54 protein-coding genes and 1 riboswitch (2 of these 55 cut by a window edge) are annotated in these 56,204 nt (G+C 63.4%); of the genes, 20 read left to right on the top strand and 34 right to left on the bottom strand.

Annotated elements, in window-relative coordinates; all coding sequences use genetic code 11:
• Nucleotides 1-346, top strand: the final stretch of a protein-coding gene (locus ACYVHT_RS13970) for an aldose epimerase family protein (protein ID WP_460552793.1). The gene continues 1,088 nt to the left of window position 1, outside the view; 346 of the gene's 1,434 nt are visible here — the last part of the coding sequence; the start codon falls outside the window, past its left edge; it ends in the stop codon at nt 344-346.
• A 36-nt stretch (nt 347-382) separates the two neighbouring features.
• Nucleotides 383-793 (top strand): GNAT family N-acetyltransferase, encoded by a 411-nt coding sequence (locus ACYVHT_RS13965; protein WP_460552790.1) that lies wholly within the window; start codon nt 383-385, stop codon nt 791-793.
• A gap of 99 nt (nt 794-892) precedes the next feature.
• Here the strand turns inward: ACYVHT_RS13965 and ACYVHT_RS13960 are convergent, their stop codons facing one another.
• A complete protein-coding gene (locus ACYVHT_RS13960; RefSeq protein ID WP_460552787.1) occupies nt 893-1,117 on the bottom strand; it encodes a hypothetical protein in 225 nt (74 codons plus the stop codon).
• A 162-nt stretch (nt 1,118-1,279) separates the two neighbouring features.
• A riboswitch (TPP riboswitch) is annotated at nt 1,280-1,385 on the top strand.
• A gap of 60 nt (nt 1,386-1,445) precedes the next feature.
• Between ACYVHT_RS13960 and ACYVHT_RS13955 the strand changes: the two genes are divergently transcribed.
• Together ACYVHT_RS13955 and ACYVHT_RS13950 are read left to right on the top strand one after the other, a co-directional pair.
• Entirely contained in the window at nt 1,446-3,917 is a 2,472-nt protein-coding gene (locus ACYVHT_RS13955) for a TonB-dependent receptor (protein ID WP_460552784.1), read from the top strand.
• Between the two features lie 190 nt (nt 3,918-4,107).
• Nucleotides 4,108-5,343 carry an acyl-CoA dehydrogenase family protein gene (locus tag ACYVHT_RS13950; protein WP_460552781.1) on the top strand — a complete coding sequence of 412 codons (1,236 nt, stop codon included), beginning with the start codon at nt 4,108-4,110 and terminating at the stop codon, nt 5,341-5,343.
• A 92-nt stretch (nt 5,344-5,435) separates the two neighbouring features.
• Here the strand turns inward: ACYVHT_RS13950 and ACYVHT_RS13945 are convergent, their stop codons facing one another.
• Nucleotides 5,436-5,753: a hypothetical protein gene (locus ACYVHT_RS13945; protein WP_460552778.1), complete on the bottom strand. Its 318-nt coding sequence runs from the start codon at nt 5,751-5,753 to the stop codon at nt 5,436-5,438.
• A gap of 268 nt (nt 5,754-6,021) precedes the next feature.
• Nucleotides 6,022-7,152: a hypothetical protein gene (locus ACYVHT_RS13940; RefSeq protein ID WP_460552775.1), complete on the bottom strand. Its 1,131-nt coding sequence runs from the start codon at nt 7,150-7,152 to the stop codon at nt 6,022-6,024.
• A gap of 124 nt (nt 7,153-7,276) precedes the next feature.
• Here ACYVHT_RS13940 and ACYVHT_RS13935 point away from each other — a divergent pair, with 124 nt between their 5' ends.
• The 3 genes from ACYVHT_RS13935 to queG all read left to right on the top strand — a co-directional run bounded on the left by ACYVHT_RS13935 (nt 7,277) and on the right by queG (nt 10,015).
• Nucleotides 7,277-7,624 (top strand): HIRAN domain-containing protein, encoded by a 348-nt coding sequence (locus tag ACYVHT_RS13935; protein ID WP_460552772.1) that lies wholly within the window; start codon nt 7,277-7,279, stop codon nt 7,622-7,624.
• A 216-nt stretch (nt 7,625-7,840) separates the two neighbouring features.
• Nucleotides 7,841-8,896, top strand: a complete 1,056-nt coding sequence (gene ruvB, locus ACYVHT_RS13930; RefSeq protein ID WP_460552769.1) for a Holliday junction branch migration DNA helicase RuvB — start codon at nt 7,841-7,843, stop codon at nt 8,894-8,896.
• A gap of 186 nt (nt 8,897-9,082) precedes the next feature.
• Nucleotides 9,083-10,015 (top strand): epoxyqueuosine reductase, encoded by a 933-nt coding sequence (gene queG, locus ACYVHT_RS13925; protein ID WP_460552766.1) that lies wholly within the window; start codon nt 9,083-9,085, stop codon nt 10,013-10,015.
• 19 nt (nt 10,016-10,034) lie between these two features.
• Here queG and ACYVHT_RS13920 read toward each other — a convergent pair whose 3' ends face one another.
• From ACYVHT_RS13920 to ACYVHT_RS13890, 7 genes are all read right to left on the bottom strand, one after another.
• Entirely contained in the window at nt 10,035-10,250 is a 216-nt protein-coding gene (locus ACYVHT_RS13920; protein WP_460552763.1) for a hypothetical protein, read from the bottom strand.
• Between the two features lie 223 nt (nt 10,251-10,473).
• Nucleotides 10,474-11,331, bottom strand: a complete 858-nt coding sequence (locus tag ACYVHT_RS13915) for a ferritin family protein (RefSeq protein WP_460552760.1) — start codon at nt 11,329-11,331, stop codon at nt 10,474-10,476.
• Entirely contained in the window at nt 11,328-12,050 is a 723-nt protein-coding gene (locus ACYVHT_RS13910; RefSeq protein WP_460552757.1) for a ferritin-like domain-containing protein, read from the bottom strand. The genes ACYVHT_RS13915 and ACYVHT_RS13910 overlap by 4 nt, the downstream gene beginning before the upstream one ends.
• Before the next feature lie 170 nt (nt 12,051-12,220).
• On the bottom strand, nt 12,221-13,132 hold the full coding sequence (locus ACYVHT_RS13905) for a ferritin-like domain-containing protein (RefSeq protein ID WP_460552754.1): 912 nt from the start codon (nt 13,130-13,132) through the stop codon (nt 12,221-12,223).
• Nucleotides 13,133-13,165: 33 nt separating this feature from the next.
• On the bottom strand, nt 13,166-13,900 hold the full coding sequence (locus ACYVHT_RS13900; RefSeq protein WP_460552752.1) for a ferritin-like domain-containing protein: 735 nt from the start codon (nt 13,898-13,900) through the stop codon (nt 13,166-13,168).
• A gap of 267 nt (nt 13,901-14,167) precedes the next feature.
• On the bottom strand, nt 14,168-15,073 hold the full coding sequence (locus tag ACYVHT_RS13895) for a ferritin-like domain-containing protein (RefSeq protein ID WP_460552749.1): 906 nt from the start codon (nt 15,071-15,073) through the stop codon (nt 14,168-14,170).
• Nucleotides 15,074-15,104: 31 nt separating this feature from the next.
• Entirely contained in the window at nt 15,105-15,860 is a 756-nt protein-coding gene (locus tag ACYVHT_RS13890; protein WP_460552746.1) for a ferritin-like domain-containing protein, read from the bottom strand.
• A 272-nt stretch (nt 15,861-16,132) separates the two neighbouring features.
• Between ACYVHT_RS13890 and ACYVHT_RS13885 the strand changes: the two genes are divergently transcribed.
• From ACYVHT_RS13885 to ACYVHT_RS13875, 3 genes are all read left to right on the top strand, one after another.
• Nucleotides 16,133-17,629, top strand: a complete 1,497-nt coding sequence (locus tag ACYVHT_RS13885; RefSeq protein ID WP_460552743.1) for a BatD family protein — start codon at nt 16,133-16,135, stop codon at nt 17,627-17,629.
• A gap of 96 nt (nt 17,630-17,725) precedes the next feature.
• Nucleotides 17,726-18,805, top strand: coding sequence for a chorismate synthase (gene aroC, locus ACYVHT_RS13880; protein ID WP_460552740.1), 1,080 nt, complete (start codon nt 17,726-17,728; stop codon nt 18,803-18,805).
• 107 nt (nt 18,806-18,912) lie between these two features.
• Nucleotides 18,913-19,512 (top strand): NifU family protein, encoded by a 600-nt coding sequence (locus ACYVHT_RS13875; RefSeq protein ID WP_460552737.1) that lies wholly within the window; start codon nt 18,913-18,915, stop codon nt 19,510-19,512.
• Nucleotides 19,513-19,593: 81 nt separating this feature from the next.
• Here ACYVHT_RS13875 and ACYVHT_RS13870 read toward each other — a convergent pair whose 3' ends face one another.
• The 14 genes from ACYVHT_RS13870 to ACYVHT_RS13805 all read right to left on the bottom strand — a co-directional run bounded on the left by ACYVHT_RS13870 (nt 19,594) and on the right by ACYVHT_RS13805 (nt 31,489).
• Entirely contained in the window at nt 19,594-20,514 is a 921-nt protein-coding gene (locus ACYVHT_RS13870; RefSeq protein WP_460552734.1) for a DUF5777 family beta-barrel protein, read from the bottom strand.
• A 52-nt stretch (nt 20,515-20,566) separates the two neighbouring features.
• A complete protein-coding gene (locus tag ACYVHT_RS13865) occupies nt 20,567-21,163 on the bottom strand; it encodes a YceI family protein (protein WP_460552731.1) in 597 nt (198 codons plus the stop codon).
• 15 nt (nt 21,164-21,178) lie between these two features.
• A complete protein-coding gene (locus ACYVHT_RS13860; RefSeq protein WP_460552728.1) occupies nt 21,179-21,580 on the bottom strand; it encodes a c-type cytochrome in 402 nt (133 codons plus the stop codon).
• A gap of 82 nt (nt 21,581-21,662) precedes the next feature.
• Entirely contained in the window at nt 21,663-23,279 is a 1,617-nt protein-coding gene (locus tag ACYVHT_RS13855; RefSeq protein ID WP_460552725.1) for a porin family protein, read from the bottom strand.
• On the bottom strand, nt 23,266-23,880 hold the full coding sequence (locus ACYVHT_RS13850) for an RNA polymerase sigma factor (RefSeq protein WP_460552722.1): 615 nt from the start codon (nt 23,878-23,880) through the stop codon (nt 23,266-23,268). The genes ACYVHT_RS13855 and ACYVHT_RS13850 overlap by 14 nt, the downstream gene beginning before the upstream one ends.
• Nucleotides 23,881-24,009: 129 nt before the next feature.
• A complete protein-coding gene (gene secDF, locus ACYVHT_RS13845) occupies nt 24,010-27,000 on the bottom strand; it encodes a protein translocase subunit SecD/SecF (protein WP_460552719.1) in 2,991 nt (996 codons plus the stop codon).
• A gap of 141 nt (nt 27,001-27,141) precedes the next feature.
• The gene (locus ACYVHT_RS13840) at nt 27,142-27,516 is read right to left on the bottom strand and encodes a hypothetical protein (RefSeq protein WP_460552717.1); all 375 of its coding nucleotides are present in this window, start codon (nt 27,514-27,516) and stop codon (nt 27,142-27,144) included.
• A 146-nt stretch (nt 27,517-27,662) separates the two neighbouring features.
• Complete coding sequence (locus ACYVHT_RS13835; RefSeq protein WP_460552714.1) at nt 27,663-27,923, bottom strand: hypothetical protein; 261 nt, start codon at nt 27,921-27,923, stop codon at nt 27,663-27,665.
• A gap of 21 nt (nt 27,924-27,944) precedes the next feature.
• Complete coding sequence (locus ACYVHT_RS13830) at nt 27,945-28,367, bottom strand: hypothetical protein (RefSeq protein WP_460552711.1); 423 nt, start codon at nt 28,365-28,367, stop codon at nt 27,945-27,947.
• A 32-nt stretch (nt 28,368-28,399) separates the two neighbouring features.
• Complete coding sequence (locus ACYVHT_RS13825; RefSeq protein ID WP_460552708.1) at nt 28,400-28,861, bottom strand: DUF4268 domain-containing protein; 462 nt, start codon at nt 28,859-28,861, stop codon at nt 28,400-28,402.
• Nucleotides 28,862-28,961: 100 nt separating this feature from the next.
• Nucleotides 28,962-29,354, bottom strand: a complete 393-nt coding sequence (locus ACYVHT_RS13820) for a hypothetical protein (protein ID WP_460552705.1) — start codon at nt 29,352-29,354, stop codon at nt 28,962-28,964.
• Between the two features lie 197 nt (nt 29,355-29,551).
• Entirely contained in the window at nt 29,552-30,184 is a 633-nt protein-coding gene (locus tag ACYVHT_RS13815; protein ID WP_460552702.1) for a uridine kinase family protein, read from the bottom strand.
• 89 nt (nt 30,185-30,273) lie between these two features.
• Nucleotides 30,274-30,861 carry a Maf family protein gene (gene rdgB, locus ACYVHT_RS13810; RefSeq protein WP_460552699.1) on the bottom strand — a complete coding sequence of 196 codons (588 nt, stop codon included), beginning with the start codon at nt 30,859-30,861 and terminating at the stop codon, nt 30,274-30,276.
• Between the two features lie 169 nt (nt 30,862-31,030).
• Complete coding sequence (locus ACYVHT_RS13805) at nt 31,031-31,489, bottom strand: hypothetical protein (protein ID WP_460552696.1); 459 nt, start codon at nt 31,487-31,489, stop codon at nt 31,031-31,033.
• Nucleotides 31,490-31,693: 204 nt separating this feature from the next.
• On the opposite strand from ACYVHT_RS13805, the gene ACYVHT_RS13800 reads away from it, so the two are divergent.
• The 6 genes from ACYVHT_RS13800 to ACYVHT_RS13775 all read left to right on the top strand — a co-directional run bounded on the left by ACYVHT_RS13800 (nt 31,694) and on the right by ACYVHT_RS13775 (nt 37,155).
• Nucleotides 31,694-31,963, top strand: a complete 270-nt coding sequence (locus ACYVHT_RS13800; protein WP_460552693.1) for a 50S ribosomal protein L31 — start codon at nt 31,694-31,696, stop codon at nt 31,961-31,963.
• A gap of 170 nt (nt 31,964-32,133) precedes the next feature.
• On the top strand, nt 32,134-33,345 hold the full coding sequence (locus ACYVHT_RS13795; protein WP_460552690.1) for a GlmU family protein: 1,212 nt from the start codon (nt 32,134-32,136) through the stop codon (nt 33,343-33,345).
• On the top strand, nt 33,342-34,478 hold the full coding sequence (locus ACYVHT_RS13790; protein WP_460552687.1) for a DNA polymerase III subunit: 1,137 nt from the start codon (nt 33,342-33,344) through the stop codon (nt 34,476-34,478). Before ACYVHT_RS13795 ends, ACYVHT_RS13790 begins: the two co-directional genes overlap by 4 nt.
• Nucleotides 34,479-34,574: 96 nt before the next feature.
• Nucleotides 34,575-35,501, top strand: a complete 927-nt coding sequence (gene hemC / locus ACYVHT_RS13785; RefSeq protein WP_460552684.1) for a hydroxymethylbilane synthase — start codon at nt 34,575-34,577, stop codon at nt 35,499-35,501.
• 97 nt (nt 35,502-35,598) lie between these two features.
• Entirely contained in the window at nt 35,599-36,210 is a 612-nt protein-coding gene (locus ACYVHT_RS13780) for a peptidylprolyl isomerase (RefSeq protein WP_460552681.1), read from the top strand.
• 30 nt (nt 36,211-36,240) lie between these two features.
• On the top strand, nt 36,241-37,155 hold the full coding sequence (locus ACYVHT_RS13775) for an SDR family oxidoreductase (RefSeq protein ID WP_460552678.1): 915 nt from the start codon (nt 36,241-36,243) through the stop codon (nt 37,153-37,155).
• A 181-nt stretch (nt 37,156-37,336) separates the two neighbouring features.
• Here ACYVHT_RS13775 and ACYVHT_RS13770 read toward each other — a convergent pair whose 3' ends face one another.
• The 5 genes from ACYVHT_RS13770 to ACYVHT_RS13750 form a co-directional block, all read right to left on the bottom strand.
• Complete coding sequence (locus ACYVHT_RS13770) at nt 37,337-37,537, bottom strand: hypothetical protein (protein WP_460552675.1); 201 nt, start codon at nt 37,535-37,537, stop codon at nt 37,337-37,339.
• Between the two features lie 366 nt (nt 37,538-37,903).
• Nucleotides 37,904-38,842 (bottom strand): ABC transporter permease, encoded by a 939-nt coding sequence (locus tag ACYVHT_RS13765; RefSeq protein WP_460552672.1) that lies wholly within the window; start codon nt 38,840-38,842, stop codon nt 37,904-37,906.
• Between the two features lie 26 nt (nt 38,843-38,868).
• On the bottom strand, nt 38,869-39,912 hold the full coding sequence (locus ACYVHT_RS13760) for an ABC transporter permease subunit (RefSeq protein WP_460552670.1): 1,044 nt from the start codon (nt 39,910-39,912) through the stop codon (nt 38,869-38,871).
• A 6-nt stretch (nt 39,913-39,918) separates the two neighbouring features.
• On the bottom strand, nt 39,919-41,676 hold the full coding sequence (locus ACYVHT_RS13755; RefSeq protein ID WP_460552667.1) for an ABC transporter substrate-binding protein: 1,758 nt from the start codon (nt 41,674-41,676) through the stop codon (nt 39,919-39,921).
• Between the two features lie 62 nt (nt 41,677-41,738).
• Nucleotides 41,739-42,290, bottom strand: coding sequence for a hypothetical protein (locus ACYVHT_RS13750; protein ID WP_460552664.1), 552 nt, complete (start codon nt 42,288-42,290; stop codon nt 41,739-41,741).
• 451 nt (nt 42,291-42,741) lie between these two features.
• On the opposite strand from ACYVHT_RS13750, the gene ACYVHT_RS13745 reads away from it, so the two are divergent.
• The 3 genes from ACYVHT_RS13745 to ACYVHT_RS13735 all read left to right on the top strand — a co-directional run bounded on the left by ACYVHT_RS13745 (nt 42,742) and on the right by ACYVHT_RS13735 (nt 46,673).
• Nucleotides 42,742-44,202 carry a hypothetical protein gene (locus tag ACYVHT_RS13745; protein ID WP_460552661.1) on the top strand — a complete coding sequence of 487 codons (1,461 nt, stop codon included), beginning with the start codon at nt 42,742-42,744 and terminating at the stop codon, nt 44,200-44,202.
• A 62-nt stretch (nt 44,203-44,264) separates the two neighbouring features.
• The gene (locus ACYVHT_RS13740; protein WP_460552658.1) at nt 44,265-45,083 is read left to right on the top strand and encodes a helix-turn-helix domain-containing protein; all 819 of its coding nucleotides are present in this window, start codon (nt 44,265-44,267) and stop codon (nt 45,081-45,083) included.
• A gap of 27 nt (nt 45,084-45,110) precedes the next feature.
• Nucleotides 45,111-46,673 (top strand): FAD-dependent monooxygenase, encoded by a 1,563-nt coding sequence (locus tag ACYVHT_RS13735; RefSeq protein WP_460552655.1) that lies wholly within the window; start codon nt 45,111-45,113, stop codon nt 46,671-46,673.
• A gap of 75 nt (nt 46,674-46,748) precedes the next feature.
• On the opposite strand, the gene ACYVHT_RS13730 is transcribed toward ACYVHT_RS13735, so the two are convergent.
• From ACYVHT_RS13730 to ACYVHT_RS13710, 5 genes are all read right to left on the bottom strand, one after another.
• A complete protein-coding gene (locus ACYVHT_RS13730; RefSeq protein ID WP_460552652.1) occupies nt 46,749-47,375 on the bottom strand; it encodes a PKD domain-containing protein in 627 nt (208 codons plus the stop codon).
• Between the two features lie 57 nt (nt 47,376-47,432).
• Nucleotides 47,433-48,170, bottom strand: coding sequence for a LytR/AlgR family response regulator transcription factor (locus ACYVHT_RS13725; RefSeq protein ID WP_460552649.1), 738 nt, complete (start codon nt 48,168-48,170; stop codon nt 47,433-47,435).
• A gap of 53 nt (nt 48,171-48,223) precedes the next feature.
• Complete coding sequence (locus tag ACYVHT_RS13720; RefSeq protein ID WP_460552646.1) at nt 48,224-51,871, bottom strand: ATP-binding protein; 3,648 nt, start codon at nt 51,869-51,871, stop codon at nt 48,224-48,226.
• A gap of 189 nt (nt 51,872-52,060) precedes the next feature.
• On the bottom strand, nt 52,061-54,121 hold the full coding sequence (locus tag ACYVHT_RS13715) for an OmpA family protein (RefSeq protein ID WP_460552643.1): 2,061 nt from the start codon (nt 54,119-54,121) through the stop codon (nt 52,061-52,063).
• A 113-nt stretch (nt 54,122-54,234) separates the two neighbouring features.
• The gene (locus tag ACYVHT_RS13710; protein ID WP_460552640.1) at nt 54,235-55,305 is read right to left on the bottom strand and encodes a tetratricopeptide repeat protein; all 1,071 of its coding nucleotides are present in this window, start codon (nt 55,303-55,305) and stop codon (nt 54,235-54,237) included.
• A 358-nt stretch (nt 55,306-55,663) separates the two neighbouring features.
• On the opposite strand from ACYVHT_RS13710, the gene moeB reads away from it, so the two are divergent.
• On the top strand, nt 55,664-56,204 hold the 5' end (the start) of the coding sequence (gene moeB / locus ACYVHT_RS13705) for a molybdopterin-synthase adenylyltransferase MoeB (protein WP_460552637.1). The gene runs 563 nt beyond the window's last position; only the first 541 of its 1,104 coding nucleotides appear in the window; the start codon lies at nt 55,664-55,666; its stop codon lies beyond the right edge, outside the window.

The raw sequence follows: 56,204 nt of genomic DNA, 5'->3' as shown, positions 1-56,204 counted from the left end.
CGGCCTGCTCACGGGCCAGACATCGCCGGTGCTGAACGAGGAGCGGGAGCTGCCGCTCAGCTACGGCCTGTTTTCCGACGATGCGCTGGTGTTCAAGCACTACGATTTCAACCGGCTGGTGCTGCGCTCGCGCAAGTCGGAGCGCTTCGTGCGCTTTCAGTTCGACGGCTTTCCCTACCTCGGCCTCTGGACCAAAGGCCCCGGCGCGGGCTTCGTGTGCGTGGAGCCCTGGTACGGCGTGGCCAGCCCCGACGGCCAGCCCGGCGAGCTCAGCGAAAAAGAAGGCATCCTAACGCTGGAGCCCGGCCAGGTGTTCACGGCGGCCTACACCATTGAGGTAGGGTAGTAGTTGACAGGCGCCCTCCCTTCTAAATCGACGCTAATGCTCCCCGAAATCCGCCCCATCCCGGCCGAAGCAACTTACCCGCTGCGCCATCAGGTGCTGTGGCCCGATAAGCCGCTGGATTACGTGAAGGTGGAAAACGACGCTGCTGGCGGCCACTTCGGGGCGTTCCGGCACGAGGAGCTGCTGGCCGTCATCTCTCTGTTTGTGGCTGGTGCGGAAGCCCGCTTCCGCAAATTCGCTGCCCGGCCCGATTGCCAGGGCCAGGGCCTGGGCACCGCTTTGCTCCGGCACGTTTTTGCCGAAGCCCGGCGGCTGGGTGCCCGGCGCATCTGGTGCGATGCCCGGCAGGACAGCGCCGGTTTCTACGCCCGCTTTGGCATGTTGCCCGAGGGCGAAATCTTCTACAAAGGCCCGGTGCCCTACGTGCGCATGGGGGTTGCCTTGTAGAAGGGGGGAAGCAGCTTGTACAAATAAAGAACGTCATGCTGAGCCAAGTCGAAGCATGACGTTCTGAATTCTTCCTCGGCCACCCTCAAAACTCAACCCTTAAAGCTCCACCCGGCGGCGGTTATACTCCGGCTCCCAGTCGTTGATGGGGCGTGAGATACCGGGCGGCAGGTCCAGGTCGGGCAGGCCGGGGTCGTGGGGCTCGCCGCCGTCGTCGTCGCCGTCGTGCGGGGGCGGCGGGGGCAGCACGCGCCGTCGCCGGGGCATCACCAGTACAAACAGAAAAAAGGCGCAGAAAGCAACGGCGTAGACAAGGCTGAGCATGGCGGAGGAAGGCTAAAACGGTGCGGGCCTTAAAACGCATGGCCCCGGCCCGGCGTTGCGTCGGCCCGCGTCCCTAAATTAACTGACAGTCAGCAAACCGCCGCGCGGCCTGGGGGTGAATAACAAAAAAAATGCGTCCCGCGCTTTTGGGCCTTACCTTTGCGGCATGTTTAGGGGTGCTGGCGTTGTGCACGACGCCGGCTGAGATGATACCCATCGAACCTGAACCGGGTAATGCCGGCGAAGGGAACAAACAATCCGCGGACGTTTCCGCTGCCGCTCCGACCCCTGGGGCGACGGCGCGTTCCATTTTTACGCCAAAATCTTTTTGAAAACTGTACTCTTTGCGGGGGCGGCGCTGTGTGCGCTGGCTGCCGCGCCGGCATGGGCGCAAGGCCCCGTGTCCGGCACCATCACCGATGCCCGCACGGGCGACGCGCTGCCCGGCGCCACCCTCTTCCTCGACGGCGCCGCCAGCGGCACAACCGATGCCGCCGGGGGCTTTAGCCTCCCGGCCGTGGCGGCCGGCACCCACGAAATCCGCATCACTTTCCTGGGCTACGAGCAGCTGGTGCGCCAGGTGCAGGGCCGGGCCGGCGCGCAGGTGCTCAGCGCCACGCTCATGCCCGGCGGCGTGCTCACGGGCGAGGCGCTCATCACCGCTTCGCGCGCCAACGACCGCACGGCCACGGCCTACACCAACCTCGGCAAGCAGGACCTGGCCAAGCAGAACTTCGGGCAGGATTTGCCCTATCTGCTCAACCAAACGCCTTCGGTGGTGGTGAACTCCGATGCCGGGGCGGGCGTGGGCTACACCGATATCCGCATCCGGGGCACGAGCAACACGGGCATCAACACCACCATCAACGGCGTGCCGCTGAACGACCCGGAGTCGCACGGCGCGTTTCTGATTAACCTGCCGGACCTGGCTTCGTCCATCAACAGCATCCAGATTCAGCGGGGCGTGGGCACCAGCCAGAACGGCGGCGCGGCCTTCGGAGCCAGCCTGAACGTGAGCACCCTCGACAACCGCCGCGAGGCCTACGCCGAAACCCAGAACACCTACGGCTCTTACCAGACCTGGAAAAATAACGTGTCGTTCGGTACGGGCCTGATAAACGGCCATTTCACCGTCGATGGCCGCCTCTCGCGCATTGCCTCCGATGGCTACATGAACCGGGCGGCGTCGGATTTGAAGTCGTACTACTTCGCCGCCGGCTACCAGGCCAAGAATACGCTGCTGAAATTCATCACCTTCTCGGGCCGCGAAAAAACCTACCAGGCCTGGAACGGCGTGCCAGAGCCGGCCCTCACCGGCAACCGCGCCCAGCTGCAGACCTACATCGACAACGGCGAGCTGAGCGAGGCCGATGCCGCCCGCGTGCTGCAGGAAGGCCGCCGCTACAGCTACTACACCTACGGCAACCAGACCGACAACTACCAGCAGAACCACTACCAGCTGCACCTCTCGCAGGGCCTGGGCCGCCGCTGGAACCTGGGTGCGGCCCTGCACCTCACGCGCGGCTTCGGCTACTACGAGAGCTACCGCACCGGCCGGAAATTCGTGAACTACGGCCTGCAGAACGTAATCATCGGCGGCGATACCCTCGCCAAAACCAACCTGGTGGACCGCAAGTGGCTCGATAACAACTTCTACGGCGGCACCGTGGCCCTGAACTACCAGCCCACCGAGGGCAAGCTGCAGGCCACCATCGGCGGGGCCTGGAACCGGTTCGACAACGACCACTACGGCGAAATCATCTGGGCGCAGTATGCCTCCAACAGCCAGCTGGGCCAGCGCTACTACTTCAATAACGCCGTCAAGACCGACTACAACGCCTATGCCCGTGCCACCTGGCAGGTGCTGCCCGCGCTGGGCATCTACGGCGACGTGCAGGTGCGCCACATCAAGTACACCATCGACGGGCTGGAGGCCGGCAACCAGGACGTGACCACCCGCGCTAGCTACACGTTCTTCAATCCCAAGGCCGGCGCCACCCTCAACCTGGGCTACGGCCAGCAGCTCTACGCCAGCTTCGCGGTGGGCCAGCGCGAGCCCGTGCGCTCTGACTTTACGGACCGGCCCGTGGGCGACCAGTCGGCCAAAGCCGAGCGGCTGGAAGATTGGGAAGGTGGCTACCGCCTCAACCGCCCGCGTATGGGCCTGTTCAGCCTGCGCCTCGAAGCCAATGCGTTCTACATGAATTACCGCAACCAGTTGGTAGCCACCGGACAGCTCAACGATGTGGGCACGGCCCTGCGCACCAACGTGGCCCGCAGCTACCGTCGCGGCGTAGAACTGAGCGGCTCCCTGTCGGCCAACGATAAAATCAGCTTCAGTGGCAGCGTCACCCTGAGCCAGAACCGTATTCTGGACTACCAGGACGTGACCTACGACGCCGATTACAACCCCGTGCTGGCCGCGCCTCGTACGTCGGCCATTTCCTACTCGCCCGCCGTGGTATCGGCCTACACGCTGGAAGGCCAGCCACTGAAAGGCTTACGCGCGGCGTTGCTGTTCAAAACTGTGAGCCGCCAGTACCTAGATAACTCGGAAAACGCCAGCCGCAGCATCGACCCCTACCAGACGCTCGATTTCCGCCTGCGCTACACGCTGCACCCCAGCTTCATGAAGGAAATTGAGCTGGGCCTGCTGGTAAACAACGTGCTCAACCGCGAGTACGTGGCCAACGGCTACACCTACAGCTACATCGGGGCCAGCGGCCACCAGGAAACCTTCAACTGGTTTTTTCCGCAGGCCACGCGCAACTACCTGGCGTCGGTGGGCTTGAAGTTTTAGCGTCGGTATAAGAAGTAGGGGCGGGGCTTGCCCCCGCCCGCCGTTGAACGATTTCCAGCGAGTCGTTTTAGCGGTGGGCGGGGGCAAGCCCCGCCCCTACTTCTGTTTCGCCGGGCCAGGCTCAACTTCCCCTTCGCCCAGCCTGTTATCTTTGCCTCAAACTCCCACCTCCCCACCCCAATTCCGCCCCATGTCTTCGGAAACCGACGTACTCTCCCCCCAGGCCAAAGCCCACACTGCCCAGAAAGGCAGCACCAACGCCAACGGCTTCACCGATTATTTCGACCTCGACGGCCTGCTGACCGAGGAGCACCTGCTCATCCGCCAGTCCATCCGCGACTTCGTGAAGAAGGAAATCAGCCCCAACATCGAGAAATGGGCCCAGGACGCGCACTTCCCGAGCGAAATCGTGCGGAAATTTGGCGATGTGGGCGCGTTCGGGCCCACCATTCCGCAGGAGTACGGCGGCGGCGGGCTCGACTACATCAGCTACGGCCTCATCATGCAGGAAATCGAACGCGGCGACTCGGGCATGCGCTCCACCGCCTCGGTGCAGGGCTCGCTGGTGATGTTTCCCATCTACGCCTACGGCTCGGAAGAGCAGCGCAAGAAGTACCTGCCCAAGCTGGCCTCCGGCGAGTGGCTGGGCTGCTTCGGCCTCACCGAGCCCGACCACGGCTCGAACCCCGGCGGTATGACCACCAACCTCAAGGACATGGGCGACCATTACCTGCTGAACGGGGCCAAGCTCTGGATTTCGAACTCGCCCGAGTGCCAGGTGGCCGTTGTCTGGGCCAAAAACGAGCAGGGCCGCATCAAGGGCGTGATTGTGGAGCGCGGCATGGAAGGCTTCAGCACGCCCGAAATCCACAACAAGTGGAGCCTGCGCGCCTCCTGCACCGGCGAGCTGGTGTTTGAGGACGTGAAAATCCCCAAAGAGAACATCCTGCCCAACGTGGACGGCCTGCGCGGCCCGCTCTCCTGCCTCGATTCGGCCCGCTTCGGCATTGCCTGGGGCGCCATCGGCGCGGCCATCGACTGCTACGAGTCGGCCCTGAAATATTCGCTCCAGCGCGAGCAGTTCGGGCAGCCCATCGGCGGCTTCCAGCTGCAGCAGAAGAAGCTGGCCGAGATGATTACCGAAATCACCAAGGCTCAGCTCATGGCCTGGCGCCTGGGCGTGCTCAAAAACGAAGGCAAAGCCACCAGCGCTCAAATCTCCATGGCCAAGCGCAACTCCGTCGAAATGGCCCTGCACGTAGCCCGCGAGGCGCGTCAGATTCACGGCGGCATGGGCATCACCGGCGAATACCCCATCATGCGCCACATGATGAACCTCGAATCGGTGATTACCTACGAGGGCACGCACGATATTCACCTGCTCATCACGGGAGCGGATATCACCGGCATTCAGGCGTTCAAGTAGAGATACTGGGGGCTAATTCATCAGTTCGCATCAAACAAGAAAGCGGCTGCTTCAATTATGAGGCAGCCGCTTTCTTGTTTGATGCCCCTGTGCTACTTCTCTAGTAAATAGGTCTCTTCCAGAACTGCTGGGACTGGTGCACGAGAGGTTAGCTGTACTACACGCCAGCCGTTTTGTCGGAGCCTGTTAAGTTCGATAATGACCTTACTTCTAGCTGTTACAAGATTAGCCTCTTTCACGGCTACTTCTGTTACTTGACCATCTGGCGATGTTTCGATGAGTGAACCTTTGCCATTAACCAATGATGCACTCAGCTGCATGTAGGCATCTTGTGACGCTTGTTTAGGATAAAACGCCCACGAACCGGCCACGGCCAGCGCCAGCGCAGCGGAGAGAACTACTTTTTTCATGAAATGCGGGAAAAAGGAATGAGTGGAATGAGGCCACAATGTACCTTACCGCTCCGAAAGCGGCTCCTGGTTTCAAAGCGGCGGCTGTTTCTATTATGTCTGTTTTCGCCCGCCATCTCATGGGCATCAGTTGCGAGCTGCGCCAGCTCACCCCCGCCTACGCCCAAAAGCTGCGGGCCGACCCCGACCAGGTACTGCACTACGCCGAACGGGCCGATTCCGGCCGCCTGCTCAGAGAAGCGCAGGGCGAAGACCTGAGCCGCTGGTGCTACTCCACCAGCAGCTCGGCCAGTCGCGAGATTTCGGCTTTGGCCTCGGCCACCTCCTCGTCGTCGGGGTGGTTGGCTTCCACCACTTCCACAAAGCCGGCCATCACCATCGTTATCAGCTCGCGGGCGTGGTGGGCGAAGGCGGCGGCTTCCTCCGGGGTCTGCTCTTCTTCGGCCGCCGAGGTGTACATCATGTCCTCCAGGCTGCCGGTGGCCAGCACATCGGTAACGGCGCTGAGAGCGCACACCTGCGCGGCCTGATACAGGCGCAGCAGCTCCGACCAGCTCAGGCTAAGTGGCTCTTCTGCATTGCTGACGGCCAGGCGGTTGGCCAGGCGCTCCAGCGCTTTTTTGCGAAAATATTTTACGCTGCCCAGCGCCCGGCCGAAAGGTGTTTCGCCCAGCTCGGCCAGGATATAGGGCAGGCGCAGGGCCGTGCCCAGCGTCACGCGCTGGCCTTCGTTGAAGGTAACGTGCACGGCCGCCTCTGCCTGGTCCTCGGCTTCATCGGCGGCATCGAGGGCCTCGGCCTGCAGCTCGGCGGGCGACTGGCCGGCGGGGTAAAACGGCCGCAGCGTGTCGTCGAGGCGGGCGAAGATGCTTTCGGTTTGCAGGCGGCGCATGTGCAGCTCCTCGCGTGCATCGGGGTTAGCGGCGGCCAGGTACTGGGTAATGTTGGCGAGCAGCGACTCGCCGAAAGTGAGCAGGTACTCGCGCGGGCCGGAGAATGCGTCTTCGGCGGCATTGTAGCGCATGAGGTAGGCGCGCAGGGGCTCATCGAGGGAGCTTTCGAACACCAGCCGGCCAATCACAATAAAATCGAACAGCTCCAGGGTGTGGGTGGCCATTACGCGGCCCAGCGTGGGCGTATCGACGGCGCTGGTCACGGTGCTCAGGGTTTCAAAATCGTAGCCCAGCAGCTCGTTCAGGGCCTGGGGCACGGGGTCGTCGGGGTGGCCCAGCAGCATGTGGTTGGCCACGCTGCCCAGCAGCAGCAGCGGCTTCATGGTTTCGTAGAGCTCCGCGGGCAGCTGGGCCAATTGCCGCGCCAGCTCGGCTTCAAACTGCTCGGCGCCGTTTTCATCTTCGGGCGATAGGCCCGGGTCTGCATCGTCATCAAAATCTGCCATGGGAGATAGCCAGCGGATGCCACGCACGATGGCAGCGGTAAATTGGGAGAAAATATTGGTTTACGCATCATCTGAAACCGGGGTGCCGGCCCACTCAAAGTTGCTCATGCCGTAATTTGGCCCCATGATGAAAATCGTTCCCGCGTCCGAACCCCTGGTGCTGCTCGAATGCCTCGTGGCCGGCACCTCGCACCGCCCCAACCTGGAGAAGTACGAGCCGAAGCTGACGGTGGGCCAGGCCCTGCTGCTCACCCGCGAGGCCGATAATCATTACGACGACTGGGCCGTGCAGGTGCACACCGCCCCCGTCGCCGACCCCGCCAACGTCTGGCTCGGCTACCTGCCCGAGGGCCGCAACGAAACCGTGGCCCGCCTGCTCGATGCCGGCAAGCGCCTCAGTGCCCGCCTCAATCACAAATCCTGGGAAACCGACTGGCTGCACCTCGACATTGAGGTGCTGCTGCACGAGTAGCGGGCCAATTAAAATTTCGCCTGTCATCCTGAGCTTGCGAAGGACCTTATCACGTTCGCATCGATTATCTTACTGCAGACCGCTCCGATGTAACAAGATGCTTCGCTGCGCTCTGCATGACAGTCAAATTTCTTCTCGCTAAAGGAGCTTTTTTGCCTGCCCAGTAGTTACTCATTAGCTTAGTAAAAATCGACCAATCATTTTAGCAATATCAGTATGCGCGAAGCCTTTCTCACCGGCGGCACCGATGGGTTCGATGCCACCGACAAGGACATCGACAAAGCCCTCCGGCCGCTTAGTTTCGACGACTTTACGGGCCAGGACAAGATTCTGGAGAACCTGAAAGTCTTCGTGGCCGCCGCCAAAATGCGCGGCGACGCCCTCGACCACGTGCTGCTGCACGGCCCCCCCGGCCTGGGCAAAACCACGCTCTCGCACATCATCGCCAACGAGCTGGGCTCGGGCATCAAGATGACCAGCGGCCCGGTGCTCGACAAGCCCAGCGACCTGGCCGGCCTGCTCACCAACCTGGAGCCGCACGACGTGCTGTTCATCGATGAAATCCACCGCCTGAATCCGGTTGTTGAGGAATACCTCTACTCGGCCATGGAGGACTACCGCATCGACATCATGCTCGACTCGGGCCCCAACGCCCGCTCGGTGCAGATTTCGCTGTCGCCCTTCACGCTGGTGGGCGCTACCACGCGCTCGGGCATGCTCACGGCCCCGCTGCGGGCCCGTTTCGGCATCTCCGCCCGTCTGGAATACTACGACTCGAAGCTGCTGACGACCATCGTGCAGCGCTCGGCCGAGATTCTGGGCACGCCCATTCACGAGGATGCCGCCTTCGAAATTGCCCGCCGCTCGCGCGGCACGCCCCGCATTGCCAACAACCTGCTGCGCCGTACCCGCGACTTCGCCCAAATCAAGGGCGACGGCACCATCACGGTTGAAATCGCGCAGTTTGCGCTGAACGCCCTCGACGTGGACGCCCGCGGCCTCGACGACATGGACAAGCGCATCCTCACCACCATCATCGACAAGTTCAAGGGTGGCCCGGTGGGCATCAGCACCATCGCCACCGCTTGTGGCGAAGAGGGCGAAACCATTGAGGAAGTGTACGAGCCCTTCCTCATTCAGGAAGGCTACATCAAGCGCACCTCGCGCGGCCGGGAGGCCACGGAAGCGGCGTATCAGCACCTGGGCCGCCTGTTGCCGAACCACTTGCGTGGCAACAACGGCGCGAGCTTATTTGATGAGATAACGAGCTGACCGAACGATGTAGAGACGCGACACTTCGCGTCTCGGCGTCCGCGCCGTATGCTCAGCCGTGTTGTAAAGCACGTTCAACGCCGAGACGCGATGTGTCGCGTCTCTACATCGTCCGATACAACGGAACGCGCCGCCCCCAGCGGCGCGTTTCCTGTTTCTTTGCAGCTCCGTTCACCCCGTTTGCCCATGCTTCCTCCCGCCCAATGGGCTCCCTTCATCAAGCGCCGCGCGGCCGAGCTCGGCTTTATGGCCTGCGGCATTTCGAAAGCGGAATTTCTGGAGGAAGAAGCGCCGCGCCTCGAAACCTGGCTTACGCGCCGCATGAATGGCAAGATGGGCTACATGGAAAACCACTTCGACAAGCGCCTCGACCCGCGCCTGCTGGTGGACGGGGCCAAATCGGTGATTTCGCTGCTGCTGAATTACTACCCGCCCAGGGAAAACCAGCAGGCCGACGATACGCTCAAAATCAGCAAATACGCCTACGGCCGCGACTACCACTTCGTCATCAAAGACAAGCTGAAAACGCTGCTGGCTGATATGGAAGCCGAAATCGGCGCCATCGGCGGGCGCTGCTTCGTGGACTCCGCGCCGGTGCTGGACAAGGCCTGGGCGAAGAAATCGGGCCTGGGCTGGGTGGGCAAAAACTCCAACCTGATAACGCCCGGCGCGGGCTCGTTCTACTTCATCGCCGAGCTGATTGTGGACGTGGAGCTGCCCGCCGACGGCCCCATCCGCGACTACTGCGGCACCTGCACCAAGTGTGTGGATGCCTGCCCCACGCAGGCCATCACCGAGCCTTATGTGGTGGACGGCAGCAAGTGCATCAGCTATTTCACCATCGAGCTCAAGGACCAGATTCCGACCGAGGTGGCCGGGCAATTCGGCAACTGGGTATTTGGCTGCGACATCTGCCAGGACGTGTGCCCCTGGAACCGCTTCAGCAAGCCGCACAACGAGCCGCAGTTCGACCCCGCGCCCGGCCTCAAAGACCTGACGCCCGGCGACTGGCGCGAAATCACCCACGAATTATTTACGGAGCTGTTCCGGCAGTCGGCCGTGAAGCGCACGGGCTATGAAGGCCTGAAACGCAACATCCGCTTTGTAGCCGGCGAGTAAGCCACCGAACCGGGCTGGCTTAGCCCACGCCCGCCACCGGAAACTCGCCCTGGAAATTGCCGAAGACCCGCTTCAGCACCGTGCGGTAGATGCGGGCAAACTGTTGGTAGCACCAGCTGCGAAAATCCGGCACTTCGGCTGGAACCAGCATTTTGAGGGCTTTGCGGAGCTCTTTCTCGAAAAGGGTGCGGTTGAAGCTGACCTTGGTCAGAATCAATTTCACGTAGTCTAGCATGTGGGTGGGGAGATGAACGAAAGACAGTGAAATAAGGAAGTTGGAACCTGCGGCCCGGCTCGTGGAAAGCGCGGCGGGCTTCGGGATATAGAAATATACAACAGTAAACTAAGCCTTCGCAACCGGTCAGTGCCGCTGCTGTCTCATCGGATGCCCCAATACGCAAAAAGAGCGGCCAGGGCCACTCTTTTGCTGAAAAAAGCCTGAATGTTGCACTACTCGGCTAGACGAACAAATTGAGCGCCGCCTGCGCGGTAATGGTGCTGGTGGGCTCGTCAAATGCCTCAGGCAGAGAAGTGTCGCGCACGGCTGTGCCATAGCTGATGCGCAAGAAATTATCGAACGGAATCGTGGCGCCGGCCGAGAGGTACTGGGCCGTATTGTTCTCGTTGCCAGTGGCGGCCGTGGTGAGCACCTGCGCGGCAGCGGGGCGCACAATGGCGGCATCTTCATCGCTGGGCCACGGCTGCACCGTGGCTCCCCGGCTCTGGCGCAGGGTACGAATGTGGGTAGCGTGCTGGGCCTCTACCGGCAGCGTGCGCAGGATGGTGCGGGTGAGCGGCGCATCGTACACGAGGTCGAACGCGTGCACGTTGTATAAGCGCACCCCCAGGTCCTCAATCTGCTGGGCGAGGGCCAGGAAATCGTCGAAATTGGTGAGCACATTCGGGAACAGCACCGGATTGCTGGCCAGGTTATGACGGCCGCTAAAATCAAACGTGGGCAGGGCGGGCACCACGGCCCCGGCGTTTTGCAGCGACTGCACCAGCAGCGTGGCGTGCTGGGTCTGGTGGGCCAGAATGCGCTGGAAATCGGGCCGCTGGGCCGTCGGAATCAGGCCGGTGGCCGCCAGAGCCTGCGAGTAGAGGGCCACCTGCACGCGCTCGAGCAGCAGAAGCTGCAGCGCGGCATCGTATGAGGTATCGAGAACGCCGGCGGTAGCGGCCGGGGCTGCGCCCAGGCCCAGCGGCAGGGCTGCCACGGCTGCCCGGCCCAGCTGCGTCAGCAGCGCCCGGCGCGGGGCCGGCGCCGAAGAAGTTGGAACAGCCGCCAAATGGTCGAGAACGGAAATCAGCTTCATACAGGAACGGCCAGGTTGGCCACGGAAATAACGTAAGGAGCGAAGAAGGGAGCCAGCGCAGTGGTCACTTCGGTCGGTGTTTTGGTGATGAGCAGCCCGGCGGCATCCACCACGTCGGTGCCCGCGAAGGAGCCGGGCGTGCGCAGGTCGCGCACGGCGGCGGCCTGCCGTGCCAGCACCGAGCCAATTTTCAGCGCAATGCCCCGCTGAGCCACGCTGGCCGTGGTGAACAGCGGCAGCATGGCCGGAAACGCGGCCGCTGCCAGGTCGGCCAGCTGCTGGGCGGCTGCCAGCACCCCCGCCCGGCTGGTGAGCGTGAAGGAAGCGAGGTTGAACACGAAGTCGGTGGGAAACAGCACCACGGCCCGCGTACTGTCGATGAGGTAGCGGAACAGCTCCGCGTGCACCACGGCGTGGTCGCGCAGGTCGGCAAACACGGCCCGCTCGGCGGCGGTGAGGTCGGTGGGCGGGCTGTCCACCACCTTTTGGTACAGCGTGGTTTGGGCTAGGCTCAGCAGGTAGGCGTAGTAATAGAGGCCGGAATCGCCGGCGGGCAGCGGCAGCTGGTACGGGTCGGGCGTGACGGTGGTGGTGCCGGTAGGCGTGCAGCCGGCGGCAATGAGGGCCACGGAAGCAGCCGAAGCCGCCGAAACCCGCAGGAAAACACGCCGGTTCAGCGGCTGCTCCCGCCGGGCGGGCAAAGAAGTTTGGTCAGACATTTGAAAAATATTCAGGCAGGCCTGCTCACCCAACAAGCCAGGCGGCGGCCATTACAAAGGTACTCGCTACCCTTCCAATGGTTGCAAAGACCCTGAGAAACAAAGCCGGCCCCGCGCGAGCAGAACCGGCTTCGGTGAAAAGAAGTGCCCAAAGCGGGCCGAATGCCAGGCTACGCCAGCAGCCCGCCCGCCCGCGAGGCATCCACAACCTCGGCGGCTTGCAGGGCCTCGTCGAAGGCGGCGGCGGCATCGTCGGGCGTGTACACCGTGGAGAATGCCGTGGTGACGGGAATGGCCGCCACCGTGCCCACGCCGCCCTGGTTGATGTTGGTTTCGACCGCGCTGGGCTTGGCCGGCGCGTAGGCCGGAATGCTGTAGGTGGTGCCCCCCAGCGCCACCACCGTGGAGGGCGTGGCGGTGCCGGTGATGCCGCTGGTGTAGGTGGCATCAGTGGCCAGGTCGTCGGCCGCGTTGGGCCAGGGCAGCTGGTTGCGCATGCCCCGGATGTGGGCCGCGTGGCGGGCTTCCACAGAGTGAATTTGCAGGGCCGTGGTCAGCAGGTCGGTGCCGGCAAGCTCGGCGGCGCGCCCTTTGTAAGCGCGCACGCCGGTGTCTTCCAGCAGCTGGGCCACGCTCAGGTAGCCGAGGTAGGTGTTTGGAACACTCGCTGGCAGGCCCCGAAAGCGCACGCCAGTGGTGGCAGTGCCCGCCACCGGCGTGCCCCCGGCCGCCCGAATGGCCGTGCTCAGATAAGCCACGTGGGCATCCTCGTGCGTTTTGATGGTTTGGATGGCTGCTGCGGGGGCTCCCGCCGGAATGAAGCCAGTGGCAATGAACTGCCGGTAGAAATCGGCTTCCAGCAGTTCCAGGGTGAGGGCGTAGTTCAGAATATCGATTGGCGTGGAAGCAGTGCCAGCGTAGGCTTTCTGAAACAGCGCGCCCAGAAACAGCGGCGAGGCCGCCAGCGCCGTGCGCTTAGCCACCGTGCCCAGCGAATTGAACACCGCCCGGCGCGAATCGAAGCGGCCGAGCACGTCGGAATCCACTTCCGCCAGCTGCTCGATGATATTAAATAGGTTCATAACGAATGACGGGGCGAGAGAAGCGGTAGAAAATTATTGGCCAATGGTGCTCACGTCGAGCTGCACCACGTTGGCATCCAGGTATTTGTTTACCTCCTTGATGACATCGGCCGGCGCCAGCTGCTTGTCGAAGCCGGTGGCATCTACCTGGTCGGCGGCGGCGAAGGAGCCGGGCGTGAGCAGGTCGCGCACGTAAGCGGCGTGGCGCGCTTCTACCGATACAATCTGGCCCGCAATGCCCACGTAGGCCGGCACTTTAAAGAGCTTGCCCGCACCGTTATAAGCCGCTACGCCGAGGTCTTCGAAGGCTTTGGCGGCGGCGAGCACCTGCGCGCGGCTGGTGAAGGTGATGCTGTCGAGGTTGAAGGTGAGCGTCTGGAGCAGCTTGCCGGCGAAATCCCGGTTGATGGCTGCCTGCAGAAAGTCGCGGTGAATGGCCTCGTGCTTGGCCACGCTGGTAAACACGGCCAGCTCGGCAGCGGAAAGGCCCGTGGCGGTGCCCGTCGTTACTACTTTGGCGTAGAACGCGGCTTCGAGCTGCTCCAGCGCATAGGCATAGTTCAGCACGCTGGCATCGCCGGTGCCCACGCTCACGTTGATGCTGGCCGCGACGGGGTCAGACGATTTCGAGCAGCCGGCCAGCACCAGGGCCGTAGCGCCCGCCGTGGCCCCGGCATACATGAAGAAGGAGCGCCGCTTGATGGGCGCGTACAGCGGCTGCGCAAGCTGCGGGCTTTCGGAGCCGGCCGGCCGAAGGGTATCGGACATGAGCGAATAAAAATGAATGAGCAAAGTGAGTACGGAAGGCTGCAACCACCGGCGCGGCCCCGGCGGTTCCGCCACCGGGCCAGCGGCCTGATACAGCCAGCGTGCCCGGCGCGGAAAGAAGATGCCGATACAAAGCTAACGCGTTGCAAGCGTCGGCACAGAAAATGCCCGCGCGCCCCGGGCTACCAACAGCAAAGCCGGCCCCGCGTGCTGCGGAGCCGGCTTTGAGTGATGGATGCCGCCCGAGCGGCCGTCCCGTGGTTGTGGTTAGGCCAGCAGGGCCAGGCCACCAGCCCGCGAAGGAGCCAGAATTTCGGCAGCCTGCAGGTACTCGTCGAACGCTGCTGCAGCATCGGCCGCCGTGTACGTCGTGCCCAGGCCCGTGGTCAGGTTCACGTTCGATTGGGTTACGTTGCTTTCTACGGGGCTGGCGGCGGTATAAGCCGGGATGCCGTAGGTAGCGCCCCCGGCCGTGATGGAGGTGGCAGTGATGGGGTTGCCGCTGCCATACACCGGGGCCGTGAGGGGTACCGAAGCCAGGTCGTCGGTATTGCTCACCCACGGGGTCTGGCCGCGCATGGTGCGGATATGGGCCGCGTGGCGGGCTTCCACCGAGTGAATTTGCAGGGCCACAGTCAGCAGGTCGGTGCCGAGCAACTCGCCGGCGCGGCCCTTGTAGGCGCGCACCCCGGCATCTTCCAGGGCCTGGGCCACGGCCAGGTAGTTGGCGTAAGTGGCCGGGAACGAAGACGAGAATACCGCCGGATTGAAGCGCACGCCCGAAGTAGCGGTACCCGCTACCGGCGTGCCGCCCAGGCTGGTAATGGTGGTTTTGAGGAGGGCGACGTGCGCGTCCTCATGCTTTTTAATCTGGGCGATGGCCGCTGCGGCCGGAGTGCCCGCCGTGATGGTATTGGAGGCCTGGAACTGCCGATAGAAGTCGGCTTCCAGCAGCTCCAGGGTCAGGGCATAGTTCAGCACATCGACCGGCGTGGAGGTGGTGCCGGCGTAGGCTTTCTGAAACATGGTGCCCAGGAACAGCGGCGTGGCCGCCAGCGCCGTGCGCTTGGCCATGCTGCCCAGGGAGCTAAACACCGAGCGGCGCGAATCGAAACGGTCCAGGACGTCGGGGTCTACTTCCGAAAGTTGGTCGATTATCTTGAAAAAATTCATGGCGAAGGAGAATTGCGATTGAAGAAAGGAATTAGTTATTGACCCCTACGTAGCTGCCGTCCAGCTTTTCCGTAATAAAGGCTTGGGCAGCCGTGAGTACCTCGGCGGGCGACATAGACTTGTCCAGGCCGGAGGAGTTCACTTGTTGGTCGTCGGCAAACGAGCCGTACGACACCAGGTCGCGGATGTAAGCCGCATGGCGGGCTTCAACCGAAACAATCTGCCCGGCAATAACCAGGTAATCAGCTTTCTTAATGAGTTTGCCCGCGCCGTTGTAAGCGGCCACGCCCAGGTCTTCAAACGTTTGGGCGATGGTCAGAATCTTGGTCCGGGTCTGGAAGGTATCGGCATCGTACTTCGGCGTCAGGCCGCGCAGCACCTGGCTGCCGGCATCGCGGGTGATGGCGGCCTTAAAGAAGTCGCGGTGAATGGCTTCGTGCTTGGATACCTGCTGGAAATACGCCAGTTCGGCTGCGGAAAGCACGGCGGCTCCCGTCGTCACCACTTTGCTGTAGAAGTCGGCTTCGAGCTGCTCCAGCGCATAGGCATAGTTCAGCACGCCCACATCGCCCGAGCCCAGGCTGATGGCCCCGTTGGAGGTCATGGAGTTGCCGGCGGGCAGCGTCGGCGTGGTGTCGCTGTCTTTCGAGCAGCCGGCCAGCACCAGGGCCGTGGCACCTGCCGTGGCCCCGGCATACATGAAGAAGGAGCGCCGCTTGATGGGCGTGTACAGCGGCTGGGCGAACGAAGTATCGTCGGCGCTGCGGGGCTGAAGGTTGTCAGACATGAGCGGGAAATGGTTTGGTGAGAGATTGGAGTAGGGGGAAGACAATAGAGTGCCAGCCGGAGCCGGAGGTCCGTTTTTTTTAAAGCAAAACCCAGCTTGAAGGGGTGATTTAGGAGCAGATACGGCTTCCGCAGTGTTTAGGGATTCATTCGGCCCTCATTTTTTTGTTTTTTGCGCCGAATTGCTTATATAAGCGAAATGGTTTATTGCCGTCGGAAAGCCGATTCCAGCGGTTGGCGCTACTTTTAAGGTCTGCTACTAAGCCAGTGACTATGGGACGACTTTTTGGGATGCTGGTGCTGCTGTGGGGGCTGAGGCAGCCGGGCACGCCTGCCACCGCCCCGGCCGCCCCCGCCCAAACGGCCCCGGCCGATGTGCTGCTGCTGCCCGGCCCGGCCACGCTGCCCGTCACGGGCACCTACACGCTGGCTTTCCGGCTGCGCGGCGGGCAGCTGGGCAAATACTCGGACTTTCCGGAGCTGGAAGGCTTCAAGAAAAGCGGCAAAACCAGCACCACCACCACGCGCATCGTGCAGGGCCGCCGCTTCTCCGACCTCACCATCACGCAGCGCTACGTGCCCTATGGCGAAGGCGAAATCGTCATCAAGCCCTTTCAGATGACCGTGAACGGCGTGGTGCTGCGCAGCAAGGGCAGCACCGTGCGCGTGGGCGCGGCCCTGCCCAACCCGGCCGCCCTCACCAAGCCGGTGGCGGGCAATGGCCAGCTGCAGGCCGTGGGCGACCTCGACAAGATGTTTGGCAAGCCCAAGCCCGTGCTCTACCAGGACGTGCCCGACCACGCCTTTCTGGCCGTGGTGGCCGACCGGCCCCGCGTGTTCGTGGGCGAGGGCGTGCGCGTGGGCCTGTATTTCTACCTCAAGCCCGAAGACCAGGCCCTGCTGGCCTTTCACGATTTCAACGACCAACTGCCGCCGCTGCTGCACGAGCTGCACCAGCCCACCGCCTGGCAGGAGCCCGGCCCCGAGCCCAGCGTGACCCCCGATACCGTGCGCCACCTGGGCCAGCGCTACCTGCGCTTCCGGCTGGCCGAAAACCTGTATTATCCGCTCACGGCCCAGTCCCTGCGCTTTCCGCCCCTGGCCCTGACGATGGTGAAATTCAAGCTCTTGAAAAAGCCTGAGCCCGGCCAGGACAACCGCCTGGCGGGCTACAAAACTTTTTACTCGCCGGGCGTGAGCGTGCAGGTGCAGGCGCTGCCGCAGGCCGGGCGGCGCGGGGCTGTGGCCGTGGGCAGCTACACGGTGCAGGAGGCCATCAGCCGCACAAAGTTTCGGGTGGGCGAGTCGTTCACCTACACGTTCGGGCTGGAAGGCAAGGGGAATCTATCGGCCCTGCTGGCCCCGGCGCTCGCCCCCTGGCCGGGGCTGGAGGTGTACGGCCCCGAGGTGCGCGAGCAGCCCGCGCCGGGCGGCGGGCGCAAGCTGTTTCGCTACCGGCTGGTGGCCCGCCAGCCCGGCGTGCTGCCCCTCGACAGCCTTTTGCAGGTAATCGTGTTCAACCCCGCCACCGCCCGCTACGATACCCTGCGGCCCGAGTTGCGCCCCGAAGTGCGCGGCGTGGCCACCGCCGCCGCGCCCCTGCCCAAGCCCGGGGACGACCCTTTCTACGGCCCGGCCCTGGCGGGTGCCGATACCACCTTGCAGTCGGTGGACGTGTACCGCGACGTGCGCCGCTACGCCGACTGGCTGCTGGCTGGGCTGGTGGCCGTGGCCGGCTTCGGCTGGTGGCGGGCCGGGCGGCAGGCGTAGTTTTGCTTCTTGAATTTGGTGCTTAGTGCCTGGGCTTGATTTAATCATGCTTCTAAGTGCCAGATAATAAGCACCAACAACCAAGCACTAGAAAAAATGTCTAATACTTTCGGCACCCTCTTTCGCATCACCACATTTGGCGAGTCGCACGGTGCAGGCATCGGGGTAATTATCGACGGCTGCCCGGCCGGTGTGGCCGTCGATGCGGCCCACATTCAGGCGGCGCTCGACCGGCGGCGGCCCGGCCAGTCCGACCTCACCACGCCGCGCAAAGAGGCTGATGCGGTGCACATTCAGTCGGGCTTGTTCGAAGGGCTCACCACCGGCACGCCCATCAGCCTGTTCATTCCCAACGCCGACCAGCGCTCCGACGACTACTCGCACATTGCCCACGCCTACCGCGCCAGCCACGCCGACTACACCTACGACGTGAAATACGGCCGCCGCGACTACCGCGGCGGCGGCCGCAGCTCGGCCCGCGAAACGGCCGCCCGCGTGGCCGCTGGCGCCGTGGCCGCCAGGCTGCTGGCTCATTTCGGCATCGACACGGTGGCCTACGTGTCGGCCGTGGGCGAGGTGGAAGTGCCGTTGGATTACACGGAGCTCGACTTGAGCCTCATCGATAGCAACCCGGTGCGCTGCCCGCACCCCGAAACCGCTGCGCTGATGGAAGCCCGCATCCGGGCCGCGCAGGCCGCGCACGACACCGTGGGCGGCGTGATTACGGGCGTGGCCCGCCACGTGCCGGCCGGCCTGGGCGAACCTGTGTTTGACAAGCTGCCGGCCGTGCTGGGCCATGCGCTGCTCAGCATCAACGCCGTGAAAGGCTTCGAGTTCGGCTCCGGCTTCGAGGGAACGAAGCTGCCCGGCTCGGTGCACAACGATGAGTTTTATACCGACGAAACCGGGGCCGTGCGTACCCGCACCAACCACAGCGGCGGCAGCCAGGGCGGCATCAGCAACGGGCAGGATATTTATTTCCGCGTTGCCTTCAAGCCCGTGGCCACGCTGCTCCAGCCCCAGCAAACCATCAACGACCAGGGCGAGGCCATTACCTTGGTAGGCAAGGGCCGCCACGATGCCTGCGTGCTGCCCCGCGCCGTGCCCATCGTGGAAGCCATGACCCAGCTGGTGCTGGCCGATTTGCTGCTGCGCGCCCGCGCCAACCGGTTGTAGCCCGCACTGATGTAGGTACATTTGCAACCTCCGGCACCCCATTGCGGTTGTACCTTTGCCGCGGCCGCTCCGGCGGCGCTTTCCTCCTGATTTTTAAGCCCCCAGCCATGTCTGTTTCCATTTATGCCGAAGCCTCTCCCAACCCGGAGAGCATGAAATTTGTCCTCAACCAAAACCTGCTGGCCGATGGCGTGAGCGTGGATTACCCCAACCTCGAAGCCGCCGCCAACTCGCCGCTGGCGCAGGAGCTGTTCGGGTTCGACTACGTGGGCCGCGTGTTCATCGCCCAGAACTTCGTCACGGTCACCAAAAACCAGCCCGAACTGGGCTGGACGCAGCTCATTCCCGAGCTGCGCCAGTTCCTGAAAAGCTACGTGGAGGCCGGCGGCCCCATTTTCCTCGTCGACCCCGCGGCTGAGCAGAAAGCCGCCCAGGCGGCCACCGCCGGCGACCCCACCCAGCAGGAAGGCCAGATTGCCCAGAAGGTTATCGACCTGCTCGACAACTACGTGCGTCCCGCCGTGGAGCAGGACGGTGGCAACATCACCTTCAAAAGCTACCACGAAGGCATCGTGACCGTGAACCTGCAGGGCTCCTGCTCCGGCTGCCCCTCGGCCACGGTTACCCTGAAATCGGGCATCGAAAACCTGCTCAAGCGCATGGTGCCCGAGGTGCAAAGCGTGGTGGCCGAAGGTATTCTGGTGTAAGCAAGGATTGATTGGTGAAAAAAGAAATGCCCGCCTGATGATTCAGGCGGGCATTTCTTTTTTCACCAATCAATCCTTCCGTTACTTCAGCTGCGACTTCACCGTGAAATTCCGGGCCACGGTGAAGCCGAAATAAATGTCGCCGTTGAAGAAATTGCCGTCCGTCTGGGGCACGAAGAACTTCTCGGTCATGCCTTTGGAGTTGGTGAAGTGGAGCTGGAAAACGTGGCCGCCGGTTTCAATGTCCACGCCCACGCCGAGGGCATTGTAGTACGTATCGGCGGCGTAGCCGGGCAGCAGGTAGAAGTAGTCGGCGGTGAGGGCGATGCGCTTGGTGAGCTTCTGGCGCAGGCCTGCGCCGATGGAGTACACGTCGTTCTGCATGCCGGCCAGCGGCACGTAGTTGCGATGAACGAGCGTGGGCATGAGCTGCACCGACAGGCTGGGGCTGAACTTGCGGGCAATGAGCACCTGGTAAGCATAGTCGAGGCGCGAGGCAGTGCTGCGCTCCGGCACATTGGCCACCTGGTTGAATTTGAGCGTGGTGATGGCCGACGAGGCAAACAGCGTAACCGAAACCGGCATGGGCCGCGCGCCCATGGTTTGCTGCAAGGCCTTGTATTTCAGAAATCCATCGAAAGTTTTTTCCTGCGAGCTGCGGCCCACGCCCACGGCCAGCCGGTCGGTCAGGCCGTACTCGAAGCTCAGGCGCAGCACGGCCTGGTCGAGGCCGAAAAATTCGTAGGCGCCGCTGTTCAGCGTGCCGAAGCGGTGCTGAATGAGGAAGGCCAGCGTGCCGTGGCCCGGCGTTTCGATGGACTGCGCGTTGATGATGTGCGTGCCTTTGAAAGTAGCCGTCACCACCTCGCGCTTGGTCGAGTCGGTGGTTTGCTTTTCCAGGTCGTTCAGCAAATCGGTCTGGGCCTGGGCGGGGTGGGCCAGGGCGCAGGCCGCCAGCAACACGCCCGAAAAAAGAGCAGCAGAGGTAAAGCGTCGGGTCATATAAAGAGGGCGGAAAATGCGGCGTAAGCTACTGATGCAGGCGCGGAAATGGCTAGCGCTGCGGGGTGGCGGCGGCCCCCACGGCCCCGGCCACGGGGGCGCAGGCCAGGGCCACGCGCACGGTCACGGTCTTGGCAATGTTGCTGCGCACCAGCAGCGGAATCTCAATGTTGTAGTCGGCCGAAGCCACCGGGAACGTGGCCGAGGCCAGCAGCTGGCCGCCCCTGAGCTCCACGGTGCCGGGCACCTGCACGCGGTGCGTCACGCCGTGCAGGGTGAGGTCGCCTTCTACCTGCACGGGGTGCGCGCCGGCGGTGCTCAGCGTGGCGGCATCGAAGCTCACAAAACGGCCCGCAAACGTGGCCTTCGGAAATTTATCCGACTCCATGTAGTTCTCGTTGAAGTGCTCCTGCATGAGGGTGCGCTTGAACACGAAGCTCTTGACGGGCAGGCTGAACGCCAGCTGGCCGGTGGCGAAATCGAGCACGGCCGCCACCTGCTGGCTTTTGGCTTCGATGTCTTCGATGGGCGTGGCCGAGAAGAAGGAAACCTGCCCCGTTTTGGTCATGTACCTGGCCTGAGCGTGGGAGTACGTGAGCCCCGTGCAGAGCAGAAAAGTGGGCAGGAGCAGAAAAAAGGGCTGTTTCATAGTGCAGAAAAGAGGTTAGTTATTGGGCTTGCCAGCCGCTATCCAGGCCTCGATGCGCTGGATGTCGCAGTCCGACAGCTTGTCGCGGTTCTGGGGCATGGGCGGGTAGTTGGGTAGCCGCTTGATGCAGCCCAGCATGCGGGTAGGGGAGTAGTACTGGTTGATGCCCTGGTAGTTGCTGAAATCGAACCCCGCGCCTTTCACCCCCGCATCGGCGGCGTTGTGGCATTCGCGGCAGTGGGCATCGAAAATGGGCGAAATCACCCCGGCGTAGGTCACGTTTTCGTGGGCCACGTCGCAGGCCGGGGCGGGGTCGCCGTGCGAGTAGGTGCAGCTGGCGGCCAGGCCCAGCAGCAGGGCGGCGGTGCCCGCCAGCGCAGGACGGATGAATGCAGAAAAAGCGTCGGGAATGGGCATACCGAGTGAGAGCAAAGCTTGAAATAATGAGAGGGACTGGCTTCGGGCCAGTAAGTTACACGCCGCCCGACGGGCTTAGCGGCTAAAAGCCGTACTTCACGCCAAAAAACACGCCGCCGCTGGTCAGGCGCACCTTGCCCGCGCCCACGCCGGCCAACGGAATTTTGGCGTAGGGCTCAGCCTGCACGCTCCAGTGGCTGCCCAGGCTGCGCTCGTAGCCGAACGAGAGGTTGAGGATGCTGAAGAGATGCTGGTTGGCATTGACCAGGCCGGGGAGGTCCCAGGCTTTATAAACGCCGTTTTCCAGGTAGTCGTAGCTGTAGTTTTCGCGGTGCATGAAAAACGACGACAGGCCCGCCGCGCCAAACCAGCGGGCGTGGTCCTGCACCACGGCATCGTAGCGCAGGTTCAGGGGTACGTCGAGCACCGTACACCGGCCCTCTACCCAGCTGAAGCTGCGGGTTTGCGCCCTGGGGTAGTCGCTCCAGTCATAGTCTTCGCGGTGGGCGTAGTATTCCTTATTGGCCCGCAGCACGCCGGTGCTCACGCGCAGCCGGTTGGTGAGGCGGTATTCCAGCAGCACGCCCAGGTTGAGCAGCGGGCGCTCTACACCCGCAAAGCGCACCGTTGTGACATCAGGCGCCGCCACCAGCCCGACGTAGAAGCGGGGCTGTCGCGCGGGCAAGGGCAGGGCTACGGTTGTGGTCGTTGCCAGGGGCGTGGGCAATGCATCCGCAGCCGTAGATGCGAGCCGGACCGGGGCCGGAGCCAGCGCGGCAACAGCCGTTGCGGAGGTGCCGGCCGAAGCGGCTGGCGCGTCGGGGGCCGGGGTTTCGCCGGCAGGCGTTGCCGGGGCGGCCTGGCTCAGCAAAGGCGACTGGCTTTCGCGGCGAAGCTGGCTTGGGGAAGCTGCATCTGCAACTACGGCCTTGGCAGGGGCTTCGGTGGGAGCCGCGAGGCTGCCAGCCGCCGGATGCTGGGTGGGGTGCTCGGCAATGGCCGCCGTGCCACCGCCGGCCTGCCGGGCCGGGGCGCCCGCCGCGGGCGCTTGCAGAGCTATGCGCTCCGGGCGGGCGGCTCCGCCCCGGCCCGTAGTCAGTCGGGCGTGTCGCGAGGCGGCAAAGCGCTGGTAAGCGAGGCGGGATGCCGCGGATTTACGCCGGCGGCCGGGCATCGCCGCCACAGCGGCGGAGAAAGGCGAGCTGGCTGCAGCAGGAACCGCCGCTGCCGTAGGAGCGACAGCAATGGCTGCCGAACGCGCTGCTGATTTTAGCACGGGCTTTCCGGCCGCTGCGGCATCAGAAGCTTTTGCCGTTGAGGTGGCGGCTGCTCCCGTGCTGCGCGGTGCCGCATCAATAGCCGTGGCTGCGGTGGCAGCTTTTTTTGCAGAAGTTGGGCGGTCTGATTCGGGGGCATCGCTGGCCACCGCAACAGCGGCAGCGCTGGATGATTTCGAGGCTTTTTCCGCCAGGCGAGTGGTGCCCGCCGGCCACAGCAGCCAGCCCAGCCCGACCAGCATCACCACGGCTACTTCGGCCGCAAAAAACTTCCACAGCCGGCGGCGCACGGCGCGCTCAATCACGGCCTTGTCCAGCTCGGTTTCCAGCCGCAGCCAGGCGTCCAGCGGAAAGGGCGTGGGTTCCGGCTCCGGCGGGTTCAGCCGTTGGAACGCCTTATCAATATCATTATCCGACCACATAGCGTGCTTTATCAGGAGTAGTACACTGGGCCAGCATCGTCCGCAAATGGGCTCGGGCCTTGAATAGATTAGATTTAGAAGTACCCACCGAAATATGAAGCTGCTCGGCAATTTCCTCGTGGCCGAAGCCATCAATCACCGCCAGGTTGAACACCGCCCGGTAGGCCGGCGGCAGGCGCTGCACCAGGCCCAGCAGCTCATCGTAGCTCAGGTTATCAAGCGGGGTGGCGGCCTGGTCGGCCTGGTTCAGGGTCACGTCGTCCAGTTCCTGCTGGTGCTGGTGGCGCTCGTTGGCGCGGTAGTGGTCGATGGCCGTGTGAATCATGATGCGCTTGAGCCAGCCCCGGAACGAGCCCAGCACATCCTCGGGGTGGCGGGCCATGTCGAAGCGGTACAGGTCGCGGAATACCTTCAGAAAACCGTCGTTGACGGCCTCCATCGCCTGGTCGCGGTCGCGGGCGTAGCGCAGGCAGATGCCCATCGCGAAGCCGTGAAACTGCCCGTACAGCCGCCGCTGCGCCACCCGCTCCTGCCGGACGCAGGCCGCCAGCAGCTCCGGGAGCGTCGGCGGAGTATAATGCGGTGGGGAAACGTGCAGCATAAGCAGCGGTTGGCGGGCTTCTACCAGACCACTCGGAAGATAGGCAAAAACGGTTGCCCGGGTATAAAAAAAGCCCGGCACTGGGCCGGGCTTTTTTCGTAACAGAGGCGCAGCTGCGCCCTGGTGCCGCTACACGGTGGTCGTGCTCAGCTTCGGAGCATCGCCGGGCGTGCTGGTGATGTCCTCACCGCGCGCGATGCGCTCCCGCTCCTCTTTCTTGCCGTAGGTGTCGAGGATAATCGGGGTGGCGATGAACAGCGACGAGTACGTGCCGAAAATCACGCCGATAATCATGGCGAAGGAGAACGAGCGGAGGGTTTCGCCGCCGAACACGTACATCACAAACACCACCAGGAACACCGTGGTGAACGTAATCATGGTGCGCGAGAAGGTCGAGTTCAGGGCCGGGTTCACCACCTGGGCGAAGGTCAGCTTGGGGTTCTCGCGCAGGTACTCGCGGATACGGTCGTAGATAACCACCGTGTCGTTCATCGAGAAGCCGATAACCGTGAGCAGCGCGGCCACGAAAATCTGGTCCATCTCGTAGTTCAGGCCGAAGAGGCGGGCAATCGGGAAGGCGGCAATCACGAGCAGGGCGTCGTGGAACAAGGCCACAACCGCCGCCATCGAGTACTGCCAGCGCTCGAAGCGGAACAACACGTACACAAAGATGCCCAGCAGCGTGAGGCCCAGCGACAGCACCGAGGTGCGCTTGATGTCGTCGGCGATGGTGGCACCCACTTTCGACGTCGATTTGATAACCGGGGCGTCGGCGCTGTAGGCTTGCAGGCCCTGGTTCAGGGCGGCCACTACTTTGGCGTCGGCGGCGGGGCTTTCATCTTCGGCCAGGTAGCCGGTGGTGATGCGCAGGCGGTCGGGCGAGCCGTACTGCTTCACTTCGAGGCCGGCATCCTGGAACGAGGGACGGATTTTGTCGGCCACGTCGGAGGCTACCATCGTCTTGTTGAAGTCCACCACGTAGGCGCGGCCACCTTTGAAGTCCACGCCCAGGTTCGGGCCGCCCTGCACGAACATCAGCACGAAGCCGGCCACGATGAACAGCGTCGAGAAGGTGTACGCCAGCTTGCGCTTGCCCACGATGTCGAAGTTCAGGTTCTTGAACAGGTTGCGCGAAATCATCGTGCTGAAGGTCATCGGGTGGTTTTCGTTGCCCTTCACCATCCATTCGATGATGAGGCGCGACACGAATACGGCCGACAGGAACGAAGTCAGTACCCCAATGCCCAGCGTGATGGCGAAGTTTTGCACCGGACCCGTGCCGAAGAAGCCGAGAATGACGGCAATCAGCATGGTCGTCACGTTCGAGTCGAAGATGGCCGAGAAGGCGCGCGAGTAGCCTTTGTTGATGGCATCATTCAGGCCGAGGCCGTGGTCCAGTTCCTCTCGAATCCGTTCGAAAATCAGTACGTTGGCATCCACCGAGGTGCCCATTACCAGAATCAGACCGGCGATGCCGGGCAGCGTGAGGGCGGTGCCGAACTGCGCCAGCACGCCCAGAATCAGGAAGATGTTGAAGAGCAGGGCGATGTCGGCCACGATGCCGGCACGGCCATAGTAGAAGGCCATAAACAGCATGATAATCACCACACCGGCCAGCGACGAGTACAGGCCCTGGTTGATGGCTTCTTTACCCAGCGACGGACCCACTACGGCTTCTTCCACGATGCGCGTGGGAGCAGGCAGCTTACCAGCCTTGAGCTGGTTGGCGAGGTCGTCGGTGTCTTCCACGCTAAAGCTGCCCGTGATGCTGGTGCCGCCGCCCGTGATTTCGCTCTGCACTACCGGGGCCGAGCACACGTAGTCGTCGAGCACCATGGCCACTTGCTTGCCGATGTTGGCGGCCGTCATCTTAGCCCACTTGCGCGAGCCGGCGGGGGTCATGTTCATCAGCACTTCGGGCTGGCCGTTCTGGCCGAGGTCGGCGCGGGCATCGTTGATGGCTTCGCCGCTCAGCATGGGCACACCGTCGCGGGTTTTGCGCACGGGCACCAGCTCCAGGTATTCCTGCTTGTCGATGGTGGTGGGCTTCAGGTTCCACATCAGGGCCAGGGTGGGGGGCAGGGCAGCCTTGGCTTCGGGCGAGCGCAGAATTTTGTTCATGGCCGAGGTGTCGCGCAGGTTCACGCCCAGGCGGCCGGGCATGGTGAAGAGCTTGGCGAGCACGCCGGGCTTATTGGCTGCGGCCGAGTCGGCGGCCGATTTGCCGGTCTTGTCTTTCTTGGCGAGCTGGGCAGCCAGCGAGGTCGAGTCGCCAGCGGCGGCGGTAGCCGTGGTGTCGGTAGCGGTGGTATCGGCAGCGGGGCCGGCTTTGGCAGCGGCTTCTTTGGCTTGCAGCTGCTTGTCGAGGGCCACCAGATAGGGGCCTACTTCGTTCTGGTTCCACACTTCCCAGAACTCGAGCTTGGCCTGGCCTTGCAGCAGCTTGCGCACGCGGTCGGGGTTGTCCACGCCGGGTAGCTCGATTTGCAGGCGGCCGGTGCCTTTCACGCGCTGAATGCTGGGCTGGTTCACGCCGAACTTGTCGACGCGGGTGCGCAGGATGTTGAACGAGCGGTCAATGGCTTCTTCTACTTCCTTGTCGATGGCGCCAATTACCTTCTCGTTCGAGGAGTTGATGTCGATGTTGCGGCTCTTGTTGGTGGTGTTGGCGAAGATGCTGGCCAGCGGCTTGCCACCCGCGTTCTGCTGCCAGGCCTGGGCAAACAGCGCCGTGAACGGCGTGCTGGAATTGGTTTTCTGGGCTTCCTGGGCATCGGCCAGGCTCTTGTTGAAGGCCGGGTCTTTGCTGTTGCCGCTCATGGCGCGCACGATTTCGACGGGCGAAACTTCCAGCGTCACGTGCATGCCACCTTTCAGGTCGAGGCCGAGGCCGAGCTCGCTCTGGCGCACTTCGCGGTAGGTGAAGGGGCCGAATACGGGGGCGCGCCACACCGAGTCGAGGTAGTGCTGACGGGCCGCTTCGTCGAGCTTGCCGTTTTTGGTGGCGTACACCACCGCCTTTTCCTGCACCCCGCGCGAGACGTAGGTGAAGAAGAGGAAGTACGCGCACAGCGCCGTGACAACGACGGTTAGCGCGATGATTAATCCTTTGTTACGCATTAGAAAAAATAAATGAAGAATGAAGAATGAGGAATGAAGAATGGGAAAACACGATGAGGAATGAGGAATGAAGCGCTGACCGACGACCCAACGGGCACGTCTGCCATTCTTCATTCCTCATTCCTCATTCTTCATTAAAAACTAGGGGGCCTGCGGCGACAGGGCCACGGCCAGCAGCCGCGCCCGGAACACCTCGCCGGCCCGAATGCCGGCCAACAGGCGTGGGGCGGCCAGCAGCTGGCGCAGCGTGGGCAGCCAGGTGGTGGCCAGGGCCGGCAGCGGCAGCCAGGCCGTGCCCAGCGGGGCCACAAAATGCTTGGCCGAGCCGGTGGCTTCGAGCAGCACTTTTTGCTTGACGACGGTGGCGCGGGTGGGGGCGGCCCAGGTTGTTTCGCCTTTGCCCACGGGGCGCAACACGCTCACGGCCCGTTGGTTGAGGCCCAGCACGAGCAGCACCGTGGCGGTGAGCCAGGCAAAGCGGAGCGAAAACCAAAAACGAGAGAGCAGAGCCGACATGGTACAAACGGGGTCTGCAAAGATACTATTTTGGGAGCAACGGGCACAAGGCCTTTGCAGGCTGCTAAAAAATAGCGCTTATCAGGCAGCAAATACAGGTGGTGGGCCGCCTTACTCGTTGATTGTGGGCATGCGTGTATTCGCTGCTACCATTCCAGCTTAGTGCCATCACGCAAATCTGCGGGGGCAATTTCGACGGGTCCGGTTCCGCACCTGGCCAAGCCGGCCAGTACGATATCCCGCATTTCGTTCAGATTATTCCGCACGTAGGGGTGAGTGAGGGTTCGGTACTGTTCGGCTACCATCTTCACGGTCAGCTCGCCCAGCGTTGTAGCGGGCAGCGCCCACCGCGCCCAGGGCAGTTGACTGATGATGGTAGCTGCCGCCAAGCCATTGACCACGGCCATGCCCCAGCCGGGTGCCAGCCCTCAGCACAGGGCCGCGCCTACGGCCCAGCATGCGGCAAAAAGCAGCGCTGGCATCTGCAGCCGCGGCAGGGGCAGTGCGGTGGCTTGCCGCAGCTCGCGCCATGGCTGCCGCCGCCGGTGCCACGGCAGCAGCACCTGCAACCGGGTGCATGGCGCGATTGTGGCGCGCTCCCAGCCCTGAGCCATCAGGCCCCGGCGCAGCTGGTAAAAGGTGTGCCGGGGCCTGATGGCAGTCGTCAGCCCTTCCGTGTTTTCGCCGACGAGTGCCACCAAGTGCCGCTCTACTACCGCCCAGATGTCGCCTACTGTCGAGGCTTGGGCAAAATCGTCGCGGGCGAAGCGGATGCCGAAGCTGCGTTCCCATGCCGGCACAACGTCCCAGCCAAACATTTCGGCGTCGAGCTCTACTTGGGCAAGGGCCATGTTTTCAATTACTAAGAACCGGCCTCGCAAGCCTACTTCAACGCCTCAAACGACCACTGCGCATCGGCCCAAAACGCATCCAAAGCCACCAGCCGGGGCTTGAAGAAGGAGATGAGCGCCGGCCAGCTTTCGCGGTTGAAAATATTGGCCGGGGACAGGTCCTTGTAGATGCGGCTCAGCGGCTGGCCGTTGGCATCGGTGGCATCGGCTTCCCAGGTCCAGGTTTCGCCCAGGGTTTCGTGCAGCAGCGTGCGCAGCTCCAGAAACTGCTCCCAGAACAGCTCCCGAATGCCCGCGTCGGGGTGCGTGAGCTCGATGCCGATGCGGGCCTGGCTCTTGTCGGCGTGCATCCGGAAGTACACGTTCTTCAGGCCCGTCTTGTAGTTAATCCAGTTGGTAGTGTCGCCCTCGGCCGAGGGCACGGGGGCCATGTACTGCCCAAACGCGGTCCAGAATGCCTGGCGCAGCTGGGTTACTTCGGCTTTGCTATACATCTTTTAGGGTAGGGGGGGGGAGGGGGTAGGAGGGTAGGGGTTATTACTATGATAGTAACGACTCCTGCCCTCCTACCCCCTCACCCTCCTGCCCTAAAAATTACAGTGGTGTAGCCCACCAGCCGGCTTCGTTGCTCTGAATGGCCACGCCGCCCGCGTTGTGGTAATATTCTTCCACGCACTCCTTGAAGCCGGCGTTGTTGGTGCTGGCGAAGCACACGGCGTGGTCGGCGGTGGGCAGGGGGCCGGTGTGCACGGCAAACACGCTGCCGCGCTCGGCCTTGGTGATAATGAGGTAGGTCGTATCGGTGAGCTTGCTCAGCGAGGCGTCGAACGCCTGCCCGTATTCGCTGTCGGGCGTCACGGCTACGCGCAGCGCCGCATTGCCGGCCGGGTGTTGCAGCACCCCGGTCTGGCCGTTTTTGTCGCAGCTCATCAGCCCGATAAGGCCGGCCGACAGCAAAAAAGTAAAGCGTAGAAATGAGCGTTTCATAAGTAAAGAGGCCGGGTGGCTGGTGAGGGCGGTGAAGAGCGGGCAGACTTGCCAGGCAGCAGGAGGGAGGCTGCCTGAAATCAAAGGTTCAAGTTAATCTATTTTAACTTATACTTTGTGCAGGGGCCATAAATTTATACGGCCCCTGCGGCCAAAGGTGCCATCGCCGGGCTCTGAGCTCACCGCCGGCCGGCTCCTTACTGCTCGGCCCCGGCCGCTACTTTCGATTTGAGGTAGCCCACCAGCACCTCCAGGCCGCGCTCGAAGTGGCGGTTGTTCGGAATCACGATGTCGGCGTAGTGCTTGTAGGGCGCAATGAACTGCTCGTAGGTGGGCGCTACGTGGTGGGTGTAGCGGTAGAGCACGTCGGCCAGGTCGTAGCCCCGCTCGTCGCGGTCGCGGATGATGCGGCGGTGCAGCTTCACGTGCTCCTGGGCATCGATGTACACTTTCAGGTTGAGCAGCTTGGCAATCTCCTCGAAGTGAAACACGAAAATGCCCTCTACCACCACAATGGGCGCGGGCCGGAACACGAGCTCCTTCGGCGTCACGGCCGCGTTGTTGAAGGTGTATTCCTGGCGGCGCACCTCGTGGCCCTGGCTGATGCGCAGCACGTCGGCGGCATAGGCAGCGGCGTCGATGCTGGCCGGCAGGTCGAAGTTTTCTACCCCCATATCGTCGCGCAGCTGCTTCTCGCGCGGATGGTAATAGTTGTCCTGCGAGATGAGGCAAATCTGTTCCTCCGGAAAAGCTTCCAGCAGCCGGCGCAGGAAGGTGGTTTTGCCAGAAGCGCTGCCGCCGGTAATACCAATTAAGTAAGGGGTCTGCATAGCAGGCAAAGATAACGGGCTGCAGTGAGCAATGAGTCATCATCAATGAGCAATAGACCCGCCGACGCGCTCAAACTGCTCATTGATAATTACTCACTGCTCATTGAAAGAAACGCTACCAGCCCCGCTACGGCCCGCGCCCGGTGGCTGATGCGGTTTTTCTCGGCCCCGGTCATCTCGGCAAACGTGCGGCCGTCGCCCTCGGTGGGCACAAACACCGGGTCGTAGCCGAAGCCGCCCGCGCCCCGCGTTTCTTCGGTGATGTAGCCCGCCACGGCGCCCGCAAACTCGTGCATGGTGCCATCGGCCCCGGCCAGCGCCACTACCGTGCGGAACTGGGCCGCGCGGTCGGCCGCGCCAGCCAGCTTGTGCAGCAGCTTGGCTACGTTGTCCTGGGCCAGGCGCTGGGGGCCGGCGTAGCGGGCCGAGTACACGCCCGGCTCACCGTTGAGGGCCTGCACTTCCAGGCCGGTATCGTCGGCGAAGCAGGCCACGCCGTAGTGCTGGCGCACGTACTCGGCTTTCTGGCGGGCGTTGCCTTCGAGGGTGTCCTGGGTTTCGGGCAGCTCTTCGTGGCAGTTGATGTCGGCCAGGCTCAGCAGCTCGATGCTGGCGGGCAGCAGCGGCCTGATTTCATCGAGCTTATGGGCATTATTGGAAGCGAAGCAAAGACGCATAAGGAGCAATAGGGGCTGAAAAAATGATGCGTAAATACAGAACGTCATGCTGAGCGCAGCCGAAGCATCTCTGCCGCGCAAGTAATTATTTACTCTTGCAGTAGAGGTGCTTCGGCTGCGCTCAGCATGACGCTCTTTCTTTTATTCTCAAACACGCCAGCCAGTGGCGCTACCGGAACATCGACTTGATAGTGCCCCAGGAGCGCTGCACGGCGCTGGGCGTGCCGGCCAGAATGGTCAGGTAGCTCTGGTCGCCGTTGGGGCTGCGCACGGTGAGGCGATAGGTGTAGGGGCCGTTGCCGGCGGCCGGCGCGGGCGTGTAGGTGCCGGGGTTGGTCTGCCGGTACACATTGGCGTCGAGGTACTGGTAGCGCCGCAGCCCGGTCGCGGCCGTGGTGTTTACCACGGTGAAGCTGGTTTCGGTAGCGGCTTTGCGCGAGAGCTCGAAGCCCGTGACGTTGGCTTCGGAGTCCACTTCCCAGTCCACGCGCACCGTGGAGCCGGTGTAGGCCGCCGTGAACAGCGTGAGCGTAGCCGCATAGGCCACGGCCACGCTCCCGAGCAGCAGCAGCAGGATGAAGGGGCCGGAACGGCGGAAAAGACGGCGGATGAGTACGGGTTTCAGCACGCGCGACGAGCCGACCCCAAGTGCGGGTCGGATTCAAATGTACAACCTTTTCAGAAAGCCAACAAGCTCAGCCGCACGGCGTGAAGTGGTGGCGTGCCCGGAAAATCTTTAGACCGGCAGTTGGGTATTTCCGAGCTAAGCTGTACTTTTGCAGTCCCTTCCGCAAAATCGGCAGGGTTCAATTGGTAAAACAGGCCCTTCGATATGAAAAAAGACACGCACCCCGAGTATCAGGAAGTAGTATTTCAGGACTCTTCTTCGGATTTTAAATTCATCACCCGCTCCACGATGAAGCCGACCGACACCATCGTGATGGAAGACGGCAAAACGTATCCGCTGGTGAAAATCGAAGTTAGCTCGGCTTCGCACCCCTTCTACACCGGCAAAAACATGTTCATCGACACGGCCGGTCGCGTGGAGAAATTCCGCAGCCGCTACGCCAAGAAAGAGCAGAACAGCGCCAACAAAGCGTAGCTTTTGCTTTGCTGCCAGCGCACTGCTATCAGCGGTCAGCTTTTTTGAAAACTCCTTCCGGCGAAACCGGAAGGAGTTTTTTTATTGCCGCTGGCGAAAGCGGCAGCCGTAAATTTGCCGCATCTACAAAAGCTGACAGCTAACGGCTATTGGCTAATAGCTTAAAAAAAATGCACGTTCTCCTCTTCGACGACCCGGCCATCCGGCCGCACCTGTTGCCCTTCACGTTTACGCGGCCGGTGGCGGCACTGCGCTGCGGCATCCTCACGCTGGCCGAGAAGTGGCAGCGCCGGCTGGGCGTGGAGGCCGTGGGCTACCTCACGCAGCCGTATCTACAAACCAAGTTTCCGGCCGGCGATGTGAGCGGCCCGGCGCTCATCATCAACGGCGCGGTGTGCCCCGATGACCTGCTGACCCGGCAGGTGCAGGCCCTGCAGCCCGGCCAGGCCCTGTATTGCGACGAATTGCTGGTGGCGGCCCACGTCGCCGACGCTTCGCTGGTGGCCGAGCTCATTCAGGACGGCCTGCCCGAAAGCAAGCAGGTGGCCGAGCCCGTGACGGTGATTGACCGGCCGTGGCAGCTGTTTCTGCGCAACGGCGTGGAAATCCGCCGCGACTTTGCGCTGCTCACCAAGGGCCGCACCTCGCAGCCCGTGGGCGACGCGCACACCATTGTGTATGGCGCCGAAAATATCTTCATCGAAGAAGGTGTGAAAATCCGCGCGGCCATTCTCAACGCCGAGGACGGCCCCATTTATCTGGGCAAGAATTCGCAAGTGCACGAGGGTGCCATCATCAAAGGGCCGCTGGCGCTGTGCGAGGGCTCACACATCAATGCCGGCGCCAAAATGCGCGGCGACAACACGGTGGGGCCGTTCTCGAAGGTGGGCGGCGAAGTGGGCAACAGCATCCTGCTGGGCTACAGCAACAAGGGCCACGACGGCTACCTCGGCAACTCCGTCATCGGCGAGTGGTGCAACCTGGGGGCCGACACCAACACCTCGAACCTCAAGAACAACTACGCACCCGTGAAAATCTGGAGCCACGTCGCCAAGCGCTTCGTGGACACCGGCCAGACCTTCTGCGGCCTGATGATGGGCGACCACAGCAAGGCCGGCATCAACACCATGTTCAACACCGGTACGGTGGTGGGCGTGGGGGCCAACATCTTCGGGGCGGGCTTTCCGCGCACCTTCATTCCGAGCTTCAGCTGGGGCGGCGCGGCGGGTTTCGAAACCTTCAAGCTGCCCAAAGCCAACGAAGTGGCCGAGCGCGTGATGGCCCGCCGCAACCTGCCGTATGATGCGGTGGAGCAGGGGATTATGCAGGCCGTGTTTGAGGCGACAACAGAAGACCGGGTTTGGGATAAAGTCAAAGCATGACCTTCGCCGACATCCCCAACCAGGCCGCCGTGAAGGCCCTCCTGCGCCAGTCGGTGCAGCGACAGCACGTGGCGCACGCCCAGCTCTTCCGGGGCCAGGAGGGCGGCGCGGCGCTGGCGCTGGCTTTGGCCTACGCGCAGTTTCTGAACTGCGAAGACCGGGCTCCTGATGCGCAGGACAGCTGCGGCCATTGCCCGGCCTGCACCAAAATTGCCAAGCTGGCGCACCCCGACCTGAACTTCATCGTGCCCGTGACCACCACCAAAACGGTGGCCAAAGACGCGGTGAGCAGCAAGTTCATGGCCGAGTGGCGGGCCTTCATCCTCGACAATCCTTACCAGGGCCTCAACGACTGGATGCAGCACATCGGGGCCGAAAACAAGCAGGGCAACATCAGCAAGGATGAAGCCGTGCAGATGCTGAAGCTGGTGAGCCTGAAAGCCTTTGAGGCGCGCTTCAAAATCGTGCTGCTCTGGCTGCCCGAGCTCATGCATCCCGCCGCCGCCAACGCCGTGCTCAAGCTGCTGGAAGAGCCGCCGCCCGCCACCATTTTCCTGCTCGTCAGCCACGCGCCCGAGCAGCTGCTGCCCACCATCATCAGCCGGGTGCAGCCGGTGGTGGTGCGCCCGTTTTCGGAAGACGACATCACCGACTACCTGCGCGACATCTACCACGTGCCCGAAGCCAAGGCCCGCCAGGTAGCCCAGCTGGCCGAAGGCAGCCTGGGCGCGGCCATCGCCAGCCGCGACGCCAACGCCGACCACGACTACTTCGAGTTTTTCCGCGACTGGATGCGCCTGTGCTTCAGCTACGGCAGCAAGGCCGCCGATATTCTGAAAAAGAGCGAGGAGTTCCAGAAGCTGGGCCGCGAAAACCAGAAGGAGTTGCTGAGCTACTCGCTGGGGCTGGTGCGCAAGGTGCTGCTGTTTGGCATCGACCCGAAATTTGTGCCCCATCTGGCCAACGGCGAGCAGCAGTTCGTGACCGGCTTCGCCAAATTCGTGACCCCGCGCAACGCCGACCTGCTCACCAAAGAGCTTACCGATGCCCACTACCACATCGAGCGCAACGCCAACGCCAAAATGGTGTTCGTGGACAGCTCGTTGCGGCTGGGCGGCTTTCTACGGGTTTAAGTGTTGACTGTTGGGGGTTGAATGAGCCGCAAAGTCCGGCTTCACTCCCCGCGAACATCCCACTCAAAACTCAACCCTCAACATTCAACCCTCCGCATGATAATCCGCCTCGCCACCCGCGCCAGCCGCCTCGCCCTTTGGCAGACGGAACACGTTGCCAGCCTGCTGCAGCACGCCGGTTTCGAAACCGAAATTGTGCCCATGCAAACCACCGGCGATGCCGTGCAGGACCGCAGTCTGGCCAAAATCGGCTCCAAAGGCGTCTTCACCGAAGAGCTGGAAGCCAGCCTGTTGCGCGGCGAAACCCACCTCGCCGTGCATTCGGCCAAGGACGTGCAAAGCAGCATTCCGCGCGAGCTGGAGCTGCTGGCCTTTCTGGAGCGCGAGCAGGTGAACGACGTGGTGCTGAGCTTCGATGAGAACTTCTCGCTTGATAAGCCGGGCATCGTGCTGGGCACCAGCAGCACCCGCCGCAAGGCCCAGCTGCGCCGCTTCTACCCCCACGCCGAAACCGCCGAGGCCCGCGGCAACCTCCAGACCCGCCTGCGCAAGCTCGAGGAAGGCCAGTTCGACGCCCTGGTGCTGGCCTACGCCGGCGTGCACCGCATGGGCTACGAGCACCTGGTGCGTCACACGCTGCCCACGGCGCAGTTTGTGCCTGCCACCGGCCAGGGCAGTATTGCCGTAGAGTGCGCTGCCGGTTTGGATAACAGCCTGAAAGCCCGCCTGAAAGCCGCTCTCGACCACGCCGCCACCCACACCTGCCTGCTGGCCGAGCGTGCCTTTCTGCACACCATGGAGGGCGGGTGCAGCATCCCGTCCTTTGCCCTGGCCACGCTGGAAAACGGCCGCCTGCGCCTGCACGGCGGCCTCATCAGCCTCAGCGGCGAAGAGTACGTGGAGGAAATCCAGACGGCAGCGACTGCCGATGAAGCCCGCGCCCTCGGTGTATCGGTGGCCGATGCGGTGCTGGCGCGGGGCGGCCGCGAAATCCTGGCCAGCATCCGCGAGCACCGGGGTTAACACTGCTGACGGCTGAATCCGCGTAGTTTTGCCCGCAGTTACATACCTCATGCTACCTCAAATGAAGCTTTCCGTTTCTCGTTTCGCTGGTTTTTTAATGGCCCTGCTCTGGCTGGCTGCTCCTGCCTTTGCCGCTGAAAAACCCGGTAAATCGCCCAAAAAAAGCAGTAAAGACGAAGTCGTTACCATCACCACCCCTCAGGGCGTTATTCGCCTGGTTTTGTTCGACGATACGCCGCTGCACAAGGCTAATTTTTTGAAAAAAGCCCAGAGCGGCTTTTACACGGGCACTACGTTCCACCGCGTCATCGACAACTTCATGATTCAGGGCGGCGATGCCAACTCCAAAGATGCCGACCCCACCAACGACGGCATGGGCCAGCCCAACGAGCCGACCATTCCGGCCGAGCTGGTGGGCCATCAGCACAACTATGGCGCGGTGGCCGCTGCCCGCATGGGCGGTCCGGCCGGCACGCCCAGCAGCGGCAGCCAGTTTTACCTGGTTGAAAACCACGACGGTACACACTTCCTCGATGGCCAATACACTGTGTTCGGGCAGGTCATCCAGGGCCTTGATGTCATCGACAAAATTGCCAAGCTGCCCAAAGACCCCCGCGACCGGCCGCTGACCGACTCCAAAATGACGGTGAAAGTGGAGAAGCTCAAGCGTAAAAAAATCACCAAGCTCTACGGTTACAAGTACGAATAGCGCAGGCCCAAAATCGCTCAACAGCTCATCGTGAAAATTCTCCTCACCGGTGCCAACGGATTGCTTGGCCAGAAGCTGGTGGCCCTGCTCCGGCAGCAGCCCGGCGTGGAGCTGGTGGCCACCTCCCGGGGGGCCAACAAGCTGGCCAGCCTGTTTCCGGACGTGCGTTTCGTGCCGCTCGACGTGGCCAATGCCGCTGAGGTACGCCACGTACTGGCCCTGGAGCAGCCCACGCACGTCATCCACACCGCCGCCATGACCAACGTGGACGAGTGCGAGCGAAACCACGCCGCCTGCTGGCAGCAGAACGTGACGGCTGTTGAAAACCTGGTGCCTGCCTGCGCCGAAGCCGCCATTCACCTCACCCACCTGAGCACCGACTTTGTTTTCAGCGGTGAGCAGGGTCCGTTGGCCGAGGATGCCGTGCCAGGGCCGGTAAATTATTACGGCGAAAGCAAGCTGGCCGCCGAGCGCGTGGTGCAGGCCAGCGCCGGCCGCTGGGCCATTGCCCGCACTGTGCTGGTGTATGGCGTGGCGCACGAATACGGCCGCACCAATATCGTGCTGTGGGTGCGCGACTCCCTGCGCGCCGGCCAGCGCATCAAGGTTGTGGCCGACCAGTGGCGCACGCCCACGCTGGCCGAAGACCTGGCCCAGGGCTGCTGGCTGATTGCCCAGCAGAATGCCCAGGGCATCTACCACATCAGCGGCGACGAGCAAGAGTTGCTCACGCCCTACGCCATGGCGCTGCAGGTGGCCGCCCACTTCGGCCTCGATAGCCAGCTGATTGAAAAAGTGGATGCCAGCACGTTTTCACAGCCGGCCCGCCGACCCGCTCGTACCGGCTTTATCATCGGGAAAGCCCGCGAAGCGCTAGGCTACCGTCCCCACTCCTTTGCCGATGGCATAGCGCTGGTGAATGCCCAAAGCGTGGCCGTGGAATAAAAAAAACCCGCCGGGGTAGACGGCGGGTTAACACTCAACGAGGGTAGATTGTGAGCAGTAGAATCAGTTGATGAGGTAGAATGCTATACTGAATTCCTGGTAGGGCAACGATTGCTGGACGGGAAATAAGGAAGGGTTAGAATAATGTTCGAAAGCGAATAGCAGCTAGGCCAATCCACGCTTAGTGCTGGGGCCAGATACCCACCAGCAGCCCACCTACCAGCACGGCCGTGCGGCCTTGCAGGGCGGCTTCGCCTACAGCACGGGGAACCACGGTGCCGTCAGGAGTCACAAAGTCGATGCCGACGGAGATGGGACGGGTGGTGCCGGGCGTTTTGGCGCGCCGGGGAGCATTCAGCGAAGGATAAATGAGCAGATACATGGCAAGGCGGGTAGATAAGGAAACCAAGGGGTGTCAGCCGCAGAAATTTATTGGGCTGGCTAAGACAATACAATGTTACTGCCGTAGGCTGCCCTGTAAAAAGGACACTATGGCTTAATTCCGGACATCCAAAAAAAGCCTGATTTATAAGATGAGTTATATTTGGTGATAAAATAAGTATCTTATTGCAGGCTCGGTCTGGCGCCCTTTTTGCATTAATTGTCTTTTTATCAATTAATTGCAGTTAAAAATCAAACTGCATTGGCAGAATGTGTTTTCCGAAAAAAAGCGTGATTTGTGACATCAGGCATATCTGCTTATTGCTACTGTTTAGGCAATAAAGTCTGCACAACGTTTGAGTTCAGGCTAAGCCCCGGACGGTTTGGTCCGGCTTAACAGATATAAGCTTAATGTGCTGATTATAAGCATTGATGCTGGAAATAGCGCTATCCACCAGGCAGTTGGAGCGTAGCGGATTCCTGCCAGAAGCCGACCCCAGCTTGCTACGTTGGGCGGCAGGCCCACTCCCAAAAACGACAGCGTGCTTTCCAGCCCCAGCAAGCCCGCCAGGCTGAGTGGCAGAGCCACCCGCAGGGGCTGTACCGCGTGTGGCAGCGCGTGCCACAGCCACACGCGACCAGGCCGAAGGCCGGCGGCCTGGGCTGCCTCCACAAAAGGCAGCCCGCGCACGCGCAGCATCTGAGCCCGCACCAGCCGGGCCGGATGCGGCCAGCTGGTAAGGACGAACAGCACTAGCAAGCCGGGAATGGCCACGCCGGTGATGGCGGCCATTGCCACCACCAGCACCAGCCGGGGCAGGGTGTCGAGGGCAGTGGCAGTACCCATCAGAAAGGAGTCGAGGGGCAAGGGCCAGGCCGGGAGCGGGCGGTGCCGCCACCGGGCCCACACAACGAAACTGCCGCTCGCCAAAACGGCTGCTGCCAGCACCAGGGGCGCCCGGGGGAGGTGTAGCAGCCACCAGCCACCTGCTATCGGCAGCAGCCAATACGGCACTGCCAACCGGCCGGAGTTCAGCCAGAAGCCGGCGGCCCCCCCCGCCAGGGCTCCCAGTGCAGCGGCGAGCACGGCTGCCGGCAGGGTCAGCGCAAGCGCCGTGCGGGCACCGAACAGTAGCTCGCTGAGTACATCGAGCCCCTGCGAATCGGTGCCGAGCCAGTGCCGGCCGGGCCCGAAGGGTGGCTCCGCGACGTGGGCTAAATCGGGAATGCCGGGCGGGTAGGGCAGGGGCAGCACCGGGGCCAGCACGGCGGCCAGGAGCACCAGGCACAGCCAGGCGAAGGCCATGCGTTGAGGCCAGGCGAAGGAAGGTTTCAGGACTGCCAACTGATGCGAGGGTCGGTCCAAAGGTAGAGCAGGTCGGCCAGCAGCAGGGCCAGCAGCCGGGCCAGGCCTGTCAGCAGCACGCCCGCTACCAGCACGGGAAAGTCGCGGTTAGCGGCGGCCTCAGCCAGCAGGCGGCCCATACCGGGCAGGGCGAACGCTACCTCAACTACCACCGCCCCGGCCACCAGCGCCGGAAGTAGCTGCGCAAGCTGGGCTAAGCTGGGCAGCAGGGCGTTGCGCAATGCATGGTGGCGGATAACCTGTTGCGTGGATAAGCCTTTGGCCCGGGCTGTGGTAGCGTATGCAGCGCCCAGCTCCTGTACCAGGTTTGCTTCCAGCTGAAGCGTGAAGTCGGGCAGTACGGAGAGGAAAAGGGCCGTGACCGGCAGTGCCAGGTGCCAGGCATAGCTCAGCAGCCAACTGCTGCTGCCCGCCGTGTTTTCCGCCGGTTCGTCGAGGCCGTAGGCCGGGAACCAGGCCAGCATTTCGGGATTGGCCAGCAGCAGCAGCAGCGCCAGGGCCACCACAAAAAGTGGTAGCGCGTGCAGGCCCGTCAGCAGGGTGCGGGCGGGGCGGTGCCACCACGGGCGGGCCGCCAGGCGCTGGGCCAGCGCCAGCGCGCCCAATACGGCCAGTACCGCCGCCGTGCCCGTCAGCGGCAGCGTATAGGCGAGGGCGGCTCCCAACTCGTGGCGCACCGGCTGGCCGGTGCGGAATGACGTGCCCATATCTCCCTGCACCAGGCAGGCCGCCCATCGGTGGTATTGGTTTTGGGAGCCATGCCAGCACCAGCCCTGGCTGGGAGGGGCCACAGGGCCAAAATAAAACAGCGGCAGGTCGAGCCCCAGCCGGTGCCGGACCGCCTGCTGCGCCGCCTGCCGGTCGGCCAGGGGGAGGGTGGTCGGTGCATCGGCAAAGTCCGGCAGGGCTGTTTCGGAGCCCAGGCTGCGGTGGCTCAGCAGAAATGCTGCCGAGGCCAATAGCCAAACCGCCAGCGCGGTGCGGGCGAGGTGCCATAAGGCCTTGTCCATCATGCGCTACGGAGCCGGGGGCGCGGCCCACGCCAGGGTCAGGGCTGAGTAGCCGGGTTTGAGGCTGTTGACGTGCAGGCCGTCTAGGCGCTTATTGGCCGCGACGCGGTTGGGTAGAAAAAACAGCGGCACCAATGGGGCCTGCTCCTGCATCAGGGCCTGGAAGCGGTGCAGCAGGCGGGCGCGGTGCGGCTTGCTGTCGGCGGCGGCAATGGCCTCGATGAGCCGGTCGCAGGCCGGCAGGCTGAAGCCCGTAACATTGTCGGCCCCAATGCCTGCCGTGTGCAGAATAGCCGTGAAGTTGAACATAAACGGGTTGCCACGTATCATGCGCAGATACACATCGAAATCGCCGCTGCGCAAAGCCTGCGAGAACATGCCCGGCTCGGTTGGCAGCAGCTGCACCGGCACCCCAATGCTGGCTGCTGCTGCCTGAAACTGCAGCGCCGTCGTAGAAAAAAGCTCATCGCCCGCCCGGTAGCGCAAGCGGAGCCGCAGCTGCTGGCGCTGGCCCTGGGCCGTGGTTCGGGTCCAGCCGGCGGCCGCGTCGCGGGTGGGCAACCAGCCGGCCAGGCGTAGGAGGGCCGCAGCGCCCGTGGGTGCAAAGGGCACCGGGCGTAGGCTGTCGTTGTAGTTCAAGTGGTCGTTGGGGCTGATGATGCCCACCGTGCGTTGGCCCTGGTCCAGCTGCGTGGCGTGTAGCAGGCCCGCCGCGTCGAAGCACTGGCCGAGGGCCCGGCGGGTGAGCGCATCGGCCAGGGCCGGGTGGCGGGTATTGAAGCCTGCCGTGAGCACATCGTGGGATTCGGACGTGTAGAAGCGCAGCGTTTTTGCGGCTGCGGGCAGCGCACCCAGCCGGGCAAATTCGCGGGCGGGCATCTGCGGATACACGTCGAGGCTGCCATTTTGCAGCGCCAGCGTAGCCGTGGCCGCCGCCGGAATAATGCTGTAGGTAAGCTGCCGGGGCTGCGCCTGTAGCACCAAGGGCGCGGGGTGCACGTCATCGGCCCACCAGTGGGGCTTGCGGCGAAACATGGCATACCGGTCTTTCTCCCATTTCACCAGTTGGTAGGCCCCGCAGCCGGGCAGCGGCTGGGCAGTCCGGGAGGCATTGGCGGCCTGGTAGCGTCGCACCACGTTCTTAATGCCGGTATCGAGCGCGATTTCGGCCCGATGTCGCTGAAAATCGGCCAGGTCGAAGCGACGGAGCCAGCCTCGTGGGTCCAGCTCGGCTTCGGGCAGAATAAAAAGGTCGCCGGTCGTCTGGGCGTATTCTATCGAGCGGCCCCGGCACAGAAAAGCGAAGCGTCGGGGGTCGTTGGCCGTGGCTTGCACCGCCCGAATAAACCGGTACTGGCTCTGGGCGGCCTCATTGGGCAGGCCGGGGCAAAACAGCAGCTTGAGCGTGAAAACCACGTCGCTGGCCAGAATCGGCCGGCCGCTGTCCCAGGCAGCCGCGTTGCGAATGCGGTAGCCAATGCCCGTTGTCGAATCGTTGAGCAACCGGATGGAAGGCAGGGCCTCGGCCAGCGCAGGAGCCAGCTCCTGGGTTGCGGCATCGGCCTGTAGTAGGCTGATGTTTAATAAGTTATAGGCGTCAATCGCGGCCTGATTATGCAGGCTGAGTGGGTCCAGCGTTTCGGGGTCGTGGGCCCAGCGGATGTGAATAGCGTCGGCGGGGGCAGGTTTTCGACTGTTGCAGCCGCCTGCCAGCAGCAAGGCCGCCAGACAAATTGTATAGCGAATCAGGGAATAAAATTTCACGCGCCAAGCCTTGGTTTATTCCCACATCAGCGGGAAAGCAAGATAGGCACTAATGCGGAGTGTTAGGCTGCAATGTCGCCACCCCAGCCGCCAATGCCGCCGTCCATGGCCGTTACATCGCCACCCCAGCCGCCAATGCCGCCGTCAATCATGGCAATGTCACCGCCCCAGCCGCCAATGCCGCCGTCGATGGCCGTTACATCGCCACCCCAGCCGCCGATGCCGCCGTCAATCATAGCAACATCGCCGCCCCAGCCGCCGATGCCGCCGTCGATGGCCGTTACATCGCCACCCCAGCCGCCAATGCCGCCGTCAATCATAGCAACATCACCGCCCCAGCCGCCGATGCCACCGTCATTCAGCGTGATGTCGCCGCCCCAGCCGCCGATGCCGCCGTCGTCCTCGGCGCTGATGTCGCCGCCCCAGCCGCCGATACCGCCGTCGTCCTCGGCGCTGATGTCGCCACCCCAGCCGCCGATGCCGCCGTCGTTGAGCGCGTTGGCCGGCGTGCTGATGGCAACCTGTTGCGGGTGCTTGATAGCGGTGTGGTTTTGGGGAGCGCCGGAGGTGATGCTGGCGAATTGAAACAGGGCGATGGTGAGGAGGTTCAGCACGGTGAGTATGGGGTTAAATCTGTGTCAGATGATGTGTCAGGTGTTTGAATGACACAAAGTTGACGTCCCGCTCAGCCGTACAAAAGGACAATATTAGCCTAAAAAAGACTATGCTTAATCCTATAAGTTATTTGTTTTAACAAAGAAAAAAAATATTGTTTTCGCCCGATTGAATTTTGATGAATGTTTTTTTCTGCTGTTTTCAGAAAAAAACCTCATTTTGTGACGTTGAAGGCCCCAAAAGCGCATATAAAATCACGATACAAATATTCAGGCACTGTTGGCGGCGAAAAAAGGAAAGAACACCCGTATTTGTGACATCGGTTTTTGTGTTGCTTATACTGGTAAATAGTCCCTCATTTGATGTCAAGGCACTTTTAAGATGAATGAAATTGCGAATTTGGCGCGAATTGTGACATCCCGTGGTTTGGCATCTTTGCCGGTATTGGACTTGCGCAGCCGACAGGCGAACAAAGAAAACCAGCTGGTAGCGGCCCTGACCAATGCCCCCGAGGTGACCCAGCTGCAGGTGGTGAAGGCGATTTACGGCAAATCGACAGCGGCCAACACACGGGCTTTGCAGAAGCTGCAGTCGCGGGTTCGCACCAAATTGCTCAACCACCTCTACTTTCTGGACCATTCGGATGCGCGGCATCTGGTGTCGCGCCGCTACGAGCTGGAGTGCCTCGACCTGCTGCACAAGGTAAGCATTCTGTATGCTGAGCGCGAGTACAAGCTCACCGAAAGGCTGTTGCAGCGCTGCCTGCGGCTGTGCAAGCAGGGCGAGTTTACGCAGTACGAGGTGCAGTGTACCCGCATGATGCGCAGCCTGCACGTGGAGCGTCAGCAACCCATTCCGTATAAAAAGGCCACCAAAACCCTGCAAAAGGCCCAGCAGCTGCTGGCCTGGGAAGACGAGGCGGAGCAATTGTTTGCCGACACCCAGCTGGCGCTGAACGGCAGCGTTGCCGCACGGCGCGCGGTGCTCACGGTGCTGCCCGAGCGCATTGCGCAGCTTGAGGCGCTGCACCGGCGGGCCCGCAGCTTCACTACCTATAATATGGTGTACCGGGCGCGGCTGGCGTATGAGGAGCTGCAGGGCAATTTTCCGGAGATGATTCGGGTGACGGCGGCGGCGGCCAAGCGCTGGCGCGACGGCAAGCTGAATGTGCGGCGGTTTGACCTGCGCTTCAACCACTTCGTGAGCATTTACGCGTATCTGCGCGGGCGGCAGCCGGTGCAGGGCCTGCGGCTGGCCGAGGAATATACCCGCGATTTTCACCCCTCGTCCAGCAACTGGTTTTATTTTCAGGAGCACCATGTGCTGCTGGCCCTGCACGCCGAGCAGTACGAGCGGGCGCAGCAACTGATGGTGGTGATTATGAAAAACCCGGCCTATCCGCAGCAGCGCGATGCGGCCCTGCAGCGGTGGGACCTGTACCGGGCATATATCGACTTTGTGCTGCCGCCGCCCCGCACCAATATGGTGCGGCACCGGCAGCTGGCGCAGCTGGTGTTGCAACTGCCCGAATACAGCCGCGACAAGCGGGGGCACAACGTGGCCATTCTGGTGCTGCAGCTGCTGTATTTCCTGCGCGAGCGCAACCTGGAAGCCGTATTGCTGCGCCTGGAGCGCCTGCGCAAGTACCAGCAGCGCCACCTCTACGAAGCGGCCACGCTGCGGAGCCGCCTGTTTTTGCGGCTGCTTCAGCTTATTGTGGAGAAGAATTTCGACCCCGGGCAGGCCGCCGACCGGGGCAAAACGCTGTTGCAGCAGCTGCGCGACACGCCTCCGCCCGGCAACGCGTTTGCCGAAGTTGAAATCATTCCTTACGAACACCTGTGGGCGCTGGTGCTGAACCTGCTGCGCGAAGGCGTGCCGGTGCCCATTACCGCCTATGCGGCGGAATAGCGCCCTAACAGTCGGCCCGGCTGGCCCCGCGCCCCGGCTGCCGTTTTATTCTTCATGCCGATATGCAGCACCAGGAGTTTGAACCGCCGGAAGCGCTGCGGGAGGCCATCAAGTGCTTTTGGTATAACTGCCAGGATTTTGGCGGGCCGCCAGCGGGGTTTGAGGTAGTGCCGGACGGCTACGCGGAAATCATCTTTTACTTTGGCAGCACCCTTCGCATTGCCACGCCGGCGGGCCTGCAGGCCTTGCCATCGCCGTTTATGGTGGGGCTGCTCAATCAGCCAGCGCATTTTTATGCGCAAAACCGGCTGGAAATCATAGGGGTGCGGTGCTATCCTTGGACGGTGTTTGAGCTGCTTGGCCTGCCGGCCGGGCAAGACGGCGTACGCACGTTCGAGCACGCCATTGCCCGGCTGCAGGCCCCGCTGGCGGCGCGGCTGCAGGCGGGCAGCATCGCAGAAGCGGTGGCGCAGGTAGCTGCCCATTTTCTGGCGGCCCGGGCGCACGGTGCTGCCGACCGCATGCTGGCCAAAGCGGGCGCGGCAATGAGCGACACCCGCGGTACCTTACCGGTCAGCCAGGTGGCGGCGGCGGCGCACGCCACGGTTCGCACCCTGGAGCGAAAATTTAAGCAGGCCGCGGGCTACACCGTAAAAGGCGTATCCGGCCTGATGCGCTTTGAGCAGGTGCGCAACCGCTTATGGCAGCAGCCGGCGGCCAGCCTGGCCGGCCTGGCGCACGAGCTTGGCTACACCGACCAGGCCCACCTGAGCCGGGATTTCCGGCGCTACAGCGGCACGACCCCAGCGGCATTTGCACGAAAAGCCGCAAGCCGAAAGCAAGGCCTGAGCACCGATTTTGTCGCATTTGTACAAGCCTGAGGCCGGCACGCGCCGGAGCTTTGCCAGATGAAAACGACCCTGGAAAGCACGGCAACCGCCCCGAACCACCCTGTTTACGATGTCATTATTGCCGGTGCCGGGCCGGTCGGGCTGTTGCTGGCCGGCGAGCTGGCCCTGGCCAGCTGCTCCGTGCTGCTGCTGGAAAAAGCCGAGAGCCCGCACTCGCCCTTGAAGCAAATGCCCTTTGGGGTGCGGGGGCTCAATGCGCCATCGGTGGACGCGTTGCACCGCCGGGGCCTGCTGCACGAGCTGGAGCTGCACAAGCAACTCAAAAACCCGCACCAGCATGCCGGCCAGGGCGCCCGCCGTCAGGTCGGGCACTTCGCGGGCATTCCCTTTCACGAAGGCGATATTGATGCCTCCCAGTGGAAATACCGGCTGCCCGGCGCCCCCGATGCCAGCCTGATGACCGAGCTGGCCGAACTGGAAGCCGTGCTAACCCGCCGCGCCGAAGCTTTGCGGGTAGAAATCCGTCGCGGGCTGGCCATTACGGATTTTCAGCAGGACCAGCACGGGGTAACGGTGCAGGCCGGGAGCCGGTCGTTTGGGGGCCGGTGGCTGGTGGGGTGCGATGGCAGCCGGAGCGTGGTGCGCAAGCTGGGCGGGTTCGAATTTGCCGGTACGGAGCCGGAATTTACCGGCTATACCACGCAGGTTGAGATTGCCGACCCGGAGAAGCTCCGCCCGGGCCGCAACGTGACCGCAACCGGCATGTACCTGCAATCGCAGCCCGGCTACCTCATCCTGCAGGACTTCGACGGCGGGGCGTTTCATCAGTCCGGGCAGCCCGTCACGCGGGAGCACGTGCAGGAAGTGCTGCGCCGCATCTCCGCTACCGATGTGACCCTCAGCGCCCTGTACATGGCCACCACCTGGACGGACCGCGCCCGGCAGGCAACCGCCTACCGGCGCGGCCGGGTGCTGCTGGCCGGCGATGCCGCGCACATTCATTCGCCGCTGGGCGGCCAGGGGCTGAACCTGGGCCTGGGCGATGCCCTGAACCTGGGCTGGAAGCTGGCGGCCACCATTCGCGGGCAAGCCCCGGCTGGCCTGCTGGATAGCTACCAGGCTGAACGCCATCCAATTGGGGCGCAGGTGTTGGACTGGTCCCGCGCCCAAGTGGCCATCATGAACCCCGGCCCGGCGGCCCGCGCGCTGCAAGCCATCGTGCGCGACCTGCTGAACACGCGCGACGGAGCTACCTATTTTGCCGGCCGGGTGTGGGGCATGGCCCTGCACTACGACCTGGGCAGCGGGCACCCGCTGCTGGGCCACAGCATGCCCGGCTTCGAGCTCGAAGACGGAACAATGACTGCGGAGCTGCTGCGCGATGGCCGGGGCCTGCTGCTTGATTTTGAAGGGAATGCTTCGCTCAAAACGGTGGCCGACAGCTTTGGTGGCCAAATCAGGTACGTGGCGGGCCGGGCAAAAGAGCCGCTGGGCCTGAGCGCCGTACTGATACGTCCGGACGGGTTTGTGGCCTGGGCCGCAGGCCCTGCCCCCGACGGCAGCACGCTTCAGCAGGCCGCCACTCGCTGGTTTGCGGGCAATACCGGGCACAAGCCGTAAGCCCTGAAAGCCGAATGGCGCGTCCGGAGTCATCCGGACGCGCCATTCGGCTTTCAGAAACTAGTGGAAAACAGGCTAGGGCTCTACCACAATTTCGCGCGATACGCAGTGGCTGCTGATGCAGGCCGCCGAGCCGTAGCCGCGCATGCTGAAGCGCACGGCGTAGGTGCCGGCCCGGCGGAAGGTGTGCTGGGCCCTGGCGCCCTGTACCACGGTGCCGTCGCGAAAGTCCCAGACCATCTGCACGTTGCGGCAGGTGAGCAGCTGGGCTTCGGGCGCATCGAAGCTCACGGGCTGGCCCACGCGCACCCGGCTGGCCGAGGGCGTGAAGTCGATGATGTCCTGCTGCACGAGGTTGACGGGGATGTACTTCTGGCCGCGCCGGACTTCGCCGGTTTTGTCCACGATGACATCGAGCTCGACCACATAGTTCTTGCGCTCCTTGTAGCAGTGGCTCACCGTGGGGCCGGTGAGGGTGGTGCCGTCGCCCATGTGCCACTGGTAGGTGAAGGGCCCGGCCGGCTCGTCGATGGACGGACGGCCATCGAGGTCGACGCAGAGCATGCGGGGCAGGGGCGGGCCGCAGCCCACGCTGGTGGTGTCGCCGGCCTGCTGGGCGCGGGCGGCCGTGCTCAGCACCAGCAGCAGCAGCGAAGCCAACAGCGAAATGCTACCGCGAAGACGGATTACCGGAAAGTGCATACTACAAAAGAAAACGAATGAAACGGCCGCCGGCAGCCGCCGGTGCGGTCGATGAGGCTAGAACTTATTGAGGCGCTGCATCACCTCGCGCAAATAGGTCTGGCCCACGGGAATGAGCTTGCCTTCGACTACTACGGAGTTGTCTTCGAGGGCCTGAATGCGGTTGAAATTGACGATGAAGGAGCGGTGCACGCGCACGAAGCGGCTGCCCGGAAATTTCTCCTCCACGGCTTTCATGGTGCTGTACACGATGAGCTTGCTCTGGCCCGTAACGATGTGCACGTAGTCGCCGAGGGCTTCTACGTAGCGCACTTCGTCGAAATTCACCCGCACGAGCTTGTTATCGACTTTCACGAAAGTGAAATCGGCATCGGGGGCCGAGGCTTCGATGGCATCGGGGCTGGCATCGGCCTGGCGGTCGGCCAGCTCGCGGGCTTTTTGGGCCGCCTGCAGGAAGCGGGCGTAGCTCACGGGCTTCACCAGGTAATCGACCACGGCGTGCTCGAAGGCCTGCACCGCATAGTCTTTGCTGCTGGTAATGAGGACGACCAGGGGCGGGTGCTGCAAGGTGCCCAGCAGCTCGATGCCCGAAAGCAGCGGCATCTCCACATCCAGAAACAGCAAATCGACGGGCGTTGTCCGCAACGCCTCCGCCGCTTCAACGGGGTTGGTGAAGCTGCCTTCCGCCGTCAGGAAAGGCGTGTTGGCGATGCAGTTCAGCACGATTTGTACCGACAGCGGGTCGTCGTCGACGACGAGGCAGCGCAACGGAGCGGTAGGAGCAGAATTGGGCATAAGTGCAGAGCAATTGGGAATTTCGTGAACGAATGTAGGCCGAACCAGCGGTTTTAGGTACCGGCGCGTTCGGCCAGCTGCGGGTAAAGCTCGGCCAGCTGCTGGCGGATGGTGTCGAGCAAAGGCTCGCAGTAGGGCATGGCGGGGTGCCGGGCGGCGCGCTCCAGCTCGTCGAGCTGGGTGTGCAGCACCGGCACGCCGAAATAGGCCACCTGGCCCTTCAGCTTGTGGGCGGTGCTGGCCAGCGCAGGCGGGTCGGCGGGGCAGGTGGCGGCCAGCAGGGCTTCGAGGGCGGGCGCTTCGGTGAGAAAGGTGTTGACAATCTGACGCAGGAAGCCTTCGTTGCCGCCGGCCAGCTCTTCCAGCAAATGCCAGTCAGGCTTTATCAGGGCAGGAGGGTAGGAGGGCAGGAGGGGAGAGGTTGGTCCGGAAGAAGCATCCGTGTCACCTTCATGTTCTCCTGCCCCCGCACCCTCCTGCCCTGAACCCGTCCGGCCGGTGAAATGAGCCAGACGGGCATACAGCACGGCCGGCTCGAAGGGCTTGGCCAGCGTGTCGTTCATGCCGGCGGCCAGGGCCAGGGCGCGGTCTTCGGGCAGCACGGAGGCCGTGAGGCCGATGATGGGCAGCTGGCTATTGTCGGGGAAGTGCCGGCGGATTTGGCGGGCGGCCTCGTAGCCGTCCATCTCCGGCATCTGCACGTCCATCAGCACCGCGTCGAACGGCTCGGCCGCTTCCGTCGCCGCTTCGAGGGCCAGGCGGCCGTTCTCGGCAATGACTACCTGCACGTTCCAGGCTTCCAGGGTTTTGCGGGCCACGAGCTGGTTGAGGGCGTTGTCTTCGGCCACCAGCACGCGCAGGGCGGGCTCGAAGGGCGTGAGCAGGCCGGCGTGGGCATCGGGCTGGGCGGCGCTGGGGTCGGCCACTTCGTAGGGCAGCTCGAAAAAGAACTCGGAGCCCTGGCCTTCCTCGCTGGTCACGCCAAGCTGGCCGCCGTGCAGCTGCACCAGGTTGCGGGCAATGCTCAGGCCCAGGCCCGTGCCGCCAAACTCGCGGGTAGTAGAGGTGTTGGCCTGCGAAAAGTCTTCGAAAATGGCCCCCAGCTTGTCCTGCGCAATGCCGATGCCGGTGTCGCGCACCGCGAAGCGCACGAGCGAATGGGTTTCCGCATCAGCCCCCGGCACCGCCTCCACCGTGACCGTGACGCCGCCGTGGCGGGTGAATTTGATGGCGTTGCCGACCAGGTTCACCAGCACCTGGTTCAGGCGCACCGGGTCGCCGAGCACGGCGGCGGGCACGTTGTCGGCCACGCTCACCGTAAAAAACAGGCCCTTGCTCTCGGTGGCAAACTTGAACATGGCCCCCAGCCGCCGCACGGCCTCGGGCAGGCGGAAGGGCACCTGCTCCAGCGTGAGCTTGCCGGCCTCCATCTTCGAACTGTCGAGAATGTCGTTGATAATCACCAGCAAATTCTGCGACGACGACTCGATGGCCGTGAGGTATTCGCCCTGCTCCCGGGTGGGGCGCGTGGCCTGCAGCAGGTTGGTAAGGCCGATGACGGCGTTCATCGGCGTGCGGATTTCGTGGCTCATGTTGGCCAGAAACTGCGCCTTGGCCCGGCGCGAGCTCTCGGCCGCGTCGCGGGCCACCACCAAATCGGCGTTGATGTCTTCGATGTGCGCTTTCTGGCGGCGCAGCTCGGCGGTGCGCTCGCGCACGGTGCGCTCCAGCACCAGCTGGGTGCGGCGCAGGCTGCCTTCGCGGGCGCGCACTACCCCAAATACCAGCCCGCCCAGCGCCAGCACCGCAAACGTGCGGAACCACCACGTGCGCCAGAACGGCGTGGCAATGCCGAACCGGGCGCTGGCCACCGCACTCCACGGGCCACTGGTGCCGCGCCGCACCCGCGCCTGCAGCACGTACTGGCCCGCGTCGAGGCTGGGAAACTGCGCCTCGCCCAGGCTGCTGGGCCGGCTCCAGCTATCGGAGAGGCCGCGCAGGCGGTACTGGTAGGTGAGCGGCTCGCCCGACGTCAGGCTGATGCCCTGAAAGGCAAAATTGAGCCGGTGGCGGGTGGCCGACAGCCAGCCGAGCGCGCCCACGGCCCGGGGCTCGCCATCCACTTCGGCCAGCGTGAACGCGAGGCCGGGCGGGTGCCCATCCACCAGGCGGCGGGCGGCGCTCAGGTCCACCCGCAGCATGCCGGCGCGGGTGGTCAGCCAGGCCACGGCCTGGCCCTTGGGGGTGGTGGTGAGGGCCACCGGGCCCAGCAGCTCGCGCACCAGCGGGTCGTCGGCCGCCGCCAATGGCGTGAAGCGGTGGGTGCGGGCATCGAGCAGCGTGAGGCCCTGGCGGTGCACCAGCAGCAATTGCGGGCCCGCGTGGCCGGGCGCGGCCCGCAGCGGCAGGATGCCGTAGGTATAGTCGGAGGGCAGCTTGCTTTGGGCCGTGAGCTGCTGCCACTGGCCGGAGCGCTGGCGGCAGTAGAGGCTCTGGCCCTCGGTGCCCACCCACAGGCGGCCGTCGGCATCCTCGGCCAGGGCGCTGGCATCGAGGCCTTCGGAGCCGAGGCGGTAATGCGCGAACTCGTCCATCACGGGGTCGTAGGCCCCAATGCCGGTGCCGTGGGTAGCCACCCACACGCGGCCGTTGTGGTCGGCCAACAGGGCGTAAATGGTGTTGTGCAGCAGGCCATTGGCGGTGGTAAAGTGCCGGACGCGCTGCGCGGTATCGGCGGGCAGCAGGTAGATGCCGTCATCGGCAGTGCCCACCCAGAGGCCCTGCCTGGCGGTGTGGGCCAGCGCCGTGATGCGGAGGCCGGCGGGGAGGCGCCGCTCCCGCGTGGCCGGTTTGTCGAAGCTGCTGGTGGTCCACAGCCCGCTGGCAGTGCCCAGCCAGAAGCCGGTGCCGGGCCGGTCCAGCAATACTTTTACCGCCGAGCTGCCCAGCGGCAAGACCGGCAGGGCCGGGTTGCCAACATAGCGCGGCGCGACGGTAGCCGCCTGGAGCGCAAAGAACTGATTGCCAAACGACGTGCCCCAGGCCTGGGTCCGGCCCTGCCGGTACTGCGTGACGAGTGCCGGCGCCACCGCAGCGTCCCAGTTGTCAGCATAGTCCAGGCGCAGGTAGCGGTCGGAGTGCCGCCACAGGCCCTGGCCGGCGGTGCCTAGCCAGGCGTTGCCTTCGCGGTCTTCGAGCAGGCAGCTGGCCTCGGTGCCCGCGGGCAGCCGCAGGTGGTAGCGGCGCTGGTAGCGGCCAATGGCGGCCGTATCGACGGGCGGGGGGCCGTCGGCGGGCAGGCGCAGGCCGGCGGGCACGGCGCTGCGTCTGCTGGGGCTGAATGAGCCGGCGGCAGCCTTCTTCACCGAAATGCCGCCCTGGTAATGGCCCACCCACAGGCGGCCCCGGGCATCTTCGCGCAGCGACACCACGAAGTCTTCGGCCAGGCCCTCTTTCTGCGTGAAGGTGACGAACTGCGTGCCGTCGTAGCGCACCAAGCCTTCGCCGGTGCCCAGCCAGAGGTAGCCCTGCCGGTCCTGCAGCAGCGCGTACACGAAGGCAGGCCGGAAGCCTTCGGCGGGCCCGAACTGGCGCAGGTACACCTGCTGGGCGCTGGCCGGCCGGGCCGGCAGCAGCAACGCCAGCACTGCGAGCAGCAGGCCTAAGCGCTGGAGAAAGAGAAAGGGAAGCCGTGATTTCAAGCAAAAAAGCCTCCTGCCGGACCGGGCAGTTGTTTGACGCTGCAAGGTAGAATGCCTGGTTTTCAAGAGCCGGACTTTCCGATTATCAACGGAGGTAGCCCGGTGAAATCGGAGTTTTGCTCGGCCGTAGCGCGGACTTTTAGTCCGCGCCTGAGTAGCATTCCACTCGCGGACTAAAAGTCCGCGCTACTATTTAGCCGTCACCTTAAACTCGGTGCGGCGGTTGAGCTGGCGGTTGAGCTTGCTGGTGTTGGGCACTTCGGGCTTGGTTTCGCCGTAGCCCACGGCGCTGAGGCGGGCGGCGGCGATGCCGTGCTGCGTGAGGTACGTCACCACGGCCTGGGCGCGGCGCTGGCTCAGGTCCTGGTTCATGGCGGCTTCGCCCACGTCGTCGGTGTGGCCGGCCATTTCCAGCTTCAGGGCGGGCGTCTCGGTGAGGAGCTTTTGCAGGCGCTCCAGCTCGGCGGTGCTTTCGGGGCGCAGGCTGGCCTTGCCGGTATCGAAGAAAATGTTGCGCAGCACGATGACCGTGCCCACTTCCAGCTTCTTGAGCGGAATGTCCTTCACCACTTCGGCAAAGGCCGCGCCGGCCGGCAGGTCGAAGTTCTCGGAGTGAAACAGGTAGCCGTCCTGCCGCACCACAATGCCGTAATTGGTGCCCGAAGGCAAGCTCACGAGGTATTTGCCGGAGGTGGCGTTGCTGCGGAAGTTGGCAATAGTCTGGCCCGTGGCGTTGTCGATGAGGTCGATGGCCGCGTCAACCGGCTGCTTGGTGGCGTCGTCGGTCACGGTGCCTTTCAGAATGGTGACCTGGGCGGTGGCCACGGCCACGGCCGGGGCCAGCACGGTTTGCTTCACCGGTGCCAGGCGCGAGGCCAGCAGCTGGTCTTCTTCGCTGAGCAGCGGCTGCTTTTCGGGGCCGAGGAAGGTGATGCGGTAAATGTCCTTCGCGCCCAGGCCGCCGGGCCGCTCGCTGCTGTAGTAGCCGTGCCGCCCCGAGGCCGAAGCCACGAAAAACACGTCGTCGTCGGGCGTGTTGATGGGCCAGCCCAGGTTCTCGGGCGTGCTCCACTTGCCGTTCTCAAACACCGATTTGAAGATGTCGTAGCCGCCCATCGAGTTGTGGCCTTCGGAGGAAAAATAGAGCGTCTTGCCATCGGGCGACATAAACGCGCCCTCTTCCCCATACGCCGTGTTGATGGCCGAGCCCAGGTTCACCGGCGTGTTTTTGCCCTCCAAATCAACCTTGTAAATATCAGCGCCGCCCGCGCCGCCCTCCCGGTCGCTCACGAAGTAGAGGTAGCGGCCATCGGGCGAGTAGCTGGCCGAGGTTTCGTGGGCGTTGGTGTTGATGCGGCTGTTGAGGCGGTGGGGCTTGTCCCAGGTGCTGCCGCTAAGGGTGGTTTCGAGCAGGTCGCCGCCGTTGGTGCCCACGTACACCAGCATGCGTTGGCCGTCGGGGGCGAGGCCCACGGTGGCGTTGTGGTCGTCGGTGTTCACGGGCGGGCCCAGGTTGGTGGCCTTGCTCCAGCTTTTGCCCCGCCAGGTGGCCTGGTAAATGTCTTCGAAATAGCCGTTGCCGCTGGGGTCCTTTTTGCCGCCCGTCGAGCCCTCCCGGCGCGAGGTGATAACGATGGTCGCTTCATCGGCCGACACCACCGGGCCGTAGTCCGACGCCGCCGAATTCAGCTCCGGCCCTGCGTTGTCGATGAACACCCGCGCCGGGTGCGCCATCAGCTGCTGGCCGTTGCGGCACTCCTGAATGCGGCGCTGCAAGTCGTTGGGGGTGAGCGTGCCGGCATCGCCGTTGCGGGTGTTGCTGCCCACCGGCGTGGCCTGCTGGTATTCGGCCATGGCCTCGCGCCACTTGGCGCTCAGGTGCAGGGCGCGGGCCAGCAGGTAGTGGGTGCGGGCATCGGCCGTGGCATCGAGCTTGGCGGCTTTTTGCAGGTAGGGGAGGGCAGCAGTTTTGGTGGCCGAGTTGAGGTAGCAGTCGCCGATTTTTACGTTCAGCGCCGCGTTGTTGGGGTTGAATTCCTGGGCGGCCAGGAAGTGCGGCAGGGCCTCGGCGTAGCGCGGCGGGTCGGCGCGGTAGTCGTCGTCGCCGGCTTTCAGCTCGCGGTTGGCTTCGCGCAGGCCCTCCTTGTTATCGCCAAAGTTGTCTTTGGTGAAGGCGACGCTTTGCGCGGCGGCGGGCAGGGCGGCGCTGGTCAGGAGCAGGAGAAATAGCAGGCGATTGAGGAAAGGCATCGCAGTGGAAATGTAGGAACGCGCCATGGCGCGTTCAATCGTTAGACGATAAATGAGAGAATATCCGGCTCCTGGGTATGTATGCCGGGCGCCGAATGCGCCGTGGCGCGTTCCTACTGGGCCTCGCCTGCGCAGCCGGCGGCGGCGGCGTAATTATCACCCACGGCAATGCCCAGCTCGGCAGCTTTGCGCCAGTCCTGGCAGGCCTCGTCGGCTTGGCGGAGCATTTCGCGGGCGTGGCCCCGGTTGAGGTAGGCCTCGGCGTAGTCGGGCTTCAGCTTGATGGCGGCGCTGGCATCGGCGGCGGCATCGGCGTATTTTTCCAGCTTGAGCTGGGCCGCGGCGCGGTTGTTCCAGGCGTAGGCGTATTTCGCATTAAGCTGCAGGGCCTGGCTGAAATCGGCAATGGCGCCCTTGTAGTCCTTGTTTTCGAAGCGGGCACTGCCCCGGTTGTTGTAGGCCAGGGCGTTGTCGGTTTTGCGGGCAATGTAGGCGTCGTAGTCCTTCAGCGCCTGGGGCAGCTGGCCGGTGCGGCGCTCGGCGGTGGCGCGGTTCAGCAAGGCCGAAAGCAGGTCGGGCTGCACCGCCAGGGCCTGGGTGTAGTCCTGCGCGGCCTCGGCGTAGTTGCCGAGCTTCTGCTGGGCGCTGGCGCGGTCGTGGTAGGCGTAGGCCAGCTTGGGGTCTGCCTTAATGGCCCCGTCGAAATCGGCACGGGCAGCCTGGTAGTCGCCTTTTTCGAAGCGCAGCACGCCCCGGTTGTACCAGGCGGGCGCATAATCGGGCTTGGCCTTCACGGCTTCGGAGTAATCAGCTTCGGCTTCGGGGAGGTGCTGCTGGGCCTCGTGGGCGCGGGCCCGGCCGAAGTAGCCGGCGTAGTTGCCGGGCTCCAGCTTCAGGGCCTGGTCGTAGTCGGCCACGGCCTGCGGGTATTCCTTCAGCTCGTAGCGGGTGGCGGCGCGGTTGGTGTAGGCGGCGGCGAAATCGGGCCGGGCGGCAATGGCCTGGTTGAAGCTGGCCAATGCCGCCGGGTAGCTCTGGCTGTTGAAGCTGGCCAGGCCGCTGTTGTAGGCTTTCTCGGCCAGCTGGGGGCCGGGCAGGGTGCTGGCCCGCACCGTATCGACCTGTGCCCGGGCTGTGACGGCGGTGCCCAGCAACACGAAGAAAAATAGAGTCTTTTGTATCATAGCCAGAAGATAATTCGATTCCGATGCGTGGTAAGCGAAGATATTGGATTTTGTGCGTTTAGCCTATCTTCGGATGCGGGTTTTTCAGTGACAGCTCCTGGTTTGGGTTGCCGGGCCCTACTCGTCCGGCCGGTATCAGGCCTGGCTGCGTTCGGCCGGCAGTATATTGGCTGCCCAAACAACCACAGCAGACGGATAAAAAGTGAGTTTGCAGCGAATGAAAGACCTTTTTGTCTCATTTATTTATTATGTTAAGTATATTAAAGGCTGCTGAAATCAGTTGCGAAACGAAATCCAACCGGGCTGCAAAACTGTTTACCGTAGCGGCCCCGCTGCGCCACTCGCCGCCCGCTTCCACATGACTGTTTCCGACCTCCGCCTGTCCGCTGCCGAAACCAACCGCTACAGCCGCCACCTGCTGCTGCCCGAAATCGGCCCGGCCGGCCAGCAGCGGCTGAAAGCGGCCCGCGTGCTGGTGGTGGGCTGCGGCGGCCTGGGCTGCCCGGTGCTGCAATACCTGGCGGCTGCCGGCGTGGGCACGCTGGGCCTGCTCGATTTCGACACCGTGGACGAGAGCAACCTCCAGCGGCAGGTGCTCTACGCCACCGCCGATGTGGGCCGCCCCAAAGCGGTAGTGGCTGCCGAAAAGCTGCGGGCGCAGAACCCCTTCATTGTGCTGCAAACGCACCAGGTGCTGCTCGCGGCGGCCAACGCCCTGGCATTGTTTGCCGGCTACGACCTGGTGGTGGACTGCTCCGACAACTTCGCCACCCGCTACCTCGTGAACGATGCCTGCGTGGTGCTGGGCAAGCCGCTGGTATTCGGGGCCATTTTCAAGTTTGAGGGACAGGTGTCGGTTTTCAATTACCAAAACGGGCCTACCTACCGCTGCCTCCATC

This window comes from Hymenobacter daeguensis (assembly GCF_054780555.1).
Note: the sequence above shows the minus strand (reverse complement) of the source record. Positions and strands in the feature narration are given on the sequence as shown.

Coding starts and splice junctions, on each gene's coding strand:
- ACYVHT_RS13835 (WP_460552714.1), bottom strand. CDS start 27,923: ATGGCCGTGGTCAATGGCTTGGCGGCAGCTACCATCATCAGTCAACTG.
- ACYVHT_RS13815 (WP_460552702.1), bottom strand. CDS start 30,184: ATGCAGACCCCTTACTTAATTGGTATTACCGGCGGCAGCGCTTCTGGC.
- ACYVHT_RS13950 (WP_460552781.1), top strand. CDS start 4,108: ATGTCTTCGGAAACCGACGTACTCTCCCCCCAGGCCAAAGCCCACACT.
- ACYVHT_RS13795 (WP_460552690.1), top strand. CDS start 32,134: ATGCACGTTCTCCTCTTCGACGACCCGGCCATCCGGCCGCACCTGTTG.
- ACYVHT_RS13765 (WP_460552672.1), bottom strand. CDS start 38,842: ATGGCCTTCGCCTGGCTGTGCCTGGTGCTCCTGGCCGCCGTGCTGGCC.
- ACYVHT_RS13770 (WP_460552675.1), bottom strand. CDS start 37,537: ATGTATCTGCTCATTTATCCTTCGCTGAATGCTCCCCGGCGCGCCAAA.
- ACYVHT_RS13780 (WP_460552681.1), top strand. CDS start 35,599: ATGGCCCTGCTCTGGCTGGCTGCTCCTGCCTTTGCCGCTGAAAAACCC.
- ACYVHT_RS13905 (WP_460552754.1), bottom strand. CDS start 13,132: ATGAACCTATTTAATATCATCGAGCAGCTGGCGGAAGTGGATTCCGAC.
- ACYVHT_RS13935 (WP_460552772.1), top strand. CDS start 7,277: ATGATGAAAATCGTTCCCGCGTCCGAACCCCTGGTGCTGCTCGAATGC.
- ACYVHT_RS13940 (WP_460552775.1), bottom strand. CDS start 7,152: ATGGCAGATTTTGATGACGATGCAGACCCGGGCCTATCGCCCGAAGAT.
- ACYVHT_RS13840 (WP_460552717.1), bottom strand. CDS start 27,516: ATGTCGGCTCTGCTCTCTCGTTTTTGGTTTTCGCTCCGCTTTGCCTGG.
- ACYVHT_RS13900 (WP_460552752.1), bottom strand. CDS start 13,900: ATGTCCGATACCCTTCGGCCGGCCGGCTCCGAAAGCCCGCAGCTTGCG.
- rdgB (WP_460552699.1), bottom strand. CDS start 30,861: ATGCGTCTTTGCTTCGCTTCCAATAATGCCCATAAGCTCGATGAAATC.
- ACYVHT_RS13895 (WP_460552749.1), bottom strand. CDS start 15,073: ATGAATTTTTTCAAGATAATCGACCAACTTTCGGAAGTAGACCCCGAC.
- ACYVHT_RS13735 (WP_460552655.1), top strand. CDS start 45,111: ATGAAAACGACCCTGGAAAGCACGGCAACCGCCCCGAACCACCCTGTT.
- ACYVHT_RS13890 (WP_460552746.1), bottom strand. CDS start 15,860: ATGTCTGACAACCTTCAGCCCCGCAGCGCCGACGATACTTCGTTCGCC.
- ACYVHT_RS13830 (WP_460552711.1), bottom strand. CDS start 28,367: ATGGCCCTTGCCCAAGTAGAGCTCGACGCCGAAATGTTTGGCTGGGAC.
- ACYVHT_RS13945 (WP_460552778.1), bottom strand. CDS start 5,753: ATGAAAAAAGTAGTTCTCTCCGCTGCGCTGGCGCTGGCCGTGGCCGGT.
- ACYVHT_RS13730 (WP_460552652.1), bottom strand. CDS start 47,375: ATGCACTTTCCGGTAATCCGTCTTCGCGGTAGCATTTCGCTGTTGGCT.
- aroC (WP_460552740.1), top strand. CDS start 17,726: ATGTCTAATACTTTCGGCACCCTCTTTCGCATCACCACATTTGGCGAG.
- ACYVHT_RS13885 (WP_460552743.1), top strand. CDS start 16,133: ATGGGACGACTTTTTGGGATGCTGGTGCTGCTGTGGGGGCTGAGGCAG.
- queG (WP_460552766.1), top strand. CDS start 9,083: ATGCTTCCTCCCGCCCAATGGGCTCCCTTCATCAAGCGCCGCGCGGCC.
- ACYVHT_RS13820 (WP_460552705.1), bottom strand. CDS start 29,354: ATGAAACGCTCATTTCTACGCTTTACTTTTTTGCTGTCGGCCGGCCTT.
- ACYVHT_RS13710 (WP_460552640.1), bottom strand. CDS start 55,305: ATGATACAAAAGACTCTATTTTTCTTCGTGTTGCTGGGCACCGCCGTC.
- ACYVHT_RS13920 (WP_460552763.1), bottom strand. CDS start 10,250: ATGCTAGACTACGTGAAATTGATTCTGACCAAGGTCAGCTTCAACCGC.
- ACYVHT_RS13875 (WP_460552737.1), top strand. CDS start 18,913: ATGTCTGTTTCCATTTATGCCGAAGCCTCTCCCAACCCGGAGAGCATG.
- ACYVHT_RS13960 (WP_460552787.1), bottom strand. CDS start 1,117: ATGCTCAGCCTTGTCTACGCCGTTGCTTTCTGCGCCTTTTTTCTGTTT.
- ACYVHT_RS13740 (WP_460552658.1), top strand. CDS start 44,265: ATGCAGCACCAGGAGTTTGAACCGCCGGAAGCGCTGCGGGAGGCCATC.
- ACYVHT_RS13760 (WP_460552670.1), bottom strand. CDS start 39,912: ATGGACAAGGCCTTATGGCACCTCGCCCGCACCGCGCTGGCGGTTTGG.
- ACYVHT_RS13965 (WP_460552790.1), top strand. CDS start 383: ATGCTCCCCGAAATCCGCCCCATCCCGGCCGAAGCAACTTACCCGCTG.
- ACYVHT_RS13865 (WP_460552731.1), bottom strand. CDS start 21,163: ATGAAACAGCCCTTTTTTCTGCTCCTGCCCACTTTTCTGCTCTGCACG.
- ACYVHT_RS13800 (WP_460552693.1), top strand. CDS start 31,694: ATGAAAAAAGACACGCACCCCGAGTATCAGGAAGTAGTATTTCAGGAC.
- ACYVHT_RS13790 (WP_460552687.1), top strand. CDS start 33,342: ATGACCTTCGCCGACATCCCCAACCAGGCCGCCGTGAAGGCCCTCCTG.
- ACYVHT_RS13825 (WP_460552708.1), bottom strand. CDS start 28,861: ATGTATAGCAAAGCCGAAGTAACCCAGCTGCGCCAGGCATTCTGGACC.
- ACYVHT_RS13715 (WP_460552643.1), bottom strand. CDS start 54,121: ATGCCTTTCCTCAATCGCCTGCTATTTCTCCTGCTCCTGACCAGCGCC.
- ACYVHT_RS13850 (WP_460552722.1), bottom strand. CDS start 23,880: ATGCTGCACGTTTCCCCACCGCATTATACTCCGCCGACGCTCCCGGAG.
- secDF (WP_460552719.1), bottom strand. CDS start 27,000: ATGCGTAACAAAGGATTAATCATCGCGCTAACCGTCGTTGTCACGGCG.
- ACYVHT_RS13870 (WP_460552734.1), bottom strand. CDS start 20,514: ATGACCCGACGCTTTACCTCTGCTGCTCTTTTTTCGGGCGTGTTGCTG.
- ACYVHT_RS13915 (WP_460552760.1), bottom strand. CDS start 11,331: ATGAAGCTGATTTCCGTTCTCGACCATTTGGCGGCTGTTCCAACTTCT.
- ruvB (WP_460552769.1), top strand. CDS start 7,841: ATGCGCGAAGCCTTTCTCACCGGCGGCACCGATGGGTTCGATGCCACC.
- ACYVHT_RS13725 (WP_460552649.1), bottom strand. CDS start 48,170: ATGCCCAATTCTGCTCCTACCGCTCCGTTGCGCTGCCTCGTCGTCGAC.
- ACYVHT_RS13910 (WP_460552757.1), bottom strand. CDS start 12,050: ATGTCTGACCAAACTTCTTTGCCCGCCCGGCGGGAGCAGCCGCTGAAC.
- hemC (WP_460552684.1), top strand. CDS start 34,575: ATGATAATCCGCCTCGCCACCCGCGCCAGCCGCCTCGCCCTTTGGCAG.
- ACYVHT_RS13855 (WP_460552725.1), bottom strand. CDS start 23,279: ATGTGGTCGGATAATGATATTGATAAGGCGTTCCAACGGCTGAACCCG.
- ACYVHT_RS13860 (WP_460552728.1), bottom strand. CDS start 21,580: ATGCCCATTCCCGACGCTTTTTCTGCATTCATCCGTCCTGCGCTGGCG.